The organism is Massilia endophytica (genome assembly GCF_021165955.1).
Taxonomy (GTDB): Bacteria; Pseudomonadota; Gammaproteobacteria; order Burkholderiales; family Burkholderiaceae_D; genus Rugamonas; species Rugamonas endophytica.
Window position 1 is genome coordinate 1,233,871 of record NZ_CP088952.1, and the last position, 57,671, is coordinate 1,291,541.

Below are 57,671 nucleotides of genomic sequence, written 5' to 3' on the forward strand. Positions count from 1 at the left end.
CCGGACGGTGTATTCGAGCACCATGGCCGACGGCAGCGGCGACCGCTCGGCGCCCCTGACGACCTGGACCTATGCCTATGATCCGTCGGGCCTGCTGGTGAGCAAATTCGATGGCAACGAGCACGGCGAGACCTACGTCTACGACGCCCTGGGCCGCCTGCTGAGCACTGTGGACGCGAACGCCCACGTGTCCTCCGTGCTGTACAGCGACAGCGAACAGCGCACCGTATTCACCGGCGCGGACGGGCTGCAGCGGGTCGAGCAGTATGACGGCGCCGGCCGCCTGGTCTCGGTCGTGATCGCGGACCGTCCGGCCACCACCTATGAGTACGATGAGCTCGGCCGTCTGCGCCAGACCACCGATCCGACCGGCATGAAGCACTACATGCTGTATGACTCGGCCGGCCGCATGGTCGCGCAGATCGGCGGCGACGGTCGCGTGACCGAATTCCGCTATAACCGCCGCAACCTGCTGGCCCAGACCATCGCTTATGCCGCTGTGCTGACTGGGCCGCAGATGGCAGCGCTGGTGACGCCCGGCAGCGACGGGCGCGCGCCCTTGCTTTCCAGCATCGACGACCTGGCTGCGTTCCGCCCGGAAGCCGATGCCGGCGACCGCAGCAGCTGGAAGCTGTACAACCAGCGCGGCCGCCTGAGCCGTGAAGTCGACGCCCTGGGCTTCGTCACCGAATATCATCACAACCGCCAGGGCCAGGTGACCGCGTCGGTCCGCTATGCCGAAGCCCAGAAGGACTCCGTCCTGGCTGGGCTCACCCCGGATTCGCTGCCGTCGGCGCTGGAGTGCGAACGCGATGCCAAGAGCCGGGTGCGGCGCGCCGTGTACGGTGCCGACGGCCTGCTGGTGGGGGAATATGATGAACTCGGCTTCCTGACCGAGTACGTGCACGACGAGGCCGGCCGCGTGGTGCACACCATCCGCTATGCGACCAGCAGCGGTATGGCGCCGACGTCGACGCTGACGCCGCGCCTGGTGCGCCCCGCCGCTCACGAGGACGACCAGCACAGCCGTTCCATCTGGGATGGCCGCGGCTATCTCGTCGGTGAGATCGACGCCGAACGCCGCCTGACCGCCAACGTCTATGACAATGCCGGCCAGCTGGTGTCGTCGACCCGCTATGCCGGCCTGGTCCCCGTGGACAAGCTGGCCAGCACCGACCTGGCCGACCTGGTGGCCAGCGCGAGCGTGGCAGGCGAGGACCTGGTCACCACCAGCGCCTATACTGCGGCCGGCCAGCTGCAAACCACGACCGCGCCGGACGGAACCGTCACCCGCCACAGCTACGACGCCGCCGGCCGCCTGCTGAGTACCGTGCACGGCGACGGCCGGGCCGATGCGCGCACCACGCAGCGGGTGTACACCGACGGCCTGCTGACCCAGGAGATCGACGCCCGCGGCTTCGCCACCCGCCACGTGTACGACGCGGCAGGCCGGCGCATCAAGTCGACCGACGCGCTGAACCATTCGCAGCTGTACTACTACGACCAGCAAAGCGGCGACCTGGTCGCCACCGTCGACGGGGCGGGAGGGGTCAGCCAGCTCGAGTACAACGTGTTTCATGAGGAAGTGCGCCGCGCCCGCTTTGCCGAGCGCCTGTCCGCGCCGGTGCTCGCCGCACTCGAGGGCGGCTTCAGCAGCAACCCGCAGCTGCAGGCTGCCATCGCCAGCATTTATGGCTCGGTACAGTCGACCACCAGCGAGTACGACCGCGTGGGCCAGGTGGTGCGCAAGGCCGACGCCCTCGAGCACGCCGTCGAGTATTCCTACGACGCGTTCGGCGGCCTGTTCTCGAGCAGCCAGGTGATCGACACGGGCAGCTCGGCGCGCACCCTGGTCACCCGTTACGAAACAGACTTGCGCGGGGCGGTGGTACGCACCATCCAGGATGAGGCGGGCCTCGACCTGGAACAGGCCGCGGACTATGACGCCTTCGGCCGCGTCATCCGGCGTTACGACGGCAAGCATGCCGTGACGGCCATCAGCTACGACCATCAGGGGCGCGTGCTGAGCATCCAGGATCCGCTGGGACGCACCGTCAGCACCACCTACGACGCCTTTGGCCGCGTGCTGAGCGAAACCGATGCGCTGAACAACCAGACCACCTATCAGTACCAGCGTGACGAGCGCAGTGTCACGGTCACCCATGTGGCGACCGGCATCGTGACGGTGACCGTGTCCAATCCCTACGGCGAGACCTTCCAGGTCATCGACGCCGATAACGGCGTGACCACCTACGCCTACAACAAGAACGGCCAGCTGGAATCGCTCACCTCGCCGCTTGGCAAGGTCCGGACGCAGGACTACGACGAGGCCGGGAACCTGTGGCTCGCGACCGACGAAAACGGCAACAAGATCAAGTACGTCTATGACGCCGCCAACCGGCGCAGCGCGATCCATGTGGACCCGGACGGCCTGAACCTGGTGACCACCTACGCGGTGGGCTTTGACGGCGAGCACAGCACGGCCACCACGACCGATGCCAATGGCGTGGCGACGCGCACCACGTTCGACGCCAACGGCAACGTGCTCGAGCGCGCAGTCGATCCCGCCGGGCTGAACCTGCGCACCACCTTCACCTACGACGCCCGCGGACTGGCGCTCAGCATGACCGAAGGCGCCGGCACCGGCGCCGCCCGCACCACGCTGTATGCGTATGATACCGCCGGCCGCCGCGTTTCCGAAACGGTTGACCAGGCGGGCCTGAACCTGGTCACGTCCTACACCTATGACGCCAACGGCAACCTGGTGGCAAAGACCGATGCATGCGGACAGGTCTGGCGCTATGGCTACAATGCGGACAACGAACTGGTCTTGTCGGTCGATCCGCTCGGCCAGGCGACCAGCACGGCCTACGATGCCAAGGGGCAGCCGATCAAGACCATCCGCCATGCCGCCGCCATCGCCCTGGCGGCGCTGCCGGCGCCAGCGGCCATGGCCGCGAGCCCCGATTGGGCGGCAGGCATTGCGCTGCCTGACAGCCCGGCGGACCAGGTGACGCGCACCTGGCGCGATGCCGATGGCCGGGTGACGTTCACGCTGTCGCCAGCCGGCCAGGTGCGCGGTTTCGACTACGATGGGAACGGCAACGTCCTGCGTATTGTCGACTATGCCGGCACGCCCAGTGTGGTGACCGATACGGCCCTGGCGATCGCCGCGACCTCGCTCGACCGCCGCGTCCAGATGGCCTATGACGCCGGCAACCGCCTGTGCTACACCATCAGCGCGGAGGGCTTCGTTTCCGCCCGGCTGTACGACGCCGCCGGCCAGCCGGCCGGCACGGTGCAGTACACGAATCCGTACTTCGACCCGGACACCAGCAAGGCGGCCCTCGACCTGTTCTATGGCCAGCCCGATCATCTCGCCGAGACCGATCGCCGCGCCTACACCGTCTATGACGGGGCGGGGCGCGCGGTGTATGACGTCGATCCCACGGGCCATGTCGTGCGGCGCGTGTATGACGCGGTGGGCCAGGTGGTCGAGCGCATCGCCTACGCCCACGCCTATGACGGCGCGGACCACAGTAAGACGGCACTCGACACGTATGTGGCCTCCCACGAGAAGGCGGCCGACCAGCACACCTATTATGTGCATGACCATGCCGGCCGCGTGGCCTACGAGCTCGACCGCCAGCAACACGTCGTGGCCCACCGCTTCGACGCGCTCGGCCAGGAGATCAGCACCACCTCGTATGCCAAGGGTTATGGCGGCGCCTTGAACAAGGCCGCGCTCGACCTGTTTTACGAGAGCGCAAGCAATCAGCGTGCCGCCGACGTTACGGAATACCGGGTGTACGATGCCGCGGGGCGCAGGGCATTCAAGGTGGGGGCCGACGGACGCGCCGTCCAGTACCGCTATAACAAGTGCGGTCAGCTGACGGAAACCGTGGAGTACGCCAAGCGCTATACCGGCGCAATGACCAGGCCGGTTCTGGAGCAGTTCTATGCGCTGCCGGCCAACCAGGACGCGGCCACCGACCGGCACAGCCGAGCCCAGTACAACAATGCGGGACAGCTGCAGCGCGAGATCGATGCCCAGAACCATGTCACCGAATACGTGTATGACGGACTCGGTCGCCTGACCCTGACCACCCGCTACAGCAGCAGCGGCAACTCGTCGATCGACGCCGGCGGCACCGTCACCATCGTGCCGCCGGCGGCCAGCGCCCTGGACCGCCGCACCTTGCACCTGGAGGATGCCGCGACCCGCACCAGCTGGGATGTCGATGCCGAAGGCCGGATCGTGAAGCGCATCCTGAACAGTTTTGGGGAAGTGGAGACCACGGTCACGCTGGCGGCGCCGTTTACCTGGACGGCCGGCGGCGTCACCCGCCGCTGGACCGACGGGACAGCGGTGCCGGCGGCGGCAGACCTGCCGGGCTTGCTGACCGGACTGCTCAACAGTACTGCGGACCGCGTGACGTGGACGATGCACGACCAGTCCGGCCGCGTGATCCGTACGATGGATGCGTCGGCACATGTCGTGGCGTACACCTACACGGCGTTCGGCGAAGCGCTGATGACTACCCGGGAGGCCCATACCGGCGTGGCGTCGGCCGATACCAACGGCAATGTCACGATCGTCATGCAGGCCGGGGCGATCCCCCCACGGTCCACGGCCGTGGTGCAGGACCCTGCCCACCAGTGCGAATGGACGATTGACGAAGAAGGGCGCATCACCCGCACCCGCTTCGACAACCTTGGCCGCGTGGCCAGCCGCACGGTACTGGGCAGCACGGTCGCCAACTGGGCGGCCATGGCGGTGGTGCCGGATATCGACACGCTCATGGAGAAGCTCGAGGCGGGTAGCAACCGCAGCACCTGGTATGCGTATGACGTGCAAGGCCGGCTGACCCGGACGATGGACCCGGCGGGGCACGTGACCGAGCACCAATACGATAGCCAGGGCCGGGAGGTCCTGACGATCGAACATGCCGCGCTTGGCCAGCCGAGCATCGACGCCGACGGCATCGTGTCGATCTCGGTGGCGTCCCAGCCTGCGCTGGATCGCCGCAGCGCCCGCCTGGTGGACGTGGCCAACCGCCGCGAATGGCACATCAATGCGGCCGGCGCCATCGTGCTGGTCCAGACCGACAGCTTCGGCCAGGTCGCCAGCACGACCACGCTGGCCGCGACGCTGGACGATTGGGCCCAGGGCGGCGGACTGCCGGCCCTGTCCGAGCTGGCCGGAAAACTGGATCCTGCGCTGGACCGCACGACCCGGGTGGCGTACAACCGCCTGGGCCAGCAGACGGCCGCCATCGACGGCCGCAACCACGTCGTCACCTACGAATACGACACGCTCGACCAGCTGACACTGACCACGGAATATTTCGAGGCGGGCAGCGCCGCTGTCGACGCCGAAGGCAAGGTCGTGGTGACGCCGCCCGAACGCTCGCTGCGCGACCGCCGCACCCTGGAACTGCGCGACGTGCCGAACCAGCGCATCTGGCAGGTGGACCAGGATGGCCACGTCACGCTGACCCAGCTGGACGGCTATGGCCAGGAGGCCACGGTCACGGCGCTGTCCAAGGTGCTCCGGTGGAACGTGGGCAGCAGCGCCTGCGAGTGGACCAACGGCACTGACAGGCTGCCGACGCTGGCGGACCTGGAAGGCTGCCTGGACACTGCAGGCGACGCGACCACGCGCTACGCCTACAATCGCCGCGGCCAGGTGGTGCGCACCGTGGATGCCCTCAACCACGTCACGGTCCAGGCCTATGACGACTTCGGGGATCCGACCGTCGCGACCGAGTACTACGGCGTGGCGAGCGGGGCGGCGTGGAGCCGCGACCCGGTGAACGGCCTGATCAGCATAGCTGTGCCGCCCGCCAACAGCCAGGACCGCCGCACCGCAACGGTGGTGGACCTGGCCCTGCACCGCACCTGGCACATCCTGGCCGATGGGCGCCTCATTCTGGAGCAGTTCAACGCCTTCGGCGAGCTCGAGTGCACTACCGAGCTGGCCGCCCCGGTAGCCAACTGGGCGACGACCGCCGGGGCGGCTGCCGGCCTGCCCTCGGCGGCCGCGCTCGCCCTCAAGCTGAACGCGGCGCACGACCGGCGCACGGTCACCTTGCGCGACAATGAGAACCACATGGTCTGGCACATCGATCCGGAGGGCCGGGTCACGCTGGAAGAGGTGGATGCGTTTGGTCATCCGACCAGGACCACGCAACTGCATGCGACCGTGCACGGATTCGGCGGCGGCACCGCGGTGCCAGGCCTGGTACAGCTGCGCGGCATGCGGGACCTGAGCGCCGCGAGCAAGGACCTGATCAGCTATACCGAGTACAACGACCTTGGGCAGGCGATCCACACCATGGACGCGCAGCTGCACACCACGACCAACGAATACGACGTCTTCGGCCGCCTGGTCATGAGTACTGCGCATGCGGGCGCCGGCAGCGTGTCGCGCGACCCGGCCGGCAACGTGACCATCGTTGCCCAGATCGACGCCGCCAAGGACCTGCGCACGGCGGTGGTGTACGACGACCAGGCGCAGCGCGTCTGGCGCATCGGCGCAGACGGCAGCGTCAGCATGACCCAGCTCGACGGCCAGGGCCGGGAGGCGGTGGTGACCCGCCTGGCCGCGCCGCTGGAATGGACCGCGGGCGGCACCGCACGCAAGTGGGTGGACGGCAGCACGCAGCGCCCGGACACCGGGATTCTGAACGGGCTCCTGAATCCGGCCGCCGATCGCACCAGCCTGCAGGTCTACGATGCCGCCGGCAACGTGCTGCGCACCATCGATGCCCAGAACAACGTCACCGCCTACGCCTACGATGGACTGGGCCGCTTGTACCTGACGACCCGGTACAGCAATGCGGGCAGCGCTTCCGTGAACAGCCGTGGCGACGTCACAATTACCCTTCCGGCGGCGAGCGCGGCGGATCGACGCACCTTGCATGTGGTGGATGCGGCGAACCATGCGACCTGGGAGGTCGACGCCGAAGGCCAGGTGACCTGGACCCAGGCGGGCAGCTTTGGCGAGCCGGAAACCGTGACCGCCCTGGCCGCGCCGTTCACCTGGAGCGCCGGCGGCGTTACCCGCCGCTGGACCGATGGCACGGCCACGCCGCCGGCGGGGTCCGATCTGGCCGCCATGCTCAACAGCCTGCGCAACAGCACCAGCGATCAGGTCACCCGGATCATGCATGACCAGGCTGGCCGCGTGACCCGTACCATGGACGCCGAGCGCCGCGTGACCGAGCTGAGCTACGGGCCCTTCGGGGCGGTGCAGGTGACGACGGTCTACGCCAATCCCGGTACTGTCGACGTGGACAGCGTCACGCACAGCGTGACCATCCGCGTGGACGCCGATACGGCGCACGACCACCGTACCCTCATGCTGTCCGATCCCGCCACCAGGCGCGAGTGGAGCGTCGACGAGAACGGCGACATCACGATGACGGAAAGCGACGGCTTCGGCCGCGTGGCCCGCCGGGCGCAGCTGGTCAAGCGCTTGAGCTGGACCGTGGGGGGCGCCACCGTGGCGTGGGCGGACGGCACGGCCGGGGTGCCGGACCTGGCGGTCCTGAACGGCCTGCTGACGGACGAAGACCGTGTCACCCGCTATGCCTACGACCGGGCTGGCCGCCTCGCGCGCACCATCGATCACCGCGGATACGTCACGCAGCAGTCCTACAATGGCCTGGGCGAGCCCACCGTGCGCACGGACTATGCGCAGCTTGGCAGCTGGAGCGTCGACAGTGAAGGAATGTACTCCATCGATGTCGACGATGCTCCGGGTGCGGACCGGAGAACGCTGCAGTTGCACGACAAGGCCTCGCGCACCGAGTGGGAGATCGACCCGGCGGGAAGAATCACCGTGCGCCGCGCAGGCAGCTTCACGGCGCGTGACAAGGCGGGGCGCTACCTGGAGGCGGGGACGGTCACGCAGTTGCAGCAGACCTTGCCGGGATGGGCTGCCGGGACGGCCGATGTGCCGACGGTGACCGAATTGACGCAACAGCTCGATGCGGCCGAGGATCGCAGCAGCTACACCGTCTTCGATCGCCTGGGCCGCCCCACGCGGAGCATCGACGCCCAGCTGCATGTCACCGACTTCAACTACGATAACCTGGGCCAGCTGGGGGGGACGTACCGTTACAAGAACCCGGCGCCCGCCGGCGCAGTGACCGTGGATGCGCGCGGAAACGTGTCGATCGCGCAACCCACCGCCACGGCCGAGGACCTGCGCACGCTGGAGCTCCACGATGCAGGCAACCAGCGCAACTGGAGCGTGGATGCGGCGGGTCATATCGTGATGGAGCAGCTGGATAGTTTTGGCAACGTGCTCGCACGGACCGAACTCGCCGCGCCGCTCACCTGGCTGGTCGGCACCACGCAAAAGAGCTGGACGGATGCGCTGGCGGCCATTCCGGCAGCTTCCACGCTGCTCGAGCGCCTGGCCGCGCTGGTCAATACGGCGGCCGACGCGTCAACGACGTTCGCCTACAACAAGGCCAACCAGCTGATCCGCACGACCGATCCGTCGAGGCTGGTGACCGAACAGCTGTACGATGCCTTTGGCCTTGAAGCGGGCACCACGCAATACGGTGTCAGCACCGCGGCCGGCACGGGCGCGGACGCTCCCTCGCTTACACGGCGAACCCGCGAAATCGAGGACGTCGCCGGACACCGCCGATGGACGGTGCTGGCGGACGGCCGCATTGTCGTGCGCCACCTCGATCCGTTCGGCGAGGTGGACACGACGATCGAGCTGATGGCGAAGGTCGACAATTGGGAAACCGGCGTAGGCGACATTACGCTCGCCGCCCTGGTCGCAAAATTGGATCCAGTCCACGACCGGCGCACAGTTGTCATCCGCAGCCTTGGGGGCGGCGAGGTATGGCAGATTGACGCCGAAGGCAGCGTCACGTTGACCGAAGCAAATGGCTTCTACAAGGTGGTCAAGTCGGTTCGCGTGGATGAGGTGACGAAGACAACGCGCTTGGCGCAGCGGGTCGAGAACTGGGCCGAGGGGGCGCCCGTCCCGTCGTTGTCCACCTTGCACGCAATGCTCACCGACAACGACCGCAGCGAGTATGTGGAATACGACGCCGGCGGGCGCGTCATCCGTACCATGGACGCCCTGCGCCATGTTATCGAGAAGTCATACGATGCGCTTGGCGTGCGCGTCACCACGACGGAATACGTCGCTGCCGGACCGGTACCGGCCGGATCGTCCGGAAACTACCATATCGACCATGGAACGGCGCACCCCGCGCAGGACCGCCGCACCGCCGTTGTTACCGACCTGGCCGGGCAGAAGAGCTGGTCCATCGGGCCGGATGGCAGCGTCGAGCTGACCCGCACCGACAGCTTCGGGCGCGTGACGTCGCGCACCCAGGTCGCGGCCGCGCTGACCTGGACGACAGGCGGCGTCACGTACCGCTGGGTCGATGGCACGACCGAGCTGCCAGACCTGGCGGCGTTGAACGGCCTGCTCAACGCCGCCAACGATCGCACCACCAGCTATACCTACAATGCAGCTGGCCAGGTGCTGCGCACCATTGACCCGAAAAACTTCGTGACCGAGGCCGCTTACGATGCTTTCGGTCGCCAGACGCTGTTGACGAGGTACGCGAGCGCCGGCAATGTCAGCTTCGATGCGACGGGCAAGGCGACCATCACCGTAACCGCGTCCCCGTCGACGGATCGCCGGATCGGCACCGTCATTGACGAGCAAGGCCGCAAGACCTGGACCATCGACGAGGAAGGTTTTCTCACGCTGCAGCAGACCAACAGCTTCAACGAGGTCGAGTCAGTCGTCCAGGTCAACAACGGTCCCCTGGAATGGGGCTCGCCCAAAGTCAAATGGAAGGATGGTTCCGCCACGTCCTTGCCGCCGCTTGCCGTGCTCGAAGGGAAGCTGGGCCCCGACGACCGGGTGACCCGGTACCAGCACGACCATCTGGGGCGAGTTACCCGAACCGTCGGACCGCTGTTCCAGGTGACCGAGCAAACCTATGGCAATTTCGGTGAAGCGACTGAAGTTCGCCAGTACGCGAGCTTGCCGGCCAGTGATCCGGCCACGGTCGATGCCCATGGCAATGTCGAGATCACGTTGCCGACGAAGACAGCCGATGACCGCCACACCCTGACCATGCGGGACCTGGTGCACCATCGCGTCTGGCAGGTCGGGGCGGGTGGCGAGGTGAGCGTTGCGGCCACCAATGCCTTCGGCGAAGTCGAAACGCGCACCGCCCTGAGCAGCCTGCTCAGCTGGAAGGCGGCCGGGACCGACGTGCTCTGGACCGATGGCTTGGCAGCGCTTCCGAGCCTGGACGATTTCGAGCACCTGCTCGATCCGGCGCAGGACCTGACCACGTATTTCGCCTATACCAAGGCTGGCAAGTTGGCGCGTTCCCTCAACCCGCAGCTGCATGTCGAGGAGATGACTTATGACGAATTCGGTAGCCTCCAGCTGACGACCCAGTTCGCCGGCGAAGGGCGCTGGACGGCCGCGACCGCGACCGCCCCGGCCCAGATCGATGTGACGGCGGAGCCAGGCGCGGATCGCCGCCGGGCCGAGGTCGAGGACGCCCAGAACCGCCGCCATTTCCAAATCGGCGCGACCGGCACCATCACCATGGAGGAACGCGACCTGTTTGGCGAGGTGGTGCGCACCACGGTCTTTGCCCAGGCGCTGGGCGGCTGGGCGGATGGTACCCTCACCGGCGTACCGGATGCCGCCAGCCTGTACGCGCTGCGCAATGCCACGCTGGACCGTGCCACGTCGGCCGTGTACACGAAGCTGGGGCAGGCTGCCGTGACCATCGATGCGATGGGCAATGTGGCCACCCAGACGTTCAACGCGTTTGGCGAAGCGTTTGTGAAGACCTTCTACGCCACGCCGATTGCCGGCTGGAACGCAGGCAGCACTTTCGATGGCACGCTGCCGATGGCGGCCAATGCCCGTTATGAAGTCTCGGTCTTCAACAAGGCGGGCCAGCTGCGCTTTACTTATGACGGGCTGCGCTATCCGGTGGAATACCGCCGCAATGCGTTCGGTGAGGTGGTGGACACCTTCAGCCGGCCCGCGAGCATTGGTTCCCTGCCGTTGCCGCCGACGACAATGCCGAGCGAAGCCACGTTTGGATCGCTGCCGGCGAAAACCCGTCATGAGGCATCGATCCTCAACAAGATGGGCCTGGAGGAGTATGCAGTCGACGCAGGGGGCAACGTCACCCAGTTCGTGCGCAATGCATTTGGCCAGGTGGTCGAAGAGTTGCGCCACGCCACGCCGATCACGGATTGGGGCGTGGATGCCTATGGCGTCATCAAACCGTTCACCAAGGCGGGGCTCGCCGAGAGCACGGCACGGCGCACGGCCTACGTCTTCGACGACGCGGGACGCGTGACCGCCACGATCAACGAGCTTGGCTATGTAACGCAGACCTTGTACAACGCGGCCGGCCAGGAGGAGTGGGTCATTCAGTATGCGGCGCCCATCACGGTGGGACTGGACGCCGCAGGCCGGGCCGCAGCAGTGAATGCGCTGTCTGGCGACCCGGCGGCCAGGGCCGAGGCCAGGGCAACGCTGACGGTACGCGACAAGGAAGGCAAGCCGGTCACGCTGATCGACGCCGGAGGAAACGTCAGCACCGTCGAATATGACGGAGTGGGTAATGCCGTGCGCACCACGCGCTATGCGCAGCCGATTGCCGGCTGGTCGGCGGCCAGCAGTTTCAATGGGACCTTGCCTTCGGCGGACGGGGCGCGCGTGAGCGTGGCCAGCTTCGATGCGAACGGCCAGGTCGCGGCTGCGGTCGATGCACGGGGCGTCGTGGTGCGCTACGAACGCGACGCGTTCGGCGCCGTGACACGGCAAACCGCGTTCGCGGTAACGGTCACCCCTGGTTTGGAGGGCGACGCGCTGGAGACGGCGCTCGCCAACCTGTATGCCACGGGCTCGGCGGGGGCGCGGGCGGTCAGCACCGTCTACAACCAGAACGGCCGGGCCAGCATCGTGATCGACCCGGTTGGACATGTAAAGCGCATGACCTATACGGCGTTCAACGAGGAGCAGCTGGTCTACGAGTACGCGGTACCGATCGCGAACTGGGGGCCGGACAGTACCTTTACCACGCTGCCGTCCGTTACCGGTGCCCGACTCACGGCCAAGGTCTACGATGTGGCCGGAAACCTGATCGGCGTGGTCGATCCGATGGGTTACCAGACCCAGTATCGCTATGACGCTTTCCACCAGAGGACGAGCGAGGTGGCTTTCCCCTACGGGAAGACGACCTGGAACCTGGACAACCCGGTCATTCCGAACGTGACGGCGATTCCGGACGGTTCCGGGACCTACAAGGGCATCGAACGGGTGACGGTCTATAACTACGATGCGTGCGGCCGCCTTGTGGCGCAAGCCGATCCGCTCGGCCGGGCGATCACGTATGCCTACAACGCCTATGACGAGGTGCTGGTCAAGAAGGAGTTCCAGGACCCGCTTACGCCGTGGGGCGGTGCGAGCCTCAACAATGGCGACCTGGCGCCCACTGGGGACGCCCGCGATACCGCCTTCGTCTACAACCGGGACGGCAGCGTGGCCTATCAGGTGGAGCCGACCGGCTGCGTGACGGAGTTCGCCTACGACGCATTCGGCCAGCAAACAGCAAAGCTAAGCTACGCCAATACGGTAGCGGCGTGGGCGGTAACGAGCAGCTCCTATGGCACCGTCATGAAGGCGGCTGCCGCTCAGATGGTTGCAGCCGATAGCGCCTTGGACCGTCTGGAAGCCAAGGGCTATGACCATGGTGGAGTACTGGTTTGCAGCGTGAACGCTGCCGGCGTACGGACCGATTATGTGCATGACGCGTTTGGGCAGCCGACTTGCGCCCTGCAGTATGCCAACCTGGTGCCTGGGTGGCCCGGCGCCATCCCCTCCAAGTCGGCCCTGGCTACGCTGCTGGCCACGCCGCCGGCCGCCGATGCAAGCGACCGCCTCAGCACGACGGTGTACGATGGGACGGGGAACGTCGCGGCCGCGATCGACCCGCTCGGCGTGCGCACCGACTATGCCTACAACGCGTTTGGCCAGCGCACGGCCACCCTGCAACATGCGGTGGCGATCGGCGAATGGCCGCATGCCATGCCGTCTGCTGCCCAGCGCAGCTCCCTGGCCGCACTGCTGCCGGCACCGGACCTTGCCGACCGCTTTAGCGCCACGATGTACAGTGCCGACGGACTGGCGCTCTCGACGGTGGACGCGCTCGGCTACCGCACGGACTATACCTATGACGGCTTCAAGGACGTGGCCGGAACGGTCCAGCGCGACCTGCCGGTGGCCGCATGGCCACACACGATGAAAACGGCCCAGGAGGTCGAGACCCTGCTGGCCAACAGGCAAACCAGTGCGAACGACCGCTATACCGCGGTGCAGCGCGACCTGATGGGGCGGGCTGTGAACGTGGTCGACCCGATGGGCTACGTGACCGAGAACACCTACGATGTCTGGGGCAACCGCATCCGCGAGAAGCGCTATGCCACGGCACTGGCCAACTGGCCGAGCGACGTTCTCGACGCCAGCGCGCTGAAGACCAGGTTGAATGACGTGGTGGCCAGCGCCACGGCCGATCGCAATACACGCACGCTGTACGACCTGGCCGGCCAGCAGCGGGCCGAGATCGATGCCGAGCTGTTCGTGACCTTCAACGTGTTCAACAGCTACGGCGATGTCACCGAAACGCGCCGCTATCCGAGCGCTTTTGCGAACCGGACCGACGCCGACAACGCCACGCTGGCGAACGTCACGAGCGGCCGCGGTACACCGACTTCGATCACGTACGGCCGCGACAAGGCCGGGCGCGCGGCCACGGTGACGAGCGCGGATGGCACCGTGACCAAAACGGCTTTCGACGCCTTCGGCGCCGCGACGGACGTGGTCGAAGCCTTCGGCCAGCCGGAAGAGCGTACCACGCACAAGCAATACGACAAGGCTGGCCGGGTACTGGAGGAAACGCTTGCTTATGGAAGCGTGGACGCCGCGACAACCCGCTACAAGTACGTCAGGAATACGGTCAGCATTATCGACCCATGTGGCGTTGCGCTGACGGAGGACACCGGCAACCCCGCCTGGGCGCGACAGCAGCGCCTGGCGCTGGGCTATGCCGAAACCGTGGCCGGGCTCGGCAGCACCAAGGCCAGCCTGCTGGCCTTGTACACCACGGTTCAGGAGCTGGATGCCAACGGCCGTGTGGTCCGCAGCACCAATGGCTTGCAGGGAGTGACAACCACAACCTACGACGCGTTCGGCAATGTGAAGGAGGTGAGCGATCCGCGCGGCGGCGTCACGCGCAACTTCTACAATGGCCTGAACCAGAAGACCTGGCAGGTCACCGCCGATGGCAAGGCGGCGAAGATGCAGTATGACGCCTATGGCAACGTGACGAAACTCACCCACTTTGCCAGCGCCTGGAGCGGCGAGCTGCAGGGGGGGGAACCGGTGCTGGCCACCAGCACCAACGACGACTACACCGATTACGGCTACGACAAGGCCGACCATAACAGCGCGGAGACGACCCACGCCGGCAGCGCTTCCGCCGACCGGGTAACCGTACGCGAGTTCACCGCGTTCGGGCAGGTGAAGACCGAGCGCAATGGCGACTACACCGTCGCCACCGTCAAGCAATACGACCGGCTCGGACGCCTGAAGGCCGAAACCTTGCCGATCCAGTCGAAGGACAGCGGCGGCACCCTGCAATACGTGGTGAACAAGTACAGCTACGACGAGCGCGGCAATTGCACCGTGGCCATCCGTGCCTTCGGCTTGCCGGAGCAACAAACGACCACCAATACCTACGATGCCGCCAACCGTCTCCTGAGCACGACCGGCGATACCGTGCGCGTGTTCCAGGGCGGCGCCTGGGTCGATGGCGCGACGTCCACCAGCTACGCCTATGACCGGCTCGGCAATGTCATCACCCAGACCGACACCAGTGCGCTGGCGGGGGGCGCTGTCACCCGCAGCTATTACAACAAGCTCGGCGTCAAAGTGGCTGAGAGCAGCCCCAACGGCACCCTGGCGGTGTGGCGCGTGGATCCGATGGGACACGTGCACAAGCTTGAAGTGTATGGCAAGCCGGTCAGCACCGGCGGCAGCCAGATAGCGCTGCCGGCGAATACGGGGGGCACGACGCAAAGCCTGCTGTCCTACGACGCGGCGGACGTGCACGCGACCGAGTACGACTACGATAGCCTCGGGCGCCTGATCAAGACGCGCATCCGGGATGTCCTGCTGGGCAAGGTGGATGGCGACCTCGCGGGTGGACCCGGCTATGTGGCCTATCTCGGCAACGTCGAAACCGCCACCACCTACGACGCCAGCGGAAACGTGACAAGCCAGACCGACGCCAATGGCGGGGTCAAGCGCGCCTTCTTCGACCTGGCCAACCGCCCCATCCTGCTGATCGATGAGGCCGGGTATGTCACCGCATTCGATTACCCGGCGCCGACCAGCGTGCAGGAAACGCGCTATGGCGGCAGCCCGCTCTCCGCGGCTGAGCTGCAGCAGGCGCTGGGCGCCGCCGATCCCGCATCGGCGCTGCGCGACAAGGCATATCTGAAGGCCTTTGCGACCAACCCGGGCAGCGGCGCCGCCCGATGGAGCGTTCCATCCTACGATCCGGCCAAGGTCCACTGCACGGTCACCCTGTTCAACGGCCATGGCGACGTGGTGAAGAAGGCGCTGAAGCTGTCCGCCACCGATGAAGCGGCGGTGGTGTACACCTATAACGGCCTGGGCAAGGTGGCGGCCACCACAGACGCCAATGGTCAACAAACGAGCTACACCTACGATGCGGCCGGGCGCACCGTGGTGCAGGCCGTGGACCTTGGCCTGATTCGGGACAGCGACCTGGGCGCGACGCCGGGCAGCGCTGTGGACGTGGCCCAGGCGGTCACCGAAACGGCCTACAACGGGCTGGGATTGATCACCAGGACCACCCGCCGGGCAGCCACGGCCGCGTACGACCAGGTTTCCACCAATGCCTACGACGCCGCAGGCAGGCTCAAATCGGGCAACGACGCGCTGCTTCAATCCACTGTCTTCGGATACGATGTGGCGGGCAACCAGACCTTCATGGCGAAGGTCGTCACCGACGTGGATGGGACAAGGCGCACCCAGGTGACCGTGATCGAGTATGACAAGGAGCGGCAAGCCACGCGCACCTATACCATGTCCCACGACGGCGACCAGCTGAGCCTGGTTGCGGGCCGCTGGGAAATCACGGCGGCTTGCCTGAACGACGGTCAATGGACCAAGAGCACGGTTCAGGACAGCTTCTACGACGGCTATGGTCACGTCATCGGAAAATCCGTCCATGCCGACGGCGCTGCCGGAACCCTCCAGGAGTTCGCGGAATTCGACAAGCTGGGACGCCAGTGGAAGGGCAACAGCGGCGACGGCGTCACGAAGATCTACCTGTATGACGGCAACAACAATGCCACCTTGCAGTTGACTTCGGCCGGTATCAACCTGCGCAACAAGTCCATGAGCGACGTGGCCACCGCGCTGGTGAATGCGGGCGGCGCCGGCAGCAGCCTGCTTGAAAATGTCAATGTGGCGTTCTCGGTGTATGACCGCCGCAATGCGGTCGTCTCCACCCTGCACCCGCGCGACAGCGCTGCCAACGTGCTGCAGGCGATCGCCGCCAATGCCAGCGCCGCCACCGATGGCGTGCGTGCGGTCCTGCGGATCAACGGCAGCAGCCAGGCGGACGGCGGCGTCGCGGCGCCGGTGATCTCGACTGGTACAGTGACCGGGGCAGGGCACCAGACGCAGTACGTGCCGTTCACGGTCCAATATGAACAGAAGGTGCGGGTCTGGAACACCTCCACCGGTAACCCGGACACGTCCCGCACGTATCGCCAGACGACCTTCGAGCCCAGGAAGGTCGTCGTGAACGTCGCCCCGTTTGCGGGAGAAGGCGCGTATGGCCTTCAGGCAAACGGCCAATACGAAGTGGAGCTGTACGACAGCAGCGGCAACATCGTCGGCATGGGGACCAGCAATGCGTCAGGCGCGGTTGAAGTTATCTTCGACGAGTACTTTGCCGAAGTGCCACGCATCGGATCGATCAAGGTGTACGGGCGTTTCCACGATGGGCAGGCAAGCGGCGGACGGGCGCTGATCGCCCAGGGCGACTACGCCATTCCCCTCGATACCGCAACGGAGAGCATCCCGTGGGAGCCGGATTCGCAGCGGATCACCACCGAGAGCAAGGCGGAAGTGGTGACGCTGTATACCCATGCGTCCTACACCATCCACGCGACCGAAACGGTCTCGTGGGGGACTGAAATTCCCGAAGAGGGCATTCCGGTCCAAACCAGCTACAGTGTCGACTCCGTCTCGATCGATCTGAGCAAGGTCGTCGGCCGCGCGGGCAGCGGGTCATATGAAGTGCAAGTGCTGGTCGGGAACTACGTTGTCAGTTCCACGACGGCAGGCGGCGGCGAGACGGTTACGTTCAATCCGGCGCCCAACCAGGGCACGATACGCATCTGGCGTGATGGGGTCTTGATTGCAGAGGACGCGTACGCCTGCCCGACCTACCCGGCCGAAGTGATACCGGCGCCCCTGGCACCGCCGCAGGGCAGCAAGCCTGTGGAACTGGTCGAATTCCTGCGTTCATCCGAGCTGGCGCAGAAGCTGCTGATCAGCGATCTTCCGGCCACAACGACCAAGGTGGTGCTGGGTTATCACCGGGTGGGCAGCAACAGTCCGTTCAGCTATGTCAACTTGAACCACCCGACGTCCCTGCACGGGCAGGCCATCAACCGCCAGGACGTGTTCGAACTTCCCTTGGGCTCACTCGCCCTCGGCGAATACGAATACACCTACCTGGCCATGGACGATGCCGGTACCATCCTCGGCCGGGCCAGCGGGACCTTTGACGCCAAGGCGGACGGCGGGGTCGCCGCGACCATGACGGCGGGCCAGCTTGGCGGCAACGGTTTTGCCATGTTGCGCGGCGAAAAACTGGTCGTACTGGATCAGGGCCGCGTCACCGGCGACAGCGCTGCGCCAGCGACAGGTCGCAGCGCCCAGGTGCGCTATCGCCTGGCGGGCGCGACCGGTGAGTGGAGCACGGCCACCATGCAGGTGGCCGCTGCCGGCGACTGGCAGGGCGTGAGCCCGGCGGGCAGCTTCGAATGGGCGCTCCCTTCGGGCGTCACGGCCGGCATGTACGACATCGAAGTGGCGGTGTGGGACGGCCCCGGCCAGACGGGAACGCTGGTCAGCCAGCTGGCTGGCCAGGTCAGCCTTGGCGCATCGCACCTGGATGCTCCGGTTGCCATGAGCCCGCTGCGCGACAAACGCGGCGTGGTCCGGGTGAGCGGGCTGCCGGCGAACACCAGGCGCGTCGAGGTGCGCGTCGGCGACGGTGCCTGGACGGTGCTGCCGGCCTCGGCGCGCGTCGGCGGTGAGTTCCTGTGGGATGCATCCGGCCTGGTACCTGATTGGAACAGTACTTATCACTATACATATTCGATCCGCAGTTTCGATGTCGAAAACCCATTGGACGGGACGGTGCCCACCAGCCAGACCGATGGCGCCATCGACCTGGGGGCTGCCAGCGCGCAGACGGTGTCCAGGGCTGTGGCGACGGCCTCCTACCTGCCGCGCGGCGCTACCGAGCTGTTGTGGAAAGTAGGAGGGCTCGACCGCCGCGACCTGCTGGCGGAACGCAGCCAGACCTATGACGCGTTCGGCAACGTGGTGTCCCAGACCGATGCGCTCGGTCATACGAGCACCATGGAGTATGACGGTGCGAACCGGGTCACCCGCCAGCGCAGCGCCCCCGTCGATGCCACCGATGAGCACGGCACCACCGCGGGCATCCAGAAGACCACCAGTTACCGGTATAGCAAGGGCGGCAACCTGATGGCCGTTGGCACGTCGAATGGTGCCGACAACGGCGCCACAGAAAACGTAACCCGCTATAGCTATGTGAATGGTGCGAACGCCCAGGGCAAGCCGCTGGTGTTCGAGACCATCAATGCCGATGGATCGAAATCCTGGAACCAGTTCGATGCGTTCGGTAACGTGGTGGGCAGCACCGATGAGGAGCAGCGGCGCATCACCCGCAGCTACGACAAGCTCAACCGCATGACCGAATCGGTCGCGGAAACGTACCAGCCTGGTGGCAACCTGCTGCGGCGCACCAAGCACATCTATACGTTCGACGAGGTTGGCAACCAGACCTCGCATGCGACGCAACAGTTCTTCGGGCGCCCGACTGAGGACGGGGCGCCGCCAGCATCGCCAGTGCCACATACGGGCACGGTGACGGCGACCGAAAAGACTTACTACGACGCCGAGGGGCGCGTGGTGAGGACGCGCTCGGCGGCTGGCGTGGAGACGGCCTATTCCTACGCCTACGACGCAAACATTCGCAGCCTGAACGATGGCAGCGGCGACGACGTCGCCGTCGGCGGCTACATCAAGACCACCACCATGGCCGATGGCCGGACCTCGGTCAGTACGGAGAACATGTTCGGCCGCACGGTGTCGTCGGCGGACCTGGGCGGCAATGTGTTTGCCCGGAAGTACGACCTGGCGGGGCGCCTGTTGCAAGAGAGCGGCGGCAACGGCCGGGACGTGCGCTACACCTATTCTGCCGGGGGCAAGGTCCTGAGCGTCACGGACTACGGGACCAATGCGTTCACGACCTATCTCAGCACCAGCTACCGCTACGATGCAAACGGGAACCAGATCGAAATCGCCATATCGAATGGATTCCATACCGACAGCACCTCTGTCCAGTATGACGCCCTGAACCGCGTCATCCAGGTCGTGAATGCTGAAAGTACGGTCGCGACGCAATACGACGCGGCCGGCAACGTGCGCCACAAGCACAGTGAGTTCCACCAGGCGTCAGGGGGCCAAGCGTCCAGGGTGGAGGACGACTGGTCGCGCTACTACAGCACCAACCGGCTGTGGATCAGCCATGGCCGCCTGAACGAGACCACGCATCTGGTCGAGCGCGGCGATACGGGCATCTCCCTGACCTACTGGGCCAATGGACTGCGCCGCACGGCGGATATGGGCATCAATGCGCTGGGCGGCTATGGACGAGCCCAGACCGAAACCTACACCTACAACCAGGACAAGGAGATCGACACCGTTGTGCTGGGCGACCACAGCAAGTCTGTCCGCTATTACGGCCTGGACGATGCTGGCCGCAAGACGCTCTATCAGGAAGAATACCTGGCGGACGGAAAGATGGCCCGCAAGATCGAGACCGCGTACGACCTGGACAACAAGGTCGCCGTGCAAACCACGGTAGCCTACGACACCCAGAGCACCGAGGATGAGCAGCAGCACCGCATTGTGGAGAACACCTATCTGAGCGATGGGCATACCCTCGACAAGACCGTGACGAGGGAATACCGCACCAAGAAGAATGACGCCGAGCAGCCTCAGCGCAAGACCACGACCACGCACAGCTACGCGTGGGGGGATACCGCGCTGGAAACCGGCAGCCATGCGACCGACGAGATTATTCTTCCTGAGAACAACAAGGAGTTTATTCCTGGCGGAATGACGCAGTCCGCCGTGCATACCGTCACCCACTACGACGGCAACAACCGCGCAGTCCACACGGTGACGCGTCAGGCGAATCTGGTGTCCGAGCGGAAGGATGACGAGACCCGCTGGGTCACCGTGAACAAGGCGCGCAACGAGAGCACCCAGCTGTTTGACAGCAGTGGCGCCCAGCTGCGCCAGGACGAGGTGGCGCTGGACCACCGTTACACGCCGGACACGGGCAACCCCGATACGTTCAACGAGACCTATTCCGGGGCACATCACTACACCCGCAATTTCGTCGCCAACGGCGCCATCATCGGCACCATCACGGACAATGGTCCGGCACAATCGGCGTACCAGGTGCAGTCGCTGGCCATGGAACGCGCTGCCAAGAAGGCGTATCGCAACGTCTCGGACTTCGACCAGAACTACGTCGCGGTGGCGCCATCCAACGGTAGCGCGCCTGGCAACGTCTATGCCGTGCGCGCCGGGGACTCCATGCGTTCGCTCGCCCGCCAGTTCCTCGGGGATGCCGATGCGTGGTACCTGATTGCCGGGGCCAACGGGCTGGCGGCCGATACCGGGCTCACGGCCGGGCAGCTGATCCGTATCCCAAGCGACGCCATCGCCGCCAACTCGCACAGTACGAGTGAGACGAACCGCCCGCAATCGCTGGGTAGGCCGTTGGCGCCGTTGGCGGCGCCGGCAGCCACCAACAACGTATGCGGCGCCATGGGCGACCGGCTGGTGGAAGGTGTCTCGTTTGTCGCCAGCTTGACGGTCGGCCTGGTCGTTGGCGCGGCGCTGGCGTCGAGCGGCATCGGCAGTATTGCCATTGGCGCCGTCTCGGGCGCGGCGGCGGGCGCCGCCGGGAATGCCGCCGGGCAGGGCATGCGCATGCTGCTTGGCATGCAGACGGAGTTCGATTTCGAAGCCGTCGGCTCGGCCGCCGTGCAGGGGGCGATCGGCGGCGCGCTGGGTGGATTTGGCAGCATGGTGGCCGGCGCCATAGGCACCACCGCCAACGCGCTGGGCAGCCAGCTGGGCGAAACGCTGGGCGACAAGGCCGGCGGAGCCATCCTGGGGCAGTTGGCCGGGGCCCTCGGCGGCGCCGCCGTGCGCGCCGAACTGGCCGCTGCGGGAACCTTGTTTGACCAGTTCATGCACAATCAGAAGTTGGATTTGCGCAAGGCGGGCACCGCGGCGCTTGGCGCGGCCGTCGGCTCCCTCCTGGGCAGCGCGACTGACTCCATTGCGCCGCTTGGGTTGGGGATGTCGGCATCGGCGCGCGCGGGGCGCATCGCATTGCAAGTGCTCGACCATGCGATTGGGCATTCGGTGGCCGAAGCAGTCCAGTCGAATCACCGCTTTGACGCGCTGAGTGCCGACAATCTGACCAGGGTCGCGATCGAAACCGTCTCCGACGCCGTCAATGACGAAGTGGCGCTGGCACGCCAGCGGCAAATCGCCGAAAAGCAACAGGCGCGCTGGAGTGCGAATTTCGGCGCTTCGCAGAGCGCGCTCAGCGATTTCTGGAAGCAGACGACCTTGCCACCGTTGGGCGCAGATCGCCTCAAACAGCGCGATTACAGCCTCGAGCCTATGGCGTCTTACGGTGAGGATAACACAGACGCAATTGCCGAATTTGGCACTGACGGCATCCTTTCGGAACCTGGCGAACTAATTGCAGCAACCGGACTTGGCGCGGCCGGTGGCCGGAGCGGGCCGATTTCGATCGGACGCAAAGCGCGGTTGGGGCAGATGAGCCGGTATCGACTGACGGGGGGCGGTGACGGGCCCGGGGCGGGGATTCACCTTTCCGCCAACTTGGATGAGTTTAGCCTGGCAGGCAGTTCCGTGTCCGGACGCGATGTCCTCAGCCATTTGGGCGTCTGGCAACATCCATCAAGCATGAGCTTCGGTCCATCGGATGTGGCAGATAGCGGCCAGCGCGGGGGTGACGAAGGTGCGGGAGAAGCACGAGGAACACAGCCTAATCAACTTGCACGGAAGCGCATTGCATCGCCACGGGCGGCTGCGTCCAATTCTTTCGTCAAGCCCTATGACGACGGAACGGCTACCGCTAGCGATGCGGTCCTGAACTACTCTGAGGTCGATCCGCTTCGGGTGCTTCCTCCATCAGCAGGACCGGCAAGGCAGCGGCCGCCCCGGTCGACATCGCAAGCAAGCAGCACACCACCAGCCGAGGTTAGCGCGCTTGTGCCCTTGGCAAGTCTTGGGCCCGCACCGGTTCAACCGAGCGTACTGGCACCTGCATTGGCGGAGGAAGTGCTCGCACAGGGGGGAGCTTTGGATGCGGTGGCGGGCATGGCGGAGGCCGCTGGGCCTGTGTATGGCCCAGTGGAAAAGCCCGTTCTTTTAATCGCGCACGGCGGGTACCCGCGTACGCTTGCGCAGCTGGACGAGGTCTTGCCGACCCAACCTGTTCCCGCCACCCGGCCCGCCGCCGCCACGGTCGACCAGTTCCGACCCGGAACTGTAACGCGGCAGGACATGATCATGGACTTGATCGTTTTCGGGCGCGAGGAAGCAAACCCCATGCCGACGGGCCGTTTCGTGCCGGGTGAGGCGCTGCCTGCGGGAAAAGTGCTGAGTCCGTTGGCTGCACAGGAAGCCGCCCAATTTATTCAAGCGGTCGGACTGAGTGTGGTTGTGCCCGAAGAGCAGCCGATTGTCTCGATGTTGGTGCCGGCACTGGAGGCTGATAAGCTTAACAAGTTTCTTGCGCATACCGAAATGCCTCCGGGCGTGGAGGTGCGGCTGGTTCCCGTTGCGGGAACGTTACCCCTCAGCAGCGTCGTGGACATGTATCCAAATAGCCCTGTTATCGATGTGAGTTGCGGAGCGATGAACAACTCAAGGGTGGGGTACGAATATGTGGTTGGGGTGCAGGAACCGTTGCAGGGAGGGGAGCGCATATATGAGTTCACGCCCAAGGATTCCACCAAGCCTGCGATCCGAATGCAGGGGACGCAAGCCGTGGTTCCTGAGCCACCAGCCCCGCCGGTGCAAGCAACGCCGCCCGTCACGGCTGGAACGACGTTGGCCGGGGAAGGATCCTTGGCCGAGCGCTTCCTGCAGTCGCGCGAAACCATCGCAGCAACAACGGAAGCGTTTGGGCCGAAAGCGGGACCATGGATTGGCAGAGGGGCGGTCGGCTTGGGGGTACTGGGCGCCGGCGTGTCGGTAGGTCATACAGGGTGGGGGATTTACGAAACGGCGACTGCAGCGCCCGGCTACCAGGATGGCAGCAAACTCCTCGAGTCGTCGGCCGGAACGTTGGGCTGCCTCGGCGGTGCAACGATTGGCGCGGAAGGGTTGGGCGTCTTCTTTGCGCCGACCGGCCCCGGGGCCATCGTGGCTGCCCTCGTGGGGGGGACGGCTGGCTGCGTCATCGGAAGTTTCGTCGGCGTCGGCACCGCCAAGGTTGTCGGTGTCCCGGATCTCACCAAAATACAGTCTGAGGCAGCGCCTCAATACAAGACCGAATTTGAGAAAAATGCCCATTCTGCCCACGGCATCTGGGGGCGATAAGACCGTGCGAAGGTCGCGCGGGGCGGGTCGCCGGCATTTGGCGGCGACACACGCCAGCGGAGCCTGGATTACCGATAAGTTACCGTTGACGCGGCAGCTTCGCACTGTCGGACTAGTCCATGTCAAGATTGTGGGCCATTTGCGAAGGAGGGATCGTCATGGACACGACCGATAGGACGGCGGCGGTGGACCACTTGCTGCAGCTGGGTTTGAGCTGCATGCAAAGTGGTCAACGCGAACAGGCAGTGGCTCTGCTTGAACAGGCAATTGTGCGGGCGCCGGCAAATGCTCTGGCTCATGCTCTCCTGGGGGCGGAGTATGCACAGCTGGGGCGGCCAGACGACGGCTGTGCCCACTTGGAACAGGCGCTGCAATGCGACCCCTCGCTGCACGTTGCCAGGTTTCAGCTTGGCCTTTTGCACCTGACGTCCGGCCGGGGCGCGGATGCACGCGCCGTGTGGGGGGCATTGGATGCTTTAGGACCTGAGCATTTCCTATACCTGTTCAAAGAGGGCCTCTTGGCCGTTGCCGCGGAACGCCTGGACGAGGGGCGTCGCCTGCTGCAGCGTGGCATGGCATGGAACCACACAAATCTTCCACTCAACCGCGACATGGCGGCAATCGTGGCCAAGCTTGAGGCCATGCCTGACTGGTCATGACCGCTCCCACCATCGTGCTTGGCGTGTCGCAGGTGCGCGTGCCCGGCGTTTCGATTGAGCGCTCACAGCAAGGCCGTCCAAAAATTGAACAGCGCAGCGAAAATGCGCTGCAGCACCGGACCTAGCTGCGGCCCCAGCGCCGCGAGCATGCCCAGTGAAAGCCCGGCCTTGAGGGGCGTTCCCAGCATGAGCACATTCATCTGCGGCATGGTGCGCGACACGACGGCGAGGCCAATGTCGAGCAGGAACAGCAGGAAGGCGACCGGTCCGGCCAGGACGAGGCCCAGGCTGAAAATGGTCCCGAACTGTGCAACGAGCAGGCCGGGATCGGCAATTTGGAGGGCCTGTCCCAGGGGGAGCTGCTCGAGCGAAAAGCGCAAGCCACGCAGCAAGGTATGGTGGGCGTCACTCAGGAAGAACACAACGATGCTCAGCTGACCCAGGATCGCGCCCAGCAGCGGCGCCTGGCTGCGTGTAACGGGGTCGAACACGTTGCCCAGTCCAAATCCCGACTGGATGTCCAGCACCTTGCCCGCAAACGCGACGGCGCCAAACGCGGCGCTGACCCCGTACGCGAACAGTGCCCCATTGCCGAGTTCTGCGACCAGGGCCAAGGCGAGGCCGGCCAGGTCGGCGGGCGCGGCCGATGCCGGAGGCGCCAGCCGGGAGACGCAGGCGGCCGATATCGCTAACACGAGCGCGACCTTGATCCGCACCGGCACCCCGAAACCGCTCAGTAACGGAGTCAGTTGCAGCACGATGCCGATCCGGGTCGCGCAAAGAAGGACGGCGACAATCCACGGATGAGCGACCTCCAGCAGCATGGCTCTAGAAAGCGTTGGGAATGTTCAGGATCAAGCTGCTGGCGTAGGCAACCAGCTTGCGCAGCATCCATGGGCCGAATACGGTCAGGGCGACGACCGCAGCAACCGTCTTGGGGATGAAGGTCAGCGACATGTCCTGGATCTGGGTGACCACCTGGATCACGCTCACCAGCAGGCCGACCAGCATGGTGACGGCCAGCACTGGCAGGCAGATCAGCACTGCGGTCCACAGCAGGTCGGAAAACAGCCGCAGGGCGAAGTCGGCTTGCATGGCAAAGTCCTTTCGACAGGGCGGTGCCGGTGGCCACGAACCCATGCCCGGCACTGTAGCGCGGGGCGAGCTACGGATTGTGTACCGATCGCCGGCCCGGTATGTGTATACGACCGGTAAGCGGGGCGTGCGTATGCTGGCGGCGCCGTCGCGCTGGCGCGGCCGGCGCGTCGGCATGGCGGGCGTCCGGGCTGCATATGGCCGGCAGTTCCTGCTCGGCTTGATACTTGCTGTTTTATCCGGTGGCGGCGTAAACGCGCCCCCACTTCCTCTTCTTTTTTACTTGCGGGGTAACATGAGATCTCGATGGACGATGCGTGTGCAGCGCGCGGCAGGCTGGTACCCACTTTGGGCTATGGCGGCGCTCCTGACTGGCTGCGGGGGAGGCATTGCCACGCCGGCCGGCGTGGACGGTGCGGTATCGGCTTCCCACACGGGGGGCGGGCAGGCGCTGGCCGTCTCGGCGCTGCTGGCGCCCGGTAGCTACTATGTGGCCCCGGACGGAAACGATCAGGCGGCCGGTTCCCTTGAGCAGCCCTGGCGCAGCGTGCAGCGGGCAGTGCAGAATGCCGGACCCGGCGTCACCGTGCTGGTGCGGGGCGGAGTGTACAGCGAGCGCGTGCTCATCACCGCTTCAGGAAACCAAAGCACCGGGCCGCTGGTTTTGCAAGCCTATCCCCAGGAGACCCCGGTGCTCGACGGGAGCGCCCTTGCGCCCCCCGCGGACGGCAATCCGTCCGGGCTGGTCACCCTGAAGAACGTCAGTGATGTGCGGGTGGTCGGCTTCGAACTCCGCAACTATGCTACCGCTTCGGCGTCGGCGGCGCCTGCCGGACTGGTGGTGATAGGAGCCGGCAGCCGGGTCGAACTGCGGTCAAACAAGATTCACCACATCCGTACCACGGCGGCGAATGGCAACGCTTTCGGCATCGCCGTGTTCGGCACGCAGGCACCGGCGTCGATCTCGGACCTCGTGATCGACGGAAATGAGGTGTCCTACCTGAACACCGGCGCAAGCGAGTCCGTGGTGGTGAATGGCAATGTCGAGCGCTGGCAGATCACCAACAATCTGATCCACGACAACGATAACATTGGCATCGATGCGATTGGTTACGAAGGCACCGCGCCGATGGCGGCATACGACAGGGCGCGGGACGGAGTCATCAGTGGCAATCACGTGCATCACATCAGTTCCTACGGCAACCCGGCGTATGGAAATGAATATGCGGCCGATGGCATCTATGTGGATGGCGGGACGCGCATCCTGATTGAGCGCAATACGGTCGACCATAACGACATCGGCATCGAAGTCGCCAGCGAGCACAGGGGCAAGCTGAGCGACTTCGTCACAGTCCGCAGCAACCTGATCTTCCTCAATACAACTACCGGGATATCGCTTGGCGGCTATAGCAGCCGGGTCGGCGGCACGGATCGCTGCAGCTTTGTGCACAACACACTCTACCAGAACGATACCCAGCGTTCCGGCCTGGGGGAAGTGCAGATCCAGTTCTATTCCACCAACAATGAGTTCCGAAACAATATCGTGAGCGCGAACGAGCAGGGACTATTCACCAGCAACTACAATACCTCGAGCGCGCAGCCGCTCATCATGGACAACAATCTTTACTTTGCGACGACTGGGCAGGGTATCTGGCACTGGCGCAAAGCCAGCTACCGCGGTCTGGCGCAATTCCGGGCGACCGGCAACGACCTGGCATCCGCCTATCTGGACCCTCTGATGGAGGCCGACTTCCGGCTGCGTGCCGGCAGCTGGGCGATCGACCACGGCCAAGTCCTGCCGCCAGATATCGCGGGCACGACCGATTTTGGAGGCGCTGCCCGGGCTCTGGGTGCCGGTCCGGATATCGGCGCCTTTGAGCAGTGATGCCCGCAGCGGCGGCTGAGCCGCCGCGTTCAAGCTGGCGGCCCCGGGGCCGCTGGGCCGGCGCCGCCAGGGCGATCGCGGCGCAAGCCTCAGGAGGACGGCCGCGAAGGGCTGGCGCTGCCTTCCAGCTGGGCGATGCGTGCCTCGGCTGCACGCAAGGCAGCGCTCAGCTGCTGCACTTCCTGCTCGCGGGCTGCGTGTTCCACCGTGGCGGTGCGCTGTCGTTCGAACTGCGTGACGGCCCGTCTCACGGCGGACAAGAATTCATGTGCGTCGAACGGCTTTGCAATAAAGCGGTGGATTTCAGCTTTGTTGATCGAATCGACGACGGCGTCCACATCGATGTAACCACTCACAATGATGCGTGTCGTGTGTGGCAGCAGGGCGTGCACCTTTTCCAGGAGTTCGACGCCGCTCAGCCCGGGCATGCGCTGGTCGCTGATGATGCATGCCAGCTGCTCGCGCTCCGCCATGCGTTCGAGGATGGTCAGTGCTTCCTGGCCGTCCCGCGCTTCCACCAGGTGGTAGTGCGGGCGCAGCACTGCTGTCATGACCGCCAGGTTGGCGTCCTTGTCATCGATAATCATAATGGTGTAGCGGTCCCCTGCCGGGAGTTCCGGCGCACGGGACTGCTCCAGTTTTTGCTTGTCGAAGAACATTGTGGGCAGCTTTCAATTGAATGGGCGGTTTTGATAATATACCGCGCCGGTCGCAGTGGCAGGAATCCCCGGGGTCAGCTCCTCAGGCCGAGTTCGACGGCAAGGCGCTCGGTGTCCTCGGAAGGTTTGCGCCCCAGCACGATTGACAAGGTGTCGCGGCACCGGCGGTACAGACTGAACGCAGCGGCTGGGTCATGCTGGGCGTGGGCGCAGCGCATCAGGCCCCGATAGGTGGCTTCGGCCAGTGGCTCGGCCTGCATTGCCTGCAAGTAGAGTTGGTGGGCGGTGCCCCACTGGGCCGTAGCTTCCAGGCGTTGTCCAAGATGGCCGACGGCCGCCAGGAACCGGTTGCGGCTGCGGTCGCGGGCCGCGGCCAGCCAGCTGTCTTCGTCGCCGTCGCAGAACTGCCCTCTGTAGAGCTCAAGCAGGCCTATGGCCAGTTCAGCCAGCTCGGACTGGGGGACGCCAGCCTCCAGGCCATCGATCCGGTCGCACAGCGGCAGCATGGCATCGAGGTCGGACCAGACTTCGGTGGGATTGAGCACAATGCGGCCGGCGTGGACCAGGACCGCCGCGTCATTGCCGAGCAGTTTGCGCAGGCGGTGCACGGTGACGCTCAGGGCTGATTTCGGATCGTCCACATCCGGCCAGAGATGGCCGGCAATGGCCTGTTGTGGCTTGCCGGTTTCGCCCGCTGCCAGCAGGACCTTCAGCAGGGCCAAAGGCCTTTGCTGAGCCTTGCCCTGCCATGTGACCGGCTGGCCATGAAGGCTGATTTCGAATTTGCCCAGGGTGCGCACGGCCACCGGCCACGGCCAATTGGCAATCAGCCGATGCGGCGCCCTCAGCTGCTGGCGCACGATCAGGTTTTGCACATGTGCAACCTCAATGCTGGCCAGCAGGGCCTGGGCCGCCAGCGCGGCCGCCAGCGGCGGGCAGGTGTCGAACAGAGTCGTGGCCTGGCGCGCACGGTGCGCACTGAAGGCGGCCTGCAGCACGGTGCGCGCCGCCGCCCGTTGCCCTGTGCGCTCCAGTTGGTAGGCTTGGGCAAACTGGCGCCATTCCTTGACCAGCAAGCCATCGAATCCATGGGCATGCTGGGCGGCGCGCGCGTAGCAGGCTTCGGCCTCAGCCGCTTCCCCCGCCACTACATGGCAATTGGCCAGGAAGCTCGTAAAGCGGGCCAGGTCGATTGGCGCAAGGCGGGCGTGCTCGGCCTGCTGAAGGGCCTCTTTCGCGCTGTGCAGGGCGCCCACGGGATCGCCGGCCAAGGCCCGCCACTGGGCCTCCAGAAGGCTCAGATTGGCGAGCTCGGTCGGGCGTGCGCTTGCCACGGCAGGGCGCATCTGGTCCAGCAGTGCGCGCGCAGCGGGCAGGTCGCGGCTGCCTAGGAGATGGTGGGCTTCGAGAAACTGAAACAGCAGCGGATCGAGGTTGAGATTGCCAACGATGCGTTTGACCGCGCCGGTGGTCTCCCTGGCTTCACGATAATTGCCATCCTTATTGTGCCAACGCGTCACGTTCGAGTACCACCACAAGCGATGGAACGGGCTGACGGCGTCGTCAGCGGCGATCTGGCCCAATTCGGCAACTAGGCGCTGCGCCGTGTCGCCGTCATCAGCCCAGTCATGGTAGCGCAAGAGGATGGATCCGGCCGCGAGCAGTTCGGTCGGATCGCTGACTTGATGGACGAGGCGGAGGGTGTTGCTTGCCGCTTCGGTCAACAGCGCCGAGTTCGGCGCCGCGATCAAGACGGCGAGCAGCAAGCGCGAGTGGAGCCGCAGCGCCACCGGCGCATCGAGCGCGTCCGGCGGCAAGCTTGCGAGGCCCTCAGCCAGGGCATCGATCCAGTGGGCGAGGCTGCCCACCTCTCCCCATTCGAGGTCGTAGCTGTCAATGATTGCGGCCACCGCTTGCAGTTGCGCCGGCCGGTCGCCGCGCAAGCGGAAAGCCTCTTCCGCGCGCAGGAGAATGTCGCGGCCACGCCGCGTGGCCACGTGGTGCAGCGAGACGCCGTGCCAGTACAGTAACCAGGGTTCGGAATCAGCCTGGTCCGCCGGCAGGCAGCTCATCCATTCCCGCCAGCTCTGGCCCCGGCCGGCCGCCAGCATGAACTGGGCGCGCCGCAGCAGCAGGCGGCACAGGCCGTCCGGCGACCGGGCTTCCAGATACAGCTGCGCCGCCTCGTCGGTTCGACCCTGGTCGTCCAGGATGTCGGCTGCGCGTTCGAGCAGTCGCGCGCGTTCGCCTGGCGCCAACCGTTGTTTGGCCTCGAGCTGGAGGAACTCGCGGAACAACGCGTGGAAATGGTAGGTCTGGTGGGCGCTCCCGCGGCGGTCCACGAACAGACGGTTATGATAGAGCTGACTCAGCAATTTCGGCGCGGCCGCATCGCCGGTCAAGCGTTCAGCGTCTGCCGCTGACACGCCGGGCAAACACGACAGCAACAACAGCAATCGTTGCCAGGCCGGCGGCATGCGTTCCAGGATCTCCCCGGCGAAGTAGCGGAACACCGCTTCCCGGCTCGGCAGGTGAGGTGCTGCGGCGCCGGCCTTGCTCAGGTTCTTCAGCAGGACAACCCCGGCGACCCAGCCGTCCACCAGGTCGAGCCAAGCCCGCTGCTGAGGATCGGCGTCGTTTTTCAGCTGAACGATCTGGCGCACTTCGTGCTGGTCCAGCCGCAAATCTTCCCAGCCGACGGTACGCATGGTGCCTGCGATTTCGAGGCGCGCCATGCGGAGCGGGGGGGCTTCCCGGCTCAGGAGGAGCAGTGTCAGGGCGGCCGGCACCTCACCGATCAGGATGTCGAGCAGCTGGCTGTCGGCTTGGCAGGCGAGCTCCTGAACATTGTCCAGGACCATGATCGATCCCGCTGGCATTCGCGCATACAGGTCCCGGAAAAACAGCCGCGCAGCATGGCGCAGGTCGCGATCGGGGGCAGGCGAGGTCCAGGCAATGGCTTGCGGGCCCGCCTGAAGCGCGGCGCCGAGAAAAAAAAAGAAGGTGGCCGGGTCGGCGTCGCTCTGGTCGACCTGGTACCACACCGAAGAGGGAGGCTGTGCATGGGCCAAATAGCTGGCCGCCAGAGTGGATTTTCCCGCCCCGGGCGGTGACGTGATCCAGATGACCGGACTGTGCGGGCGAGCCTCATCAAGGAGCGCGAACAGGCGTTCCCTCGGTAGCGCGTCGTGCACGCGCGGGCGCTCCAGTTTGGCGTAGCGTATCGGCGCAGCGGCCGATTGTGCTTGTTGCATGCCCTGGTGTGGTTGTGCCTTCATGACCATCCCATGCCGATATTGGTGCAGTATCCTGCGAGGAAACGGAAACGCGGCGGCCATCGGCCAAGGTGCATTCCGTCCAACGCGGTTAGGGGAGATTCTAGCAATGGGGGATGGGTTGCAGGGGGGGCGGTCATGGTGCAATTACGGCCATTTTTTCTAACGGTAATCAAAGAGTAAGGTCGGGCTTTGGGGCCCTCCATCGGCAGGGAGCGCCCCTGGCTGGGCGGCCGGGGCAGCGCTCAGTCGCGCTTGCAGCCAGTCCTCCAGGTCGGCGGCAGGCATGGGCCGGGCAAACCAGTAGCCTTGACCGTAGTCGCATCCGGCCGCTGCCAGCAGGCGCATCTGCTCCGCAGTTTCGATGCCCTCGGCAATCACCTTGAGCCCGAGCTTGTGAGCCATAACGATCACCGCTTCGCAAACCGCCAGTGTGGCGTTGCCTGGCGCGAGTTCGCTGACGAAGGACTGGTCGATCTTCACATAATCGAGGGGAAACTTGCTCAAGTAGGACAGGGACGAGTAGCCGGTTCCGAAGTCATCGATGGAAACTGCCATGCCTGCCGCCCGCAGCCTGTCCAGCCTGGCGCGTACGGTAGGGCTGGCGTCCAGCAGCAAGCCCTCCGTGATCTCGACGGCCACCGCCTCGCCAGGCAGGGAAAGCTGTTGCAGCGCGGCCGGCCATTGCTCCAGGAGCTCGTCGGCAGCAGCAAACTGCACAGGAGAGACATTGACGCTGACTTGGAAGTGGCACAGGCCTGCGTGGCGCATATGCATTGCTTGCTGTGCTGCGCGAAGAAAGACCCAGTTGCCGATATCGGAGATCAGGCGGCCCTGCTCGGCAGCCGCGATGGCAGCGGCTGGACTGACCCAGCCGCGTTGCGGGCAGTGCCAGCGCAGTAAGGCTTCCGCCTTGGTTGCAGCGCCGGTCGCCAGTTCGACAATGGGTTGATAATGCAGCGTCAACTCATCGTTCGTGAAAGCAGTGCGGAGCGCTTGCGTCAATTCCATACGTTGACGTACGGCCGCCTCCATGTGCGGTTCAAAGAAATTGACGCGATCGCGGCCCTGGGCCTTCGCCGCATACATGGCCTGGTCCGCATTCCGCAGAACGGCATGAATGGTGTCGCCGTCCCGCGGGAAGAGCGTGATGCCGATGCTGGCTGAAACGTACACGCTCTCGTCCGCCAGGATGTACGGTTGCGCCAGGCATCGACGGATGGCGTCGGCGCGCTGCGCGATGCTGCCCTCGCTACCCGCGCCGGTCAGCAGGACGGTGAATTCGTCGCCGCCGAGCCGCGCCACCAGATCGCTGGGGGAAACGCACTTGGCAATCCGGTCGGATGCCTGGCGCAGCAGCAGGTCGCCACGGTCGTGTCCGAGGGTGTCGTTGATGTCCTTGAAGCCGTCCAGGTCCAGCAGCAGCAGTGCCAGTGTGGTCCCGGTCCGCTCGGCGCGCCCCAGTTCCTCCTGCAGCCGTTCATGCAGCTGCTTGCGGTTGGCGAGCCCGGTCAAGTAGTCGAAATTGGCCTGGCGCCAGATGAGATCCTCCGCTGCCTTCCTGGTGCTGACGTCTGAAAACAAGGCGACGTAACGCGTGGCGCGCGGATCGCTGGAACGGATGGAGTTGATTGAAAAGGAAGCCGGGTAGATCGTCCCGTCGCGGTGTCTGTTCCACATCTCGCCTTTCCAGCTGCCGTCCTGCTCCAGCGCAGACCACAGTGTCGAGAAGAATGCGACGTTGTGCCTGCCGGAGCCGAGCAGACGGGCGTTGCGCCCAATAACCTCATCGGTGCCATAGCCTGTGACGGCCACGAACGCCGGATTCACAGCGATGATATTGCCAAGACCGTCCGTGACGATCATCGCCTGGCTGCTGTTTCGGTAGACCAGCGCGGCAAGCTCCTGTTCTTCTAGTACCTTGGCCCGCTCGATGGCCAGGGCCGTCAGGCGGGCAGCGGCGCGCAGCCGCTGCCGTGCGGGGCTGTGCTCGTGCGGATCGAGGTCGATCCACGCAACGGTGCGGCTGTCTCTGCCGAACACGGCTATGCCCGGCAGCAGTGGCATTGGCCCGCTGTCCGCCAGGACAATCCGGCACTGGCGCGCGCCGGTTTCCCGGCGCACCATCGTGCAGATCGCCTGCAATATCTTGTCGAGCTCCGCGCCAGTGGTCAGCATTTCCAGCACCTGGTTGTGCGAGCGCAGGTTGCGTTCGCTTGTTCGCAGGCGGTTGACAAAGCGACCGAGCAGGCGGACGAACAGGCCGGCGGTGACACCGGCCAGCGCCAGGGTGGTCAACGTGAAGGTGACTAATGCCGCTACCGCCAGCTCGGCCACCCGGCGGGCATGAAGCTCGCTGGCCACCACGATGGCCTTCTGATCATCGGCGACGCCCACCACCAAAGCCTCAATCTGGCGAACTGACGGCGCCATCCGGGCGACGATATCGCGCGCAGTCAAGGGCTGACGGGCCTTGATGGTCTCGATCAATACAATCCGTTGCGCCACCAACTCACGCTGCATTTCGTTCAGCCGACGCAGCCGGGAATCAACCGGAATGGCCCGTTCAAGTTCATTCAGTCCGTCTTCAAGTTGGGCGGCCGCCCGGATTGCAGCGATGGCTTCAAGGCGTTGCTGCTCAGGTTCCGTGGCCAGCAGCAGCCGGGCATGTGCACGGTCCAGTGCGACTACCGCGACACGAGCTGCCGCTGCGACCTCGCAACGGTGGCGGGCGCCTCCATATTGCATTTGCAATACTTGGCTTACATAGACCAGCGCGACGGCGCCGCCGATGCCCACAGCGAGTATGCAGGCTGCGAGCAGGCCGGCGAACACACGGATCCGCACTTTCCAGCTGAGGCTGGCCAACGGACGAAGAAGGTGGTTACGAAAGTAGTACATCACAGGGCCTGGGCTGGCAAGCGACCCTTGTCGCCTGACCGAAACCTTATCCTCTTTGGCATTACGAATAGCATACGCATCGCCTTGCGCGGTATGCGTTATGTATTCGTAATCGATGCTGCGCTACATTCTGCGGGTTGGTTCGGCGCCACTCTGGCCAGCTATTTCCGCGGGAGTGAATGATGACCGTTTCTTTGAAGTCAGTTGCACTCATGGGAGCCCTGGCGTTGGCAGGGTTTTCATTGGTGCCATCGCGCGGCACTACCTCGGCCGCATCCGTGGCGCCAAACCCATCTGCGTATCAGCGCTGGCGCCTGCCGTCCGCTCCGCCTGCTCCCCGCGACAACATACCGAACGCCGACCGGGTGGCGCTTGGAAAGATGCTGTTCTTCGATCCGCGCCTTTCGGGCACCCGGAGCATGGCCTGTGCAAGCTGCCATAACCCAATGTTGGGCTGGTCCGATGGATTGGGCACAGCACGCGGGCAATTCGGACAAACCCTGCCGCGATCCTCGCCAAGCATCGTGAACGCGGCCTATAACGCTCTCCTGATGTGGGATGGTCGCAAGAACACCTTGGAGGAGCAGGCCTTGGCGCCGCTCGATTCGGCGGTGGAAATGAACGCCGATCTGGAGCAGGTCCTTCGCTGGTTCAAGCGCAGCCCCGACTACCAGCAAGCGTTTGCGCGCGCTTACCCCAACGAGCCGATTGGCCGGGACACCCTGGGCAAGGCGATCGCCAGTTTCGAGCGAACCGTGGTGAGCCGAAACTCCCCTTTCGACCGTTGGCTGGCTGGTGAGCCAGGCGCCCTGACTCCTCAGCAGTTGCGTGGATTTGCATTGTTCATGGACCGTGGACGCGCCAATTGCGTGGCTTGTCATGCGGCCCCCAACTTTACAGACGGCGGCTTCCACAATGTCGGGCTGGCGTCGGGAGCACATCGTGAAGCCGATGCGGGACGTTACCGGATCAAGCCTATCGCTGCCATGCGGGGCGCCTTCAAGACCCCCGCACTGCGCGACGTTGAATACACAGCACCGTATTTTCATGACGGGTCGGCCGCGACGCTGCAAGCGGTAATCGAGCACTACAACGCGGGCGGACGCTCCCGGGCAAACCTGGCTCCAGAGATTAAACCGCTCGGCTTAACCCGGGTGGAGCAGGCGGACCTGGTCGCATTCCTTCTTGCCCTGAGCAGTCCGCCGCGGCCGTTCCACCTTCCGCAGCTGCCACGAGAATGACCACGGCGGGAACGCGGCCTCGATCCGCGCGCCCTTTTTCGTAGTCCCTGGCATGCCCGCACTGTCTTAACCTTCGAGGAGAAAAAATGAAACAAGCAGCCATGCTGGCGACGCTGTGGCTCGCCGCTAACGCAGTGGTACATGGTGCAGAAGTCGAGGTCGGGCAGAAAGATATGAAGTTCAGCCGCTGGCGAATCGTCGTCAAAGTCGGGGACACTGTATCATTTAAGAATGACGACACAGTAAGTCATAATATCTTTTCCTTGTCTGAGGCTAAGACTTTTGACCTGGGCTCTTATCAACCGGGCCAGAGCCGCAAGGTAACGTTTAACAAGCCAGGGATGGTTGAGGTGGAATGCGCGGTGCATCCAAGCATGCATATGACTGTCGAAGTGCAGAAATAGCAATCTGGCTCGCGGATGGAGGCTGAATGGTTCCTCGAATGAGTTTTCGCAGTAAGATGCCTGCACGAGCTGAACAAACAAGGTTTCGCCATGGCCGTATTTAGCAAGAAAAAACTCATTCAATTCCAGACCGCCGAGGCACTTCTATCGCCCAAAACCCATCGCGTGCTGGTCGTCGACGATGAGGAAGCCAATCGCAAGGTGATGGCATCTATCTTGCGGCCACATTTCGATGTGCTGGAGGCTAAGGACGGCCTAGAGGCACTGTCCCGGATCGAGGCGTTGGCTGATACGGCCGGGTTCTCGTGCATCGTGAGCGATCAACGTATGCCCGGATTGACCGGTGTCGAGTTGTTTGAACGTCTGGTGGCCCAAATGCCTGCGGCAGTGCGCATCATCGTGACCGGTTTTACGGACGTCGGCGCCATTGTCGATTCCATCAACCGGGCTCAGATTTACCGTTTCATCTTGAAACCCTTCGACGCCAATGATTTTTTGCTAACAGTTCAGCGGGCTGTCGAGACTGTCGAATTGCAGCGCCAGCTGGCTGCCCACCATGAAGAGCTGGAAGAGAAAGTCGCCCAGCGGACCCAAGAACTGGCTGAGCAACAGCAACGCTTGTTGGAGGCCTATCGCAAGCTCGAGCAGTCTTCCCGGCGCATATTGGCGCTCTACAATAACGCATCGTGCGGATACCATACGCTGGACCGTAGCGGAACAATTGTGGAGATTAACGACACGCTGCTCAATTGGACTGGATGGGATCGAGAGGCTCTCATTGGGCGGCGGCGCTTTCTCGACCTTGTTGCTGAGGACTCACGGAACGCATTCTTGGAACGCTTTCCTGAAGCAGCGGAGTCTGGCTGGCTATTCGATTTTGATCAGGTGGAGTTCGAGCTGGAGGGGGACGAGGTCCGGGTACCGGTCCTGGCCAATGCCACATGCCATACGGAGGATGAGGGACTCGCAAGCGAAGTACGTTGGACGGTGATCAACATCAGCGAACGTAAGCAAGCGGAGGCCCAGATCCGTTTCATGGCAGACCATGATGCGTTGACCGGACTGCCCAATCGGGTCCTGTTGCAAGACCGGGTCCAGCGGGACCTTCTGCAAGCGAAGCGGCACAACACTAGAGTGGCGGTCATTTTCATTGACATTGACCATTTTAAAGAGGTCAATGATTCCTTAGGGCATCATTGCGGCGATAAGCTGTTGGTGCAGATCGCCAGACGGGTTGAAAGCTGCCTGCGACAGAGTGATACGCTATCCCGGTTGGGCGGGGACGAATTTGTGGTCAGCCTGGCCGATGTGCGGGACCTGGACGCGATTGGGGCGGTGGCAGCCAAGATCAATGCCGCGCTTGCGAGCCCGTTCTTCGCCGACGAGAAAGAAATGCGGGTTAGCGGAAGCCTCGGTATTGCGATCTACCCCGATGATGATGCCAATCTAGAATCGCTCATGCGTAAAGCCGACAAAGCGATGTATGAAGCAAAGCAGGCTGGCCGTAATTGCGCCCGGTTTTTCTCCAGCGATTGATCGCTAAGCTGGCTAAACGTTCCTCCGGAGTCCGATTTTGCCGGTGGGGCGAGGGCGGTTTCCGGTCTGTACTATCGGCCGTCGGCCATCATACGCTCGAAGAGGGCGCAGTCGGAGTAGATCTGAATCAGGTTGTCCGATTGCGAAAGATGCTGGGCGATTGCCACCGTCAGGTTGATCAGCTTCGATCCTGTCAGCACGCTCACGCGCTTGAGGGACTGGCGGTTGGTGGAGAAGAACTGCGTCCACTGCTTGCTCACGTCCGTCGATACCAGCGTGGCCTGTTCGGCGTCGATGAACAGTTCGAGCGGCGGCTTGCGCAGCAGGGCCAGGCCGATCTCGTCCAGGGCCGCGTAGCCGAACTGGCCGACATCCGAACCGGAGATGGTCACGAGCAGCGCATTGTCGCGCAGCGGCTCGAATTCGAAGCTGCCGTCGCCCGCGGAGAGGCGCGTACGGTGGCAGGGCATGGCGCTGCGTTCGATTGGCATGTAATCCCTCATACGAATTCGCCCAAGCGCATCCATTTGGTCGCCACCCACTTTTCGCCCGCAACCACGGGCGCGCCGCCGTGCAGGGTGAGTTCGTCCAGCTGGCCGGACTCGTTGACGTATTCGAAGTAGACCGCCGCGCCTTTCTTCGGCACCACAGAGAGGTGGATCTTGGGGAAGATGGTGTCGCCCGCATCTTCCACGTCGTTCAGGTAGACGATGAGGGTGCTGATGCGCTGGCCGCCGCGCTTGAGCGTGGCCGCGAAGCCGGAGTTGGCGGGGTCGAAGTAGTCGAAGTGGGGCCGGTATTCGGCGCCCACTTGGTAGTGCAGGATGTGCAGCGCCTCGCCGTGCGAGACCGGCACGTTCATCACTTCAGCGATGCGGCGCTCCACGCGCTGAATCAGTCCACTGCCTTCGGACTTGAGGAAGGTGCCCTGGCTGGTGCGGTGGTCCTTCACCTGATTCTGGCCCGTGAGCGGGTCCACCGTGGCCGAGGGTTCGAGCTGGCCGCGCGCGAGCGCGATCAGGCCGTCGCATTCTTCTTCCGTCAGCAGGTTGTCCAGCACTGCCACCACGGGCTGGCCGACCCGCATGGATACGCGCACCAAGCGGTCGCTGGTGCGGATCACATTGCCGGTCTGGGGAAAGCGCGGGGTGCCGTAGCGGTAGGGCTCCGTACTCTGCGTGACCTGCAGTTCGCCGCCTTCGCCCTGCACGGGATTGAGCGAGAGCGCTTCGCGGCGCTCGGCCACCACTTTCAGGCAGTAGTCCGGGTCGTAGTTGGCGGCCACCATCGCCGTGACGATGTCCTTGTCGACGCAGCCCTTGGCCAGGCAGCCGTCGAGCCATTGCGCCCATTCGGGCGACATGCGGGTGTATTTTTCCATGCGGGGAGTATACCTAAGCTTGCTTGCCAGGTGGCTTCTCGGGCACGACGAGCACCTTGAGCTCGGGCGCCTTCACCTTCTGCTGCACAACCTGGACTGCGACGGCCCGGCGCGGTGGCTCGGGGCGGGGCGGTTTGGGGAACATGTTTGCCTTCTTCTTGTCAAAGATGCCATCAGGTGTGGGCTCCAGCCCACTTTGCAAGCCTGGATGCGTATCCCGTGCGCGGGACTCCGGCATTTCAGACTTATAATTCTTTTCAACAATAACAAACGAGACCCCTCCGTGTCCAAACATCTGATGCCGTCGGCCGTTCTGGTCCTGGGACTTGCGCTGGGGACGCCCCTCGCCTGGAGCCAGGAGGCGTCCGGCGGGGATATTGCTGAGCTCTCCCTGGAGCAGCTCGAAAATATCGTCATTACCTCCGTGTCGCGGCAGGAGGAGAGGCTGTCGAACGCGGCGGCCTCCATCTTCATCATCAGCGCCAGCGATATCCGCCGCAGCGGCGTGCGCTCCCTTCCCGAGGCGCTGCGCCTGGCTCCCAATCTGCAAGTCGCCCGCATCGATGCGCGCAATTATGCGATCACCGCGCGCGGCTTCAACAGCGCGTTCACAAACAAGCTGCTGGTGCTGATCGATGGACGCAGCATCTACAGCCCCCTGTTTTCCGGCGTGTTCTGGGATGCGCAGGATGTGGTGCTGGAGGATATCGAGCGTATCGAGGTAATCAGCGGGCCGGGCGCCACCATCTGGGGCGTGAACGCGGTGAACGGCGTCATCAACATCATCACGCGGTCGGCCAAGGACACGCAGGACGGCATGGTCAGCGTGAGCGCGGGACGCGACGACCGCGACGGCACGGTGCGCTACGGCGGCAGATTGCCGAAGGGCGGCCACTACCGGGCGTATGCGAAAACGGTGGAGGTGGACGACACGGCCAACGCGGCCGGGGCCAGCAGGTTCACCGGTTTCCGCCGCCGCCAGGCCGGTTTTCGCGCCGACTGGGATCTCACGCAGGGAGGCCTGAGCATCTCGGGGGATGCCTACCAGGGAGCGCTGGAGCAAGCGCGCACGCGCGATATCCGCATTGCGGGCGCCAATCTGGTGGGACGCTGGACACGCAAGCTGTCCGACGAGTCGAACCTGCGCCTGCAGATGGTGCTGGACCATACGGAGCGCAGCCAGCCCAATGCCTTTGTCGAAAAGCTGGACACGGTGGAGCTGGAGGCCCAGCATGACCTGCGCCTGGGGAATACCCATGCCATCGCCTGGGGTGGCGGCATTCGTTTCTCGCGTGACGACCTGACCAACGCCGCGGCCTTCTCCTTCCTCCCAGCGGACAAGGAGCTGCACTGGGCGAACATCTTCGTCCAGGATGAAATCGCGCTGCGCGACAACCTGCGCCTTACCCTGGGCATGAAGGTCGAGCACAACAACTATACGGGCGCGGAAACCCTGCCTGGCGTGCGCCTGGGCTGGAGCTTCGCGCCGGGCCATCTCCTGTGGGGCAACCTGGCGCGGACCGTGAGGGCGCCATCCCGCATCGACCGCGACATCTACGTCCCCAGCAAGCCGATCATGATCGGCGGCGTGCCCCGCTACCAGATCGCGGGCGGCCCCACCTTTGAATCGGAAGTGGCGAATGTGGCGGAGCTGGGCTACCGCGTGCAGCCGTCCTCCCGCTGGACGTTTTCGGCAACGGCGTATTATGCGAAGTACGACCGGCTGCGCACCCTGGAGCCGAATACGGCGAACCTGCCCTATACCGGCCTGCAGGAATTCCGCAATATGGGCGACGGCCATGTGCGCGGCCTTGAGCTGTGGGCGCGCTGGCAGCTTGCGGAACGCTGGCGCCTGAACGCGGGCGCGGTGGTGCAGAGCGTGGACACGGGCCTGGAACCGGGCAGCCGGGACGTCAGTGCCAGAACCGGCTTGGCCACCAACGACCCGAACCGCCACTGGCTGCTGCGCTCATCGCACGACCTGAGCGCGCGCAGCCAGCTGGACTGGACATTGCGCTACACGGGAGCACTGGCCAACCCCCAAGTGCCCGCTTACTATGAACTGGACCTGCAATGGACGTGGAAGCCGATGCCCAATCTGGATGTGGCCCTGATCGGCCAGAATCTTCTGCATTCCTCGCATGCCGAATTCGGCACCTCGCCCGGCCGCAGCGTGTTCGAACGCAGCGGCCTGCTGAAACTCACCTGGCGCTTCTGATCCCATGCGCGCTACGACCCTGAACGCTTGCCGCTCCTTCCCGCTCGCCGCCGCGATGCAGGGCTGGCAGATGGCATTGCTCGCATTGGTGATGGCCTGCCTGACGCTTTCCTGCCTCGCAGGCGGCGCACCTCCTGCCACCTCGGGCGTTCCCGCGCTCGAACGCAGCGTGAAGGCGGCCTATCTGTTCAAGTTCCTCGGCTACGCCGAGTTCTCCGCCGAAGCCACCGGCCCGCTCACCGTGGGCATACTCGGCGCGGACGATATCGCGGCGGAATTGGCGCGCATCACGGAGGGGCGCATGGTGAACGGACGGCCTGTCGCCGTGCGCACCCTGCGCGAAGGTGAACCCGCAACGGGACTGAGCATGCTGTTCGTGGGCGCGGACGCGGAGCGCCCGCTCCAGGCCCTGCGCAGCGCCACAGAAAAATCCGTGCTGAGCGTGACGGAAATCGAGAACGGCCTGCAACTGGGCGCCGTCATCAACTTCCGCATGGTCGATGAACGCGTGCGCTTCGAGGTCTCGCTGCCCGCCGCGGAGAAGAACAACCAGCGCCTGAGTTCCCGCCTGCTCTCCGTGGCCTACCATATCCAGAAGGACAAGCCTTAGTGTTGGCCATACTGAAAAAAGGGACGGTGCGCGCCAAGCTGATCATGATGGCGCTGGCCACCACCTTTGTTGCGCTGGTGACGATGGGGGGAGCGATGCTGGTCTACGACCTGCGCACCTTCCAGCAGAACTGGGTGGACGACCTCACCACGCAGGCCGAAATTGTGGCGACGGTTTCCGCGCCCGCCATCACCTTCAACGATCCCGTTGTGGCGCGCCAGAACCTGGCCTTGCTGCGCGTGCGTCCGCAGATCCAGGCGGGCGCCATCTACAGCGCCAACGGCGCCATGTTCGCCTCCTATGCGCAGTCGGCCCAGGAAACCCCCGTGTTTCCGGACCGTCCTGGCCAGCCGGGCCACTTTATCGACGGCGGGCGCATGGTGGTCTACCACCCCATCGTGGAGAACGGTGAAACGATTGGCACCGTCTACCTGAGCGCGCGCTACCGCCTGATCGACCGCGCCAGCAGCTACGCCATCATTTTGGGCGGCGTGATGGTGGGCAGCCTGCTGATGGCGGCGCTGGCCGCGAGCGGGCTGCAGCAGGCCATTACGCGCCCCCTTGCGGCGGTGACGGACGTGGCGCGCGAGGTGATGCAGAAACGGGACTTCTCCCTGCGTGTGCCCGGCAGCGCCAGTGGCGAAATCGGCACCCTCGTCGATGCCTTCAACGACATGCTGGCCGAAATCGGGCGGCGCGCGCACGCGCTGCAGGAGGCCAACCTCACGCTGGAGAAAGAAATGATGGTGCGCCAGGGCGCCGAGCGCGCACTGCTGCTGGCGGACCGCCGCAAGGACGAATTCCTCGCCACCCTGGCGCACGAGCTGCGCAACCCGCTGGCGCCCATCCGCACCGGCCTCGATATCATGCGCCTGAACCCGGCGGACAAGGCGGCCGGCGAACGTGCGCGCGCCATCATGGAGCGGCAGTTGAAGCAGATGGTGCGGCTGGTGGACGACCTGATGGACGTTTCCCGCATCAACACGGGCAAGCTCACCATCCGCCACGAGCAGGTGGAGCTGCACGCGGTGATCGGCGACGCGCTGGAGATCGCGCGTTCGTATATCGAGGCCCAGGGGCACACACTGACGGTCTCGCTGCCCGAAGAGAAAGTGTATGTGCTGGGCGACGCCACTCGCCTGGCGCAGATCGTATCGAATCTGCTGAACAACGCGGCCAAGTACACGAATCGTGGCGGCGCCATCCGCCTCAGCGCTTCCGTGACGAATGGCCAGCTGACGATCAGCATCGTGGACAACGGCATCGGCATCGAGCCCGGCATGTTGGGCGAGATTTTCGAAATGTTCATCCAGGCCGATTCCTCGCTGGAACGCACCACGGCGGGCCTTGGTGTCGGCCTCTCGCTGGCACGCAGGCTGGTGGAACTGCACGGCGGCACCATCCGCGCTCGCAGCGAAGGAGCAGGGAAGGGCAGCGAGTTTGTTGTAACCTTGCCTGTCATGGCATCCGCCGGGAGCGCAGCTCCGCGGCAGGAGAGCGCTCCACTCATGTCCGGCCCCTTCCGCATTCTGCTGGCGGATGACAATATCGACTTCGTGAACGCCATTGGCGCGCTGCTGCGCACCATGGGCCATACGGTGCACATCAGCCACGACGGGCCGCAGGCGCTGGCCGCGGCGGAAGCCTTCCTGCCGGATTTCGCCTTCCTCGACATCGGCCTGCCACACCTGAACGGCTACGATCTGGCGCGCGCGCTGCGGCGCCTGCCCGCGCTGAACAAATGCGTGCTGGTGGCGGTCACCGGCTGGGGACAGCAGAAGGACCGCCAGCTCGCTTTCGATGCAGGCTTCCAGGGGCACCTGGTGAAACCGGTCAGCATCGAGCAGATCAGCGCCATTCTCGCGGGCGAATACCAGGGCATGGCAACGCCGCAGTCGCTGGGCGGCTAAAATAGCGTCATGCTATTCGACCTGACAGACCTGCGCCTCTTCATTCATATCGCCGAGCTGAAAAGCCTTACGCGCAGCGCGGAGCGCATGCACATGTCGCTGGCGGCGGCAAGCAACCGCGTCAAGGAGCTGGAAACGCGCTTCGGCACGCGGCTGCTGTACCGCGAGAACAAGGGCGTGCAGCTCTCGCCCGCAGGGGAAACGCTGCTGGCGCATGCCCAGCAGTTCATGCAGCAGGTGGAAAGGCTGAAGAGCGAGATGCAGCAGTATAACAACGGCATCAAGGGCCATATCCGCATCTTCGCCAACACCACGGCGGTCACGGAGTTCATGCCGGAGGTGCTGGGGCGCTTCCTCAGCCGCCATCCGCAGGTGAACGTGGCGCTGGAAGAGCGCCTGAACCAGGACATCCTGCGCGGGATTCAGGAAGGCACGGCCGATATCGGCATCGTGGCCGGACCCGTTACCGGCGCGGGACTGGAGGTCATCAATTTTTCCACGGACAGGCTGGTGCTGGCCACTGCCCTGGACCATCCGCTCGCCGGAGCGGGGACCGTGGAATTCGCGCAAACGCTGGACTACCAGCACATCGGCCTGCACGAAGGCAGCACCCTGCAGCACTTCCTGAACCGCATGGCCTCGGAAAGCGGCCAGCGGCTGCAGCTGCGCATCCAGGTGCGGGGCTTCGAGGCCATGTGCCGCATGGTGGAGAACAATGTTGGGGTGGCGATCCTGCCGCACTCCTCGGCGCTGAGGCTGAGCCGAGGAATGAAGCTGGCGCTGGTGGAACTGCGGGAACCCTGGGCCGTACGCGAGCGCAGCGTAGTGGTGCAGAAGCTGGACGCCTTGCCGCTGTACGCGCGGGAGCTGGTGGACTTTATCTGCAACAGCCAGGAGCAGGAAGGGGGCGTTGCCCCCTCCGCGCTTACTTGACGGCTTCGGCGGCTGCCGCCTCGCGGTTGAAGGCGTCGATCAGGTCCTTGCCCACGCGGCCTGCCACTGCGCCCTGCACGGGCAGCAGGGCCTTGCGCCATTCGGCCTTCTGCTGCGGCGTGAGCGTAATGATCTCCGTCTTGCCGGACTTGCGGATGCCGTCGAGCGCCGCATCGTTCTCCTGCTGCGCAATGTGGTTGGCGTAGGTGGTGGCCTGCGCCATGGCGCCTTCCAGCGCGGTACGGATATCGCCCGGCAGCGCATCCCAGAACTTCTTGTTCACGATGACGGCATAGCCGATGTAGCCATGGTCGCTCACCGTCAGGTACTTCTGCACCTCATGCATCTTCTGGGTGTAGATGTTGGACGGCGTGTTCTCGCCGCCATCTACCACGCCCGTCTGCATGCCCTGGTACACCTCCGAGAAGGCCAGCACCTGCGGGTTGGCGCCCAGGGCGCGCATCTGGGCATCCAGCACTTTCGAGGACTGGATGCGCAGCTTCTGCCCTCGGAAATCCGCGGGTACTCGCAGCGGCTTGTTCGAGGTCATGTCCTTGAAGCCATTGTCCCAGTAGGCCAGGCCGACAATGCCCTTCGGCTCCAGCTTCTTGAACAGCGATTTGCCCACCGGCCCTTCGTTCACGCGCTGCAGCGCGGCCTTGCTCGGCAGGATGTAGGGAATGTCGTAGACCTCGAATTCCTTCACGCCCAGCGGCCCGAATTTCGACAGGGATGGGGCGAGCATCTGCACGGCGCCCATCTGCAGCGCTTCCAGTTCTTCCTTGTCCTTGTAAAGCTGGCTGTTCGGGTAAACCTCGACTTTCACACGGCCCTTGGTGGCTGCCTCCGCAAGCTCCTTGAACTTCTCGGCGCCTTTGCCCTTGGGCGTGTCGGCCGTGGTTACGTGGCTGAACTTGATGACGATGGGCGCTTGCGCGTAGGCGCCCGCGGCGGAGAATGTGGCGAAGGCGAAGATGATGGACTTCAGTTTCATTGGGTGTCTCCAGAGTGAGTAGGGGCTCTTGCGGCCTTGTTAAAGGGATTTGAGAATCTGTTCTGCGGCGAGGATTACGGGACGGTCGATCATGCGGCCGTCCACGGCCACTGCTGCGCCGTTCGAGGCCTGTGCGGCGTCCACGACGCGCCTGGCCCAGGCGACGTCCTCCGCGCTTGGCGAAAATGCCGCGTGCACTGCCGCCAGCTGCCTGGGATGGATGCACAGCTTGGCGCCGAAGCCGAGGCCGCGCGCGTAGCACGCATCGCTGCCGATCCGTGCCTCATCGTCGATGGCGGTGGTGACGCCATCCACCGGCGCGCCCAGCCCTGCAAGGCGGGAGGCGAGCACCAGGCGGGATCGGAACAGCAGCAGGCCTTCCCGCTCGTCCGTGATGCCGAGATCGAGAGCGAAGTCGATGGAGCCGAACATCAGCCGTTCGACTCGCGGCCCTGCCGCCAGTGCTTCCACAGCGGCGATGCCTGCCGCAGTTTCGATCAGCGGATAGACCGCTGCTGCGCTGGCAGCGCGGGCGATATGGTCGAGGCGTTCGGCTTTCGGCAGCACGATGCCGGCGAGGCGCGGGCCGGCCAGGCGGCACATGGCGAGATCGTCGGCGAACCATGCGCTGTCGGCCGAATTGATACGCACCAGTAAGGGTACGCCCGGCGTTGCCGCTTCCAGCCATGCTGCAAGCGCCTCGCGTGCGCCGGCCTTCGCTTCGGCCGGCACGGCGTCTTCCAGGTCCACAATGACTGCCCCCGCGCCTGCCGCGCAGGCCTTGCCGAAGCGCTCGGGGCGGTTGCCGGGAACGAAGAGGTAGGAGCGCGTCACAGCAGGCTGCCCACTTGCGGCAGGCGGGCCATGGACCAGACCTTGTCCGCCACCGCGTTCATTTCGTCTTCTGCCGCTGCGCCGGAGAATGCGGCGAGGCGCACAGCCTTGTCGTGCAGCTCGCGGCGGCTCAGGGTGTTGCCCGGATCTCCCTTAGGCTCGTCGACGCGTCCACCCAGAATGCGGCCATCGGTGGTGGTGACCGCTACCTTCCCGATCCAGCGTTCCGGATAGGCGGCATCGACTTCCTCGTCCAGAACCATATGCACTTTGCTGCGGAAATCGGCAATGCGCGGGTCGTTGTAGTAGTTCTCGAATTCCGTCAGGCCTGCAATCCTGAACTCCGCAATCAGCCCGAGCACCGTACCCATCGAGAACTTCGCCTGGTGGACGGTTTGCGGATTGACGACGGGGCCCAGCACATCGATGGCGCCCTGATGCACATAAGCTTCCACGCGCGCGATCCGTTCCGCAGTCAGTCCGTGTTCGCCCATCACCTGCAGCAGCGCATCGGCGGCAGGGTGGGTATGGCGGCAGGAGGCGTGGAACTTGAAGGAGGTTTCGGCGAGCGCCCAGCGCTGGCCCAGGCGGTCGGTGAGCTTCGACGGATCTGCATCGCGCGACATTCCGGCGGCCATGCCCTGCGCGCCTTCCAGAATGCGGCGCGCGCCGGTAAAGCCGCCCTGCGCGAGGTAGGCCGCCATGAGGCCGTCGCTGGCGGCTTTCGCCGTATGCAGCTGTTTCGAATCCGCCGCGTCGCGCAGGAATTCCCACAGCCCTGCGGCCTGCGTGCCTGCGGAACCGAAGGCATGCAGCATCTGTTCAGGCGTCAGCTTGAGCAGGCTGCCTGCGGCGGCAGCCGCGGCGATAGTTCCTGCCGTGCCGGTGGTGTGGAAGATCTTGTAGTGCGAGCGGCCCAGGAACTCACCCACGCGGATGCCCACCTCATAGCCCGCGGTGACGGCGCACAGCAGTTCCTTCCCGCTGCTGCCGAGGGACTGCGCCACCGCCAGCGCGGCCGGGAACACGACGGCGGCGGGATGGAAGACGGAGCCGTTGTGCACATCGTCCTGCTCGGCGAAATGGGAGGAGGCGCCGTTCACCAGGGCGGCGAACAGCGGGGTGCTGCGCGTGCGGGAGATCAGCACTTCACAGGGGCCGAGTGCGCCCATCTGCTGCGCAAACGCGGCGATGGTTTCGACCGGCCTGGCTCCTTTGCCTGCCAGCGCGGAGCCGATCCAGTCCAGGAACAGGTCTTCGGCGCGGCGGACGACGTTCTCCGGTATGTCCTGGAATTGCAGATTGGCCGCAAAGGCAGCCAGCTGCTGCGATGGATGTTCGCTCATGTTCTCCTCTTGCTCAAATGGCTTGCTGTTCGCGCAGCGCGGCGATGGCCTCGGGCGCGTAGCCAAGGCCGGACAGGATGGTTTCGGTATGCTGGCCAAGTGCCGGCACTTCGTCCATGCGCGCCTCCCAGGTATTCGGCACGCCGGGCGGCAGCAGGGCGGGGATTGAACCCGCCGGTGTCGGCACCTCCGTCCAGCGGCCGCGCGCCTTCAACTGGGCGTGCTCCCACAGGTCGTGCATGTCGTTCAGGTGGGCATTCGCGATTTGCGCGCTGTCCAGGCGCTCGATCACCTGCTCGGCGCTCAGCTTCATGAACACCTCGTCGATGATGGAGCGCAGTTCGGTGCGGGCCGCATTGCGGGCAGCATTGGATGCGAAACGCGGATTGGCGGCCAGTGAAGGCTGCAGCAGCACCTTCTCGCAGAACAGCGCCCATTCCCGTTCGTTCTGCAGGCCGAGCATCACAGTCTTGCCGTCGCCTGCAGGGAAGGGACCATAGGGATAGATGGTGGCGTGCGCGGCGCCTGCCCGCGGCGGCGGCGAGGCGCCGTCCATTGCGTAGTACAAGGGATAGTTCATCCACTCGGCCAGGCTTTCCAGCATGGACACGTCGATATTGCAGCCCTTGCCGGTCTTGCCGCGCTGGATAAGGGCCGCGAGAATATTCGTGTAGGCGTACATGCCAGCGGCGATATCGGCGATGGAGCAGCCTGCCTTGGCGGGTTCCTCCGGCGAACCGGTAATGGAAAGGAAGCCGGATTCGCTCTGGATCAGGAGGTCGTAGGCTTTCTTGTCGCGGTAAGGGCCATCCGCGCCGTAGCCCGAGATGTCGCAGACGATCAGGCGCGGATAGCGTTCGCTCAGCGCCTCGTAGGAGAGGCCCAGGCGCGCCGCTGCGCCCGGCGCAAGGTTCTGTACCAGCACGTCGGCGTCCGCCAGCAGCTTGTCCAGGATGCGCGTGGCTTCCCCGTGCTTCACGTCGAGCGTGAGGCTCTCCTTGGAGCGGTTGGTCCACACGAAATGGGAGGCGAGGCCGCGTGCGCGCGCATCGTAAGCGCGGGCGAAATCGCCCACGCCGGGCCGCTCCACCTTGATCACGCGGGCGCCGAGATCGGCCAGCTGGCGCGTGCAGAAGGGCGCCGCGATGGCATGTTCCAGGGTGATGACGGTGATGCCGTCGAGTGGACGCATGTTGGCCTCCTCAGAAGGAACGGGGCATGCCCAGCACGTGTTCGGCCACGTAGGACAGGATAAGGTTGGTGGAGATGGGCGCCACCTGGTAGAGGCGCGTTTCGCGGAACTTGCGCTCCACGTCGTACTCATGGGCGAAGCCGAAACCGCCGTGGAACTGAAGGCAGGCGTTCGCCGCCTCCCAGGAAGCGTCCGCCGCCAGCATCTTGGCCATGTTTGCCTGGGTGCCGCAGGGCTGGTGCGCATCGAACAGCTCGCAGGCCTTGTAGCGCATGAGGTTTGCGGCTTCCAGGTTGATGAAGGCTTTCGCAATCGGGAACTGCACGCCCTGGTTCTGGCCGATGGGGCGGCCGAACACCACGCGCTCGTTCACGTACTTTGTCACCTTGTCGATGAACCAGTAGCCGTCGCCGATGCACTCGGCGGCGATCAGGGTGCGTTCGGCATTCAGGCCATCCAGGATGTATTTGAAGCCCTTGCCTTCCTCGCCGATCAGGTTCTCCGCCGGGATCTCCAAGTTTTCGAAGAAGAGCTCATTGGTTTCGTGGTTCACCATGTTCAGGATGGGCTGCACGGTCATGCCCTTGCCGATGGCTTCGCGCAGGTCCACGAGGAAGATGGACATGCCTTCGGACTTCTTCGTCACCTCCGCCAGAGGCGTGGTGCGGGCCAGCAGGATCATGAGGTCCGAGTGCTGGATGCGCGAGATCCACACCTTCTGGCCGTTGATCACGTAGCGGTCGCCTTTCTTCACGGCCGTGGTCTTGATCTTCGTGGTGTCGGTGCCGGTGGTGGGTTCCGTCACGGCCATCGATTGCAGGCGCAGCTCGCCGGTGGCGATCTTCGGCAGATAGAACTCTTTCTGCTCCTTTGAACCGTGACGAAGGAGGGTGCCCATGTTGTACATCTGGCCGTGGCAGGCGCCGGAGTTGCCGCCGCTGCGGTTGATCTCCTCCATGATGATGGACGCTTCCGTCAGGCCCAGGCCGGAGCCGCCGTACTCCTGCGGAATGAGCGCAGCGAGCCAGCCAGCCTCGGTGAGCGCGTTGACGAATTTCTCGGGATAGCCGCGCGCCTCATCGACTTCGCGGAAATAGGAAGAGGGGAATTCCGCGCACAGCGCGCGCACGGCGTCGCGAATGTCCTGGTACTGGTCGTTTTGATGCTGCATGGTTTGCTCTCAGAAGAAATCGATATCGGCTTCGGCCTGCATGGCCAGCTCGCCCCGTTGGTTCTCGGCCCACAGCACGACGCGGCCATCGCCTGCCTGCTTGCCATGGACGCTGAAGGAATGGACGTCGAACAGCGGCGACACGGCGCGGAAGCTGAATGCCTTGACGCGCGCGGCAGGCAGTTGGGCGCGCAGCAGCTCCATGAGCAGCGTGGCGATCAGCGGGCCGTGCACGATCAGGCCCGGATAGCCTTCCACCTCCGTGACATAGCTGCGGTCGTAGTGGATGCGGTGGCCGTTGAAGGTGAGGGCGGAATAGCGGAACAGGAGAACGGCGTCCGGCGCGATAGCGCGCGACCACTGGGCGCCCGTGGGCGGCGCCTTGGGCGCGGGCGCCGGAGCGCCGGGCTGCGGCATGTCGCGGTAGACGATGTCGTGTTCCTCGGTGACGGCGACGCGGCCTTCCTGCGCTATCTCATGGCGCACGGTGACGAAGGCCAGCGGGCCGGTGGCGCCGGTCTTGTCCTTCACGTCGAGGATGGTGGAGGTGCGCGAAAGTTCCGCGCCCACGGTGAGCTGGCCGGGGAAGGTCAGCCGTCCGCCTGCCCACATGCGGCGCGGCAGGGGAATGGGCGGCAGGAAGCCGCCGCGCTGTGGATGGCCGTCCTCGCCCAGGCCGGACTGGGGCGCCACGCTCCAGAACAGAATCCAGTGCCACAGGGGCGGAAGCGGCTCGCCGGCGCGCGGCGCTGCGGGCAGGTCGAGCGTGGCCGCCAGGGCGGCGACGGGGCCGGGTGCAGCCGTGTCGCGCAGCGTTTCGCGGCGGCCCACCCATTGCTGCATCAAGGAAAGATCGAACTGGGACATGTCGGCCCTTCATGTTGAAAGAAGGGCCAGTGTATGGCGCAGGGGTGGGCGCCACAATTTGCGATTTTGGAAGGGGGGCTTGCGTTTTGCTTGAGTGGCGTGGCGCGCGCGCCCTTCGTGCAAAAGCCGTTATGATAGGTTTGACAAGATTGTTGGGGAGCTAATGATGAGAACGGAACGCGATACGGACAGTCCGGTCCGGGCGCACCAGACGCCGGACCCGGAAACGCCGCCTCCGATACCGGAGAAGGAGCCGCCGCCGGATATCCAGCCGGTGCCCGAGGCGCCGCCGGTCGAGGAACCGCAGCGCAAGCAGGTGCCGATCAAGGCTTAGGCGGCTGGGGCGGCTGGGGCGGGCGCTGCGGAATCTTGCGCACCTCCTCTTCGGTTTCCTTCTCGCCCGGCGTTTTCTCGCCGCTGCCGATATCCGGTTCGTCGATGAGGTGGCCGCCTTCGCCGGCCTTGTCGGGTTTCTGCTCTTGCATGGTGACCTCCACAGGCTGTTCGAGGGCCGATGCTAGCAGGGCGCTTCCAAGGGCGGCGCGGCATTGAGATGCGGTAACTGTTGCCGCACGGATACAAATTGCACACTTTGTGCTGCATGTCACAAGTGCGTCAATAAAGTATTTTTATAATCGATTCATCCATCAAGCAAAACCAATGGAGCTCATCATGGGGAACTCGCTGCACAACAAAATCTACCTGGGCCGCCGCACCGATACGACGCTGCGCGCCATGATTTACGCGGGTGCCGTCGCGGGTCTGGGCCTGCTGCTGTGGAGCCTGCGCGCCCTGAAATAAGGGGATTGCTTGCCGCCGCCCCCGGGGGCGCGTACCATGACGGCCGCAAGGCCCTCATGGACATCGAGCAATGAAAAACGAAAAACTCAGTACGGACGAATACAACGCGCTGGAAGAAGTACGGCGCGGCATCAAGGGCAAACCGAGCGCCTGCGTGGGCCGCAACAGCAAGCGGCTCTCGGGCATCAAGTTCATCAGCATCTCCCGCGACGGGCGCATTGCGCTGACGGACAAGGGCAAGGAGGCGCTGTTCCTGCGCCGCTGCATCCTGGCGCTGCGCAGCCTGGCCGACGCGCCGGGCACGCCGATCGATGCCGACGTCGCGGCCTTCCTCGGCAAGAAATCGCACATCGCCGCCATCGAAGGCGGCTTCGAGATCACCCCCAAAGGCCGCGAATCGCTGGCCGACATCGAATCCCACAGCCTTTGACCAGTCGTCCCCGCGAAGGCGGGGACCCAGGGGAGTATCAGCGCCGGGTGCCCCCCCCTGGGCTCCCGCCTTCGCGGGAGCGACGGAGCTAGGGCTGGAAGCCGTCGGCGGTGATGTCGAGCTCGGTGACGTCGCCGTATTTGGCGGCGATCTGGCGGATATCGGCGGCCTTTCCGATCAGGACCATCTGCAGGTTCTTGCGCGGGAAATGCTTGTCCACCAGCTGGCGCGCGCGTTCGGGCGTCAGGCTGTCGACGTCTTTCATGAAGTTGTCGATCTGCTCGCGGCCGAAGTTCAGCGCGAACATCTCGCCCAGCAGCCCGGCCAGCTGCTCGCTCGTTTCGAAGCGCGGCGGGTACTGGCCCTTCACGTAGGCCTTGGCCGAATCGAGCGTGGCCTTGTCGATGCCCTTGTCCCACAGGCGGTTGTAGGTCTTGAGCGCGAGGTCCAGCGCAGCCTCGGTCTTCGGCAGCGCCGTGAAGCTGGAGATGGCGAAGGTGCCGGTCTGCGAGAGCGGCGAGAAGGCGCTGTTGGCGCCATAGGTCAGGCCCGAATTCACACGCAGTTCGTCGTTCAGCCAGGAGGTGAAGCGGCCGCCCAGCACCGTGTTCAGCACCTGCAGCGGAACGTAGTCCGCATCGCTGCGCGCAATGCCCGCGCCGCCGATCAGGAAGGTGGTTTCGATGGCGTCCGGCTTGTTCACCAGCCAGACGCGCGCCTTGCCGTTCTGGACCTTGCCATTGTCCGCCTGCTGCGGGGCCGGGCCTTCCGCTTTCCAGCCGCCGAACAGGCTCTCGATCTGACGCCGCATGTCGGAGGCCTTGAAGTCGCCCACCACGACGATGGCTGCATTATCGGGACGGAAGTAGCGCTGGTGGAAGGCCTTCACGTCGCTTTGCTTCAGGGCCTGCAGGCTGTTGACGGTGCCGCCAGCGGGATTGCCGTAGGCGCTGTCGCCGAACAGCATGGCGCGGTAGTAGACGCCCGCCACCTGGCGCGGGCTTTCCTTGGCCTGTTTCAGGCCGCTCACCTTGCGGGTGCGCAGCTTGTCCAGTTCCGCCGCATCGAAGCCCGGCTGCTGCACGATTTCGGCGAACAGGGGCAGCAGCGTATCGGTATCGGTCTTGGCGAAATTGGCCTGCACGGTGCTCATCTCGGTGCTGCTGCCGCCCGCCAGCGTGGCGCCGCGGAAGTCGAATGCCTCGTCGATATAGGCCTTGTTGTGCTTTTCGCTGCCCAGCAGGATGGCGTCGCCGGTCAGGTTGGCCAGGCCCGCCTGCTTGCCGTCGTTGACGGCGCCCGCCTTGACGACAGCCCGCACGGCGATCAGCGGCACTTCATGGCGTTCCATCAGCAGCACGGTCAGGCCGTTCGGCAGTTTTGCAGTTTCGTAGGCGGGCAGGCGGAATTCGGCGGCGCCCGCGCTTGCGGCCAGCAGCGTCAGCGCAACCGCGCTTGCAAACAGCTTCTTCATCATTCTCATTCCTCCTTCGCGGCGAGCACGCCGATGGTGCGCTGCGATTTCTTCAGGTATTTGGCGGCGACGGCCTGGATGTCGGCCGGTTTCAGTTTTTCGTATTCGGACGCGGCGTCGAACATCTTCTTGTAGCCGCCGAAGAAGACTTCGTAGTTGCCCAGCTGCTGGGCCTTGCCGTTGATGGTTTCCTGGGCGCGGTAGAGGTTGAGCAGCTTGCGGTTCTTCACCTTCTGCAGTTCCTGCTCGCTCACGCCTTCGGCAACGAGCTTGTCGATTTCGGCCAGCAGGGCCTTCTCCACACGCGAGGCTTCCACGCCGTTGGCGGCAACCGCGAACAGATAGAGCAGGCCGGGGTCGAAGCCGTCCGTGGTGTCGGCGCCGACCTGGGTGGCCAGCTGCTGCTCCACCAGGGCCTTGTACAGGCGCGAGGTCTTGCCTTCGGTGAGCAGGGTTTGCAGCACGTCCAGCGCGTAGTGGTCGGCATGGTCGGCCTGCGGCGCCTTGTAGGCCACCATCAGGTTGGCGGAAGTCGCGGAGGGCTTGGCGACGAAGAGGCGGCGCTCGCCTTTTTGTTCGGGTTCCACCGTGCGCACGGCGGGCGGCATGGCGCGCTTCGGAATGGAGCCGAAGTACTTGGCGGCCATGGCCTGCACCTTGTCCGCCTTCACGTCGCCCACGATCACGGCCACCGCATTGTTCGGCGCGTAGTAGGTGCGGAAGTAGTTGTTCAGGTCCTGCTGCGTCCAGGCCTTGATGTCCGACTCCACGCCGATCACGGGCCAGGAGTAGGGATGGGCCGTGTAGGCGACGCTGTTCAGGTCTTCCATCAGCATGCGGATATTGGAGTTCTCCAGGCCCGTGCTGCGTTCGGACAGCACCACGCCACGCTCGCTTTCCACCATCTTCGGGTCGATGGAGAGGTTGGCGATGCGGTCACTCTCAAGCTTGAAGATGGTTTCCAGCGACGAGGCGGGGAACCAGTCCTGGTACACGGTCACGTCGCTGTTGGTGTAGGCGTTGTTGGAGCCGCCGTTCGCTTCCATGGTGCGGTCGAACATCTTGGGCCCGTAGTGCCTGGAGCCGTTGAACATCATGTGTTCGAAGAAGTGGGAAAGGCCTGTGGTGCCGGGCGCCTCGTTGCGCGAGCCTACCTTCCAGAAGGTGTACATGTTCGCGTTGGGGATGGAGCTGCTTTCCAGGACGATGAACTTCATCCCGTTGGGCAGCGTGAACGATTTGACCTGATCGGCTGTGAGCGCAGCCTGCGCGGTGGCGGCGGCGCCAAGGGCGATACCCGCAGCCAGGACTTTCCACTTCATGATTGATCCTTTCGGTTGAAAGAGCAGTCGCCAAGCATAAGGGAATTGCAAGTAAAATGCACCTGTTCCAGATCAACTTATGAGCACGCGATGGATAGCGCAATGCACTGGTCGGCCCACGAGCTGACGATGACGGTCCTGATGACCCCCGACATGGCCAATTTCTCCGGCAATGTCCACGGCGGCACCATCCTGAAATTCCTGGACAGCGTGGCCTATGCCTGCGCCAGCCGCTATTCGGGCAGCTATGTGGTGACCCTGTCGGTGGACCAGGTGATGTTCCTCCAGCCTATCCACGTGGGCGAGCTGGTGACTTTCCTGGCGTCCGTGAACTACACGGGCACCACGTCCATGGAAGTGGGCATCCGCGTCGTCACCGAGAATATCCAGCAGCGCCTGGTGCGCCATGCGAACAGCTGCTATTTCACGATGGTGGCGGTGGATGGCGACCGCAAGCCGGTGCCCGTGCCGCAGCTGGTGCCGCAGACGCCGGAGCAGGTTGCCCGCTTCGAGCAGGCCAAGGCGCGCAAGGCCGCGCGCCTCGCGCTGCATGGGGCAAAGAAAAAGCCTGCTTAAGCGCGCAGGCGTTCCGCGTTTTCCTCTTCCAGCATGGCCTGCAGATCCGCCGCCGCGAGCGGACGGCTGAACAGGTAGCCCTGCATCTCGTCGCAGGCGTGACGGCGCAGGAAGGCCAGCTGCGCCGCCGTTTCCACGCCTTCCGCAATCACGCGCAGCTTGAGGTTGTGGGCCAGGGCGATGATGGACACCACAATCGCCGCCTGGTCCGCCTCTTCGCCGTCGCGGCCGATGTCGCCCACGAAGGAGCGGTCGATCTTGAGCACGTCGATGGGGAAGTTGCGCAGGTAGGAGAAGCTGGAATACCCGGTGCCGAAATCGTCGATGGAGAGGGCCACGCCCAACGCCTTCAGCTCGTGCAGCAGCCCGACCGCCTGCGTGACGTCGTTCATGAACACACTCTCCGTGAGCTCCAGCTCCAGGCAGCGGGCGGGCAACCCCGTATCCGACAGCACCTTCTCGATGGAGGCGACAAGTCCCGGCTGCGCGAACTGGCGCGCCGAGAGGTTTACGGCCATGCGCAGTTCCGGCAGCCCGGTGTCCAGCCATGCGCGCGCCTGGGCGCAGGCCGTTTGCATGACCCAGGCGCCGATCGGCACGATCAATCCTGTTTCTTCGGCCAGCGAAATGAAGCGGTCCGGCGGCACCATGCCCAGCTCGGGGTGCTGCCAGCGCAGCAGCGCTTCGACGCCGACGATGTCCCCGCTGGCGATATCGACCTGCGGCTGGTAATGCAGCACGAACTCACCGCGCTCCAGCGCCTTGCGCAGCGCGCCCTCGATGCGCAGCCGCTCCTGGGCTTCCTCGTTCATGGCGGGCTGGTAGAACTGGTAGCAGTTGCGCCCCATCTTCTTGGCCGAGTACATGGCGATGTCGGCATGCTCGATCAGGTGCTGGGCGGGCGTGCCGTCCGCCTCGTAGACCGCGACGCCGATGGAGCAGGTGACGGCGAATTCCTTGCCGTCCAGGAGCACGGGCTGGGCCAGCGCGCGCATCACCCGGCCCACGATATCGGGCGAAAGGGTTTCATCCGGATATTCGCTGAGGATGGCCACGAATTCGTCGCCCGAGAGGCGGGCCACGGTGTCGCTTTCGCGCACGCTCGACTGCAGGCGGCTGGCAATGGTCTTCAGCAGCAGGTCGCCCGCCTTGTGGCCCATGGTGTCGTTCACGAACTTGAAGCGGTCAAGGTCGATGAGCATCACCCATAGCGGATGGCCGCTGCGGTTGGCGTAGGCGATGGCCTGCGAGAGCCGGTCCTGCAGCAGCATGCGGTTCGGCAGGCCGGTGAGCACGTCGTGGTGGGCGATATGCTGGATGCGCTGCTCCGCTTCCTTGCGTTCGGTGATCTCGCTGCCCGTGCCGCGGTAGCCTTTGAATTCGCCCTTGCTGTCGTAGACCGGTTCACCGCTGGTCTGGAACCAGCGCGTCACGCCGTCGTTGCCCACCATCGAGTATTCCAGGTTGGAGAAGGGCAGGCGGGCATCGAGCAGGGCCTGGTGTTCGCGGCCCCATTTCGTGTTCAGCATTTCGGGGTTGGCCTGCCAGCGCGTCTGGCCGATATAGTCGTCCTTGTTGAAGTGGCCCTTCTCGAAGAAGCCGCCCGTGATGTGCGTGAAGCGGTACTGCGCGTCCTGCTCCCAGTACCAGTCCGAGGACAGGGCCAGCAGGCGGCGGAAGCGCTGTTCGCTTTCCTGCAGGGCGCGCTCCGTACGCTGGCGCATCAGCACGTCGGCGTTGAGCTTCTCGTTGCTGCGCCGGAGGTCGGCGGTGCGCGCGTCGACCAGGAGCTGCACCCGGCGCGAGCGCTGCACCAGCGTGTGCACCAGTGCCGCGCCCAGGACG

General features: G+C 64.8%; 31 protein-coding genes (2 of these 31 only partly in view). 14 read left to right on the plus strand and 17 right to left on the minus strand.

Translation table 11 applies throughout. From position 1 onward, the window contains the following. Together LSQ66_RS05820 and LSQ66_RS05825 are read left to right on the plus strand one after the other, a co-directional pair. Positions 1–24,112, plus strand: the 3' portion of a protein-coding gene (locus LSQ66_RS05820) for a hypothetical protein (protein ID WP_231768847.1). The gene continues 1,505 nt to the left of window position 1, outside the view; the window shows 24,112 of its 25,617 coding nt (coding positions 1,506–25,617); the start codon falls outside the window, past its left edge; it ends in the stop codon at positions 24,110–24,112. Between the two features lie 158 nt (positions 24,113–24,270). Beyond that, the gene (locus LSQ66_RS05825; protein ID WP_231768848.1) at positions 24,271–24,771 is read left to right on the plus strand and encodes a tetratricopeptide repeat protein; all 501 of its coding nucleotides are present in this window, start codon (positions 24,271–24,273) and stop codon (positions 24,769–24,771) included. A gap of 62 nt (positions 24,772–24,833) precedes the next feature. On the opposite strand, the gene LSQ66_RS05830 is transcribed toward LSQ66_RS05825, so the two are convergent. Both LSQ66_RS05830 and LSQ66_RS05835 read right to left on the minus strand, forming a co-directional pair. After that, positions 24,834–25,595, minus strand: coding sequence for a flagellar biosynthetic protein FliR (locus tag LSQ66_RS05830; protein WP_231768849.1), 762 nt, complete (start codon positions 25,593–25,595; stop codon positions 24,834–24,836). A 4-nt stretch (positions 25,596–25,599) separates the two neighbouring features. Further along, positions 25,600–25,866, minus strand: coding sequence for a flagellar biosynthetic protein FliQ (locus LSQ66_RS05835; RefSeq protein WP_231768850.1), 267 nt, complete (start codon positions 25,864–25,866; stop codon positions 25,600–25,602). 133 nt (positions 25,867–25,999) lie between these two features. Between LSQ66_RS05835 and LSQ66_RS05840 the strand changes: the two genes are divergently transcribed. After that, positions 26,000–27,751, plus strand: coding sequence for a right-handed parallel beta-helix repeat-containing protein (locus LSQ66_RS05840; protein ID WP_231768851.1), 1,752 nt, complete (start codon positions 26,000–26,002; stop codon positions 27,749–27,751). A gap of 89 nt (positions 27,752–27,840) precedes the next feature. On the opposite strand, the gene LSQ66_RS05845 is transcribed toward LSQ66_RS05840, so the two are convergent. The 3 genes from LSQ66_RS05845 to LSQ66_RS05855 form a co-directional block, all read right to left on the minus strand. After that, entirely contained in the window at positions 27,841–28,410 is a 570-nt protein-coding gene (locus LSQ66_RS05845; protein WP_231768852.1) for a response regulator, read from the minus strand. A 74-nt stretch (positions 28,411–28,484) separates the two neighbouring features. Further along, positions 28,485–31,748 (minus strand): BTAD domain-containing putative transcriptional regulator, encoded by a 3,264-nt coding sequence (locus LSQ66_RS05850; protein ID WP_231768853.1) that lies wholly within the window; start codon positions 31,746–31,748, stop codon positions 28,485–28,487. A gap of 99 nt (positions 31,749–31,847) precedes the next feature. Then, positions 31,848–34,586 carry a putative bifunctional diguanylate cyclase/phosphodiesterase gene (locus tag LSQ66_RS05855; RefSeq protein ID WP_231768854.1) on the minus strand — a complete coding sequence of 913 codons (2,739 nt, stop codon included), beginning with the start codon at positions 34,584–34,586 and terminating at the stop codon, positions 31,848–31,850. A 179-nt stretch (positions 34,587–34,765) separates the two neighbouring features. Here LSQ66_RS05855 and LSQ66_RS05860 point away from each other — a divergent pair, with 179 nt between their 5' ends. The 3 genes from LSQ66_RS05860 (at position 34,766) to LSQ66_RS05870 (ending at position 37,767) form a co-directional block, all read left to right on the plus strand. Further along, positions 34,766–35,827: a cytochrome-c peroxidase gene (locus tag LSQ66_RS05860; protein ID WP_231768855.1), complete on the plus strand. Its 1,062-nt coding sequence runs from the start codon at positions 34,766–34,768 to the stop codon at positions 35,825–35,827. An 86-nt stretch (positions 35,828–35,913) separates the two neighbouring features. After that, entirely contained in the window at positions 35,914–36,231 is a 318-nt protein-coding gene (locus LSQ66_RS05865) for a methylamine utilization protein (protein WP_231768856.1), read from the plus strand. Between the two features lie 90 nt (positions 36,232–36,321). Further along, on the plus strand, positions 36,322–37,767 hold the full coding sequence (locus LSQ66_RS05870) for a diguanylate cyclase domain-containing protein (protein WP_231768857.1): 1,446 nt from the start codon (positions 36,322–36,324) through the stop codon (positions 37,765–37,767). A gap of 71 nt (positions 37,768–37,838) precedes the next feature. Here the strand turns inward: LSQ66_RS05870 and LSQ66_RS05875 are convergent, their stop codons facing one another. Then, a complete protein-coding gene (locus tag LSQ66_RS05875; protein WP_231768858.1) occupies positions 37,839–38,258 on the minus strand; it encodes a hypothetical protein in 420 nt (139 codons plus the stop codon). A gap of 8 nt (positions 38,259–38,266) precedes the next feature. Beyond that, positions 38,267–39,148, minus strand: coding sequence for a 2OG-Fe(II) oxygenase (locus LSQ66_RS05880; RefSeq protein WP_231768859.1), 882 nt, complete (start codon positions 39,146–39,148; stop codon positions 38,267–38,269). Positions 39,149–39,431: 283 nt separating this feature from the next. Between LSQ66_RS05880 and LSQ66_RS05885 the strand changes: the two genes are divergently transcribed. Genes LSQ66_RS05885 through LSQ66_RS05900 form a run of 4 tightly spaced genes read left to right on the plus strand, consistent with a single transcriptional unit; the run spans position 39,432 to position 44,819 of the window. Next, complete coding sequence (locus LSQ66_RS05885) at positions 39,432–41,366, plus strand: TonB-dependent receptor plug domain-containing protein (protein ID WP_231768860.1); 1,935 nt, start codon at positions 39,432–39,434, stop codon at positions 41,364–41,366. Between the two features lie 4 nt (positions 41,367–41,370). Continuing rightward, a complete protein-coding gene (locus LSQ66_RS05890; RefSeq protein WP_231768861.1) occupies positions 41,371–41,976 on the plus strand; it encodes a YfiR family protein in 606 nt (201 codons plus the stop codon). Positions 41,977–41,978: 2 nt separating this feature from the next. Then, positions 41,979–43,886 (plus strand): ATP-binding protein, encoded by a 1,908-nt coding sequence (locus tag LSQ66_RS05895; protein WP_231768862.1) that lies wholly within the window; start codon positions 41,979–41,981, stop codon positions 43,884–43,886. A 9-nt stretch (positions 43,887–43,895) separates the two neighbouring features. Beyond that, on the plus strand, positions 43,896–44,819 hold the full coding sequence (locus LSQ66_RS05900; protein ID WP_231768863.1) for a LysR family transcriptional regulator: 924 nt from the start codon (positions 43,896–43,898) through the stop codon (positions 44,817–44,819). Here the strand turns inward: LSQ66_RS05900 and LSQ66_RS05905 are convergent. The 6 genes from LSQ66_RS05905 to LSQ66_RS05930 are packed head-to-tail and all read right to left on the minus strand — an operon-like array spanning position 44,812 to position 51,223. Then, positions 44,812–45,813 carry a TRAP transporter substrate-binding protein gene (locus LSQ66_RS05905; protein ID WP_231768864.1) on the minus strand — a complete coding sequence of 334 codons (1,002 nt, stop codon included), beginning with the start codon at positions 45,811–45,813 and terminating at the stop codon, positions 44,812–44,814. The two genes, LSQ66_RS05900 and LSQ66_RS05905, sit on opposite strands and share 8 nt — an antisense overlap. Positions 45,814–45,852: 39 nt before the next feature. Beyond that, complete coding sequence (locus tag LSQ66_RS05910; protein WP_231768865.1) at positions 45,853–46,647, minus strand: HpcH/HpaI aldolase/citrate lyase family protein; 795 nt, start codon at positions 46,645–46,647, stop codon at positions 45,853–45,855. Next, positions 46,644–47,993 (minus strand): MmgE/PrpD family protein, encoded by a 1,350-nt coding sequence (locus LSQ66_RS05915; RefSeq protein ID WP_231768866.1) that lies wholly within the window; start codon positions 47,991–47,993, stop codon positions 46,644–46,646. The genes LSQ66_RS05910 and LSQ66_RS05915 overlap by 4 nt, the downstream gene beginning before the upstream one ends. Before the next feature lie 13 nt (positions 47,994–48,006). Continuing rightward, complete coding sequence (locus tag LSQ66_RS05920) at positions 48,007–49,185, minus strand: CaiB/BaiF CoA transferase family protein (RefSeq protein WP_231768867.1); 1,179 nt, start codon at positions 49,183–49,185, stop codon at positions 48,007–48,009. A gap of 10 nt (positions 49,186–49,195) precedes the next feature. After that, on the minus strand, positions 49,196–50,356 hold the full coding sequence (locus tag LSQ66_RS05925) for an acyl-CoA dehydrogenase family protein (RefSeq protein WP_231768868.1): 1,161 nt from the start codon (positions 50,354–50,356) through the stop codon (positions 49,196–49,198). Positions 50,357–50,365: 9 nt separating this feature from the next. After that, complete coding sequence (locus tag LSQ66_RS05930) at positions 50,366–51,223, minus strand: FAS1-like dehydratase domain-containing protein (protein ID WP_231768869.1); 858 nt, start codon at positions 51,221–51,223, stop codon at positions 50,366–50,368. A 163-nt stretch (positions 51,224–51,386) separates the two neighbouring features. On the opposite strand from LSQ66_RS05930, the gene LSQ66_RS05935 reads away from it, so the two are divergent. Continuing rightward, the gene (locus LSQ66_RS05935; protein WP_231768870.1) at positions 51,387–51,557 is read left to right on the plus strand and encodes a hypothetical protein; all 171 of its coding nucleotides are present in this window, start codon (positions 51,387–51,389) and stop codon (positions 51,555–51,557) included. Here the strand turns inward: LSQ66_RS05935 and LSQ66_RS05940 are convergent. After that, entirely contained in the window at positions 51,547–51,708 is a 162-nt protein-coding gene (locus tag LSQ66_RS05940) for a hypothetical protein (protein WP_231768871.1), read from the minus strand. The two genes, LSQ66_RS05935 and LSQ66_RS05940, sit on opposite strands and share 11 nt — an antisense overlap. Positions 51,709–51,895: 187 nt before the next feature. Here LSQ66_RS05940 and LSQ66_RS24680 point away from each other — a divergent pair, with 187 nt between their 5' ends. Further along, a complete protein-coding gene (locus tag LSQ66_RS24680; protein WP_269449148.1) occupies positions 51,896–52,024 on the plus strand; it encodes a hypothetical protein in 129 nt (42 codons plus the stop codon). Between the two features lie 70 nt (positions 52,025–52,094). Beyond that, positions 52,095–52,454, plus strand: coding sequence for a hypothetical protein (locus LSQ66_RS05945; protein WP_231768872.1), 360 nt, complete (start codon positions 52,095–52,097; stop codon positions 52,452–52,454). An 88-nt stretch (positions 52,455–52,542) separates the two neighbouring features. Here the strand turns inward: LSQ66_RS05945 and LSQ66_RS05950 are convergent, their stop codons facing one another. Beyond that, on the minus strand, positions 52,543–53,931 hold the full coding sequence (locus LSQ66_RS05950) for a M16 family metallopeptidase (protein ID WP_231768873.1): 1,389 nt from the start codon (positions 53,929–53,931) through the stop codon (positions 52,543–52,545). Positions 53,932–53,933: 2 nt separating this feature from the next. After that, a complete protein-coding gene (locus LSQ66_RS05955; protein WP_231768874.1) occupies positions 53,934–55,250 on the minus strand; it encodes a M16 family metallopeptidase in 1,317 nt (438 codons plus the stop codon). Between the two features lie 102 nt (positions 55,251–55,352). Here LSQ66_RS05955 and LSQ66_RS05960 point away from each other — a divergent pair, with 102 nt between their 5' ends. After that, positions 55,353–55,826 carry an acyl-CoA thioesterase gene (locus LSQ66_RS05960; RefSeq protein ID WP_231770063.1) on the plus strand — a complete coding sequence of 158 codons (474 nt, stop codon included), beginning with the start codon at positions 55,353–55,355 and terminating at the stop codon, positions 55,824–55,826. Here LSQ66_RS05960 and LSQ66_RS05965 read toward each other — a convergent pair. Continuing rightward, on the minus strand, positions 55,823–57,671 hold the 3' portion of the coding sequence (locus LSQ66_RS05965; RefSeq protein WP_231768875.1) for a bifunctional diguanylate cyclase/phosphodiesterase. 1,016 nt of this gene lie beyond the right edge of the window; 1,849 of the gene's 2,865 nt are visible here — the last part of the coding sequence; its start codon lies off the right edge, out of view; it ends in the stop codon at positions 55,823–55,825. The two genes, LSQ66_RS05960 and LSQ66_RS05965, sit on opposite strands and share 4 nt — an antisense overlap.

Excerpts from the sequence above, each read along its gene's own strand:
- LSQ66_RS05915 (WP_231768866.1), bottom strand. The coding sequence starts at position 47,993 with ATGAGCGAACATCCATCGCAGCAGCTGGCTGCCTTTGCGGCCAATCTG.
- LSQ66_RS05835 (WP_231768850.1), bottom strand. The coding sequence starts at position 25,866 with ATGCAAGCCGACTTCGCCCTGCGGCTGTTTTCCGACCTGCTGTGGACC.
- LSQ66_RS05845 (WP_231768852.1), bottom strand. The coding sequence starts at position 28,410 with ATGTTCTTCGACAAGCAAAAACTGGAGCAGTCCCGTGCGCCGGAACTC.
- LSQ66_RS05950 (WP_231768873.1), bottom strand. The coding sequence starts at position 53,931 with ATGATGAAGAAGCTGTTTGCAAGCGCGGTTGCGCTGACGCTGCTGGCC.
- LSQ66_RS05930 (WP_231768869.1), bottom strand. The coding sequence starts at position 51,223 with ATGTCCCAGTTCGATCTTTCCTTGATGCAGCAATGGGTGGGCCGCCGC.
- LSQ66_RS05855 (WP_231768854.1), bottom strand. The coding sequence starts at position 34,586 with ATGTACTACTTTCGTAACCACCTTCTTCGTCCGTTGGCCAGCCTCAGC.
- LSQ66_RS05890 (WP_231768861.1), top strand. The coding sequence starts at position 41,371 with ATGCGCGCTACGACCCTGAACGCTTGCCGCTCCTTCCCGCTCGCCGCC.
- LSQ66_RS05920 (WP_231768867.1), bottom strand. The coding sequence starts at position 49,185 with ATGCGTCCACTCGACGGCATCACCGTCATCACCCTGGAACATGCCATC.
- LSQ66_RS05940 (WP_231768871.1), bottom strand. The coding sequence starts at position 51,708 with ATGCAAGAGCAGAAACCCGACAAGGCCGGCGAAGGCGGCCACCTCATC.
- LSQ66_RS05850 (WP_231768853.1), bottom strand. The coding sequence starts at position 31,748 with ATGGCCGCCGCGTTTCCGTTTCCTCGCAGGATACTGCACCAATATCGG.
- LSQ66_RS05935 (WP_231768870.1), top strand. The coding sequence starts at position 51,387 with ATGATGAGAACGGAACGCGATACGGACAGTCCGGTCCGGGCGCACCAG.
- LSQ66_RS05870 (WP_231768857.1), top strand. The coding sequence starts at position 36,322 with ATGGCCGTATTTAGCAAGAAAAAACTCATTCAATTCCAGACCGCCGAG.
- LSQ66_RS05945 (WP_231768872.1), top strand. The coding sequence starts at position 52,095 with ATGAAAAACGAAAAACTCAGTACGGACGAATACAACGCGCTGGAAGAA.
- LSQ66_RS05830 (WP_231768849.1), bottom strand. The coding sequence starts at position 25,595 with ATGCTGCTGGAGGTCGCTCATCCGTGGATTGTCGCCGTCCTTCTTTGC.
- LSQ66_RS05875 (WP_231768858.1), bottom strand. The coding sequence starts at position 38,258 with ATGCCAATCGAACGCAGCGCCATGCCCTGCCACCGTACGCGCCTCTCC.
- LSQ66_RS05840 (WP_231768851.1), top strand. The coding sequence starts at position 26,000 with ATGCTGGCGGCGCCGTCGCGCTGGCGCGGCCGGCGCGTCGGCATGGCG.
- LSQ66_RS05900 (WP_231768863.1), top strand. The coding sequence starts at position 43,896 with ATGCTATTCGACCTGACAGACCTGCGCCTCTTCATTCATATCGCCGAG.
- LSQ66_RS05825 (WP_231768848.1), top strand. The coding sequence starts at position 24,271 with ATGGACACGACCGATAGGACGGCGGCGGTGGACCACTTGCTGCAGCTG.
- LSQ66_RS05880 (WP_231768859.1), bottom strand. The coding sequence starts at position 39,148 with ATGGAAAAATACACCCGCATGTCGCCCGAATGGGCGCAATGGCTCGAC.
- LSQ66_RS05860 (WP_231768855.1), top strand. The coding sequence starts at position 34,766 with ATGATGACCGTTTCTTTGAAGTCAGTTGCACTCATGGGAGCCCTGGCG.
- LSQ66_RS05955 (WP_231768874.1), bottom strand. The coding sequence starts at position 55,250 with ATGAAGTGGAAAGTCCTGGCTGCGGGTATCGCCCTTGGCGCCGCCGCC.
- LSQ66_RS05925 (WP_231768868.1), bottom strand. The coding sequence starts at position 50,356 with ATGCAGCATCAAAACGACCAGTACCAGGACATTCGCGACGCCGTGCGC.
- LSQ66_RS05865 (WP_231768856.1), top strand. The coding sequence starts at position 35,914 with ATGAAACAAGCAGCCATGCTGGCGACGCTGTGGCTCGCCGCTAACGCA.
- LSQ66_RS24680 (WP_269449148.1), top strand. The coding sequence starts at position 51,896 with ATGGGGAACTCGCTGCACAACAAAATCTACCTGGGCCGCCGCACCGAT.
- LSQ66_RS05960 (WP_231770063.1), top strand. The coding sequence starts at position 55,353 with ATGCACTGGTCGGCCCACGAGCTGACGATGACGGTCCTGATGACCCCC.
- LSQ66_RS05905 (WP_231768864.1), bottom strand. The coding sequence starts at position 45,813 with ATGAAACTGAAGTCCATCATCTTCGCCTTCGCCACATTCTCCGCCGCG.